The sequence below is a fragment of the Fontibacillus phaseoli genome, from assembly GCF_003337355.1.
Taxonomy (GTDB): Bacteria; Bacillota; Bacilli; order Paenibacillales; family Paenibacillaceae; genus Fontibacillus; species Fontibacillus phaseoli.
On the sequence record NZ_QPJW01000018.1, the window covers coordinates 1 to 55,873 of the forward strand.

General features: G+C 48.6%; 70 protein-coding genes, 1 rRNA gene and 1 other annotated feature (1 of these 72 cut by a window edge). Of the genes, 2 read left to right on the top strand and 69 right to left on the bottom strand.

All coding sequences use genetic code 11. The annotated features are described in order from the left end of the window. The 3 genes from DFP94_RS23635 to DFP94_RS23645 all read right to left on the bottom strand — a co-directional run. A 16S ribosomal RNA gene (locus DFP94_RS23635) occupies positions 1-299 on the bottom strand; the annotation flags it as partial. A 395-nt stretch (positions 300-694) separates the two neighbouring features. Beyond that, a complete protein-coding gene (locus DFP94_RS23640) occupies positions 695-904 on the bottom strand; it encodes a hypothetical protein (RefSeq protein WP_114498939.1) in 210 nt (69 codons plus the stop codon). Between the two features lie 201 nt (positions 905-1,105). After that, complete coding sequence (locus tag DFP94_RS23645) at positions 1,106-1,720, bottom strand: stage II sporulation protein M (RefSeq protein ID WP_114498940.1); 615 nt, start codon at positions 1,718-1,720, stop codon at positions 1,106-1,108. A 109-nt stretch (positions 1,721-1,829) separates the two neighbouring features. On the opposite strand from DFP94_RS23645, the gene pdaB reads away from it, so the two are divergent. Next, positions 1,830-2,639: a polysaccharide deacetylase family sporulation protein PdaB gene (gene pdaB, locus DFP94_RS23650; RefSeq protein WP_114498941.1), complete on the top strand. Its 810-nt coding sequence runs from the start codon at positions 1,830-1,832 to the stop codon at positions 2,637-2,639. Between the two features lie 91 nt (positions 2,640-2,730). On the opposite strand, the gene DFP94_RS23655 is transcribed toward pdaB, so the two are convergent. Beyond that, on the bottom strand, positions 2,731-3,324 hold the full coding sequence (locus DFP94_RS23655; protein WP_114498942.1) for a KinB-signaling pathway activation protein: 594 nt from the start codon (positions 3,322-3,324) through the stop codon (positions 2,731-2,733). 130 nt (positions 3,325-3,454) lie between these two features. On the opposite strand from DFP94_RS23655, the gene gerD reads away from it, so the two are divergent. Then, positions 3,455-4,285, top strand: coding sequence for a spore germination lipoprotein GerD (gerD, locus tag DFP94_RS23660; RefSeq protein ID WP_114498943.1), 831 nt, complete (start codon positions 3,455-3,457; stop codon positions 4,283-4,285). Positions 4,286-4,348: 63 nt separating this feature from the next. Here gerD and DFP94_RS23665 read toward each other — a convergent pair whose 3' ends face one another. The 65 genes from DFP94_RS23665 to gltX all read right to left on the bottom strand — a co-directional run. After that, entirely contained in the window at positions 4,349-5,458 is a 1,110-nt protein-coding gene (locus DFP94_RS23665; protein WP_114498944.1) for an Mrp/NBP35 family ATP-binding protein, read from the bottom strand. A 60-nt stretch (positions 5,459-5,518) separates the two neighbouring features. Further along, complete coding sequence (gene cwlD, locus DFP94_RS23670; protein ID WP_114498945.1) at positions 5,519-6,289, bottom strand: N-acetylmuramoyl-L-alanine amidase CwlD; 771 nt, start codon at positions 6,287-6,289, stop codon at positions 5,519-5,521. Positions 6,290-6,536: 247 nt separating this feature from the next. Further along, positions 6,537-7,706, bottom strand: a complete 1,170-nt coding sequence (gene sat / locus DFP94_RS23675; protein WP_114498946.1) for a sulfate adenylyltransferase — start codon at positions 7,704-7,706, stop codon at positions 6,537-6,539. Between the two features lie 39 nt (positions 7,707-7,745). Beyond that, positions 7,746-8,438 (bottom strand): phosphoadenylyl-sulfate reductase, encoded by a 693-nt coding sequence (locus DFP94_RS23680; RefSeq protein WP_114498947.1) that lies wholly within the window; start codon positions 8,436-8,438, stop codon positions 7,746-7,748. A 232-nt stretch (positions 8,439-8,670) separates the two neighbouring features. After that, positions 8,671-9,063 (bottom strand): 30S ribosomal protein S9, encoded by a 393-nt coding sequence (gene rpsI / locus DFP94_RS23685; RefSeq protein WP_114498948.1) that lies wholly within the window; start codon positions 9,061-9,063, stop codon positions 8,671-8,673. Between the two features lie 20 nt (positions 9,064-9,083). Further along, positions 9,084-9,521, bottom strand: a complete 438-nt coding sequence (gene rplM, locus DFP94_RS23690; protein WP_114498949.1) for a 50S ribosomal protein L13 — start codon at positions 9,519-9,521, stop codon at positions 9,084-9,086. A 250-nt stretch (positions 9,522-9,771) separates the two neighbouring features. Next, positions 9,772-10,140 carry a TFIIB-type zinc ribbon-containing protein gene (locus DFP94_RS23695; RefSeq protein ID WP_114498950.1) on the bottom strand — a complete coding sequence of 123 codons (369 nt, stop codon included), beginning with the start codon at positions 10,138-10,140 and terminating at the stop codon, positions 9,772-9,774. A gap of 80 nt (positions 10,141-10,220) precedes the next feature. Then, positions 10,221-11,039 carry a tRNA pseudouridine(38-40) synthase TruA gene (gene truA / locus DFP94_RS23700; RefSeq protein ID WP_114498951.1) on the bottom strand — a complete coding sequence of 273 codons (819 nt, stop codon included), beginning with the start codon at positions 11,037-11,039 and terminating at the stop codon, positions 10,221-10,223. Between the two features lie 119 nt (positions 11,040-11,158). Beyond that, positions 11,159-11,524: a 50S ribosomal protein L17 gene (rplQ, locus tag DFP94_RS23705; protein ID WP_114498952.1), complete on the bottom strand. Its 366-nt coding sequence runs from the start codon at positions 11,522-11,524 to the stop codon at positions 11,159-11,161. 35 nt (positions 11,525-11,559) lie between these two features. Continuing rightward, positions 11,560-12,504 carry a DNA-directed RNA polymerase subunit alpha gene (locus tag DFP94_RS23710; RefSeq protein WP_114498953.1) on the bottom strand — a complete coding sequence of 315 codons (945 nt, stop codon included), beginning with the start codon at positions 12,502-12,504 and terminating at the stop codon, positions 11,560-11,562. Positions 12,505-12,634: 130 nt separating this feature from the next. After that, positions 12,635-13,030, bottom strand: coding sequence for a 30S ribosomal protein S11 (rpsK, locus tag DFP94_RS23715; protein WP_018753969.1), 396 nt, complete (start codon positions 13,028-13,030; stop codon positions 12,635-12,637). Positions 13,031-13,049: 19 nt separating this feature from the next. Then, positions 13,050-13,418 carry a 30S ribosomal protein S13 gene (rpsM, locus tag DFP94_RS23720; RefSeq protein ID WP_114498954.1) on the bottom strand — a complete coding sequence of 123 codons (369 nt, stop codon included), beginning with the start codon at positions 13,416-13,418 and terminating at the stop codon, positions 13,050-13,052. 20 nt (positions 13,419-13,438) lie between these two features. Then, positions 13,439-13,552 (bottom strand): 50S ribosomal protein L36, encoded by a 114-nt coding sequence (gene rpmJ, locus DFP94_RS23725; protein WP_003333770.1) that lies wholly within the window; start codon positions 13,550-13,552, stop codon positions 13,439-13,441. 192 nt (positions 13,553-13,744) lie between these two features. Next, complete coding sequence (infA, locus tag DFP94_RS23730) at positions 13,745-13,960, bottom strand: translation initiation factor IF-1 (protein ID WP_006676514.1); 216 nt, start codon at positions 13,958-13,960, stop codon at positions 13,745-13,747. A 2-nt stretch (positions 13,961-13,962) separates the two neighbouring features. Next, positions 13,963-14,277 (bottom strand): KOW domain-containing RNA-binding protein, encoded by a 315-nt coding sequence (locus tag DFP94_RS23735; protein ID WP_114498955.1) that lies wholly within the window; start codon positions 14,275-14,277, stop codon positions 13,963-13,965. Between the two features lie 3 nt (positions 14,278-14,280). Continuing rightward, a complete protein-coding gene (gene map, locus DFP94_RS23740; RefSeq protein WP_114498956.1) occupies positions 14,281-15,033 on the bottom strand; it encodes a type I methionyl aminopeptidase in 753 nt (250 codons plus the stop codon). 5 nt (positions 15,034-15,038) lie between these two features. Next, the gene (locus tag DFP94_RS23745; protein ID WP_114498957.1) at positions 15,039-15,683 is read right to left on the bottom strand and encodes an adenylate kinase; all 645 of its coding nucleotides are present in this window, start codon (positions 15,681-15,683) and stop codon (positions 15,039-15,041) included. Positions 15,684-15,841: 158 nt separating this feature from the next. Next, positions 15,842-17,143, bottom strand: coding sequence for a preprotein translocase subunit SecY (gene secY / locus DFP94_RS23750; RefSeq protein ID WP_114498958.1), 1,302 nt, complete (start codon positions 17,141-17,143; stop codon positions 15,842-15,844). After that, entirely contained in the window at positions 17,143-17,583 is a 441-nt protein-coding gene (gene rplO, locus DFP94_RS23755) for a 50S ribosomal protein L15 (protein WP_114498959.1), read from the bottom strand. The genes secY and rplO overlap by 1 nt, the downstream gene beginning before the upstream one ends. A gap of 109 nt (positions 17,584-17,692) precedes the next feature. Beyond that, positions 17,693-17,878: a 50S ribosomal protein L30 gene (rpmD, locus tag DFP94_RS23760; protein ID WP_114498960.1), complete on the bottom strand. Its 186-nt coding sequence runs from the start codon at positions 17,876-17,878 to the stop codon at positions 17,693-17,695. A gap of 12 nt (positions 17,879-17,890) precedes the next feature. Continuing rightward, positions 17,891-18,388, bottom strand: a complete 498-nt coding sequence (rpsE, locus tag DFP94_RS23765) for a 30S ribosomal protein S5 (protein WP_114498961.1) — start codon at positions 18,386-18,388, stop codon at positions 17,891-17,893. Positions 18,389-18,413: 25 nt separating this feature from the next. Then, complete coding sequence (gene rplR / locus DFP94_RS23770) at positions 18,414-18,782, bottom strand: 50S ribosomal protein L18 (protein WP_114499010.1); 369 nt, start codon at positions 18,780-18,782, stop codon at positions 18,414-18,416. An 83-nt stretch (positions 18,783-18,865) separates the two neighbouring features. Then, a complete protein-coding gene (gene rplF, locus DFP94_RS23775; RefSeq protein ID WP_114498962.1) occupies positions 18,866-19,408 on the bottom strand; it encodes a 50S ribosomal protein L6 in 543 nt (180 codons plus the stop codon). A gap of 30 nt (positions 19,409-19,438) precedes the next feature. Then, positions 19,439-19,837, bottom strand: a complete 399-nt coding sequence (gene rpsH / locus DFP94_RS23780; protein WP_114498963.1) for a 30S ribosomal protein S8 — start codon at positions 19,835-19,837, stop codon at positions 19,439-19,441. A 31-nt stretch (positions 19,838-19,868) separates the two neighbouring features. Continuing rightward, a complete protein-coding gene (locus DFP94_RS23785) occupies positions 19,869-20,054 on the bottom strand; it encodes a type Z 30S ribosomal protein S14 (RefSeq protein ID WP_009226651.1) in 186 nt (61 codons plus the stop codon). Between the two features lie 49 nt (positions 20,055-20,103). Beyond that, positions 20,104-20,643 (bottom strand): 50S ribosomal protein L5, encoded by a 540-nt coding sequence (rplE, locus tag DFP94_RS23790; protein ID WP_114498964.1) that lies wholly within the window; start codon positions 20,641-20,643, stop codon positions 20,104-20,106. Between the two features lie 33 nt (positions 20,644-20,676). Continuing rightward, positions 20,677-21,030 (bottom strand): 50S ribosomal protein L24, encoded by a 354-nt coding sequence (gene rplX / locus DFP94_RS23795; RefSeq protein ID WP_114498965.1) that lies wholly within the window; start codon positions 21,028-21,030, stop codon positions 20,677-20,679. 52 nt (positions 21,031-21,082) lie between these two features. After that, positions 21,083-21,451 carry a 50S ribosomal protein L14 gene (gene rplN, locus DFP94_RS23800; RefSeq protein ID WP_091234520.1) on the bottom strand — a complete coding sequence of 123 codons (369 nt, stop codon included), beginning with the start codon at positions 21,449-21,451 and terminating at the stop codon, positions 21,083-21,085. A gap of 36 nt (positions 21,452-21,487) precedes the next feature. Then, a complete protein-coding gene (gene rpsQ, locus DFP94_RS23805; RefSeq protein ID WP_114498966.1) occupies positions 21,488-21,754 on the bottom strand; it encodes a 30S ribosomal protein S17 in 267 nt (88 codons plus the stop codon). Positions 21,755-21,804: 50 nt separating this feature from the next. Further along, positions 21,805-22,005 (bottom strand): 50S ribosomal protein L29, encoded by a 201-nt coding sequence (gene rpmC / locus DFP94_RS23810; protein WP_044482515.1) that lies wholly within the window; start codon positions 22,003-22,005, stop codon positions 21,805-21,807. After that, positions 21,995-22,429 carry a 50S ribosomal protein L16 gene (rplP, locus tag DFP94_RS23815; RefSeq protein ID WP_059040326.1) on the bottom strand — a complete coding sequence of 145 codons (435 nt, stop codon included), beginning with the start codon at positions 22,427-22,429 and terminating at the stop codon, positions 21,995-21,997. The genes rpmC and rplP overlap by 11 nt, the downstream gene beginning before the upstream one ends. Positions 22,430-22,431: 2 nt before the next feature. Beyond that, positions 22,432-23,100, bottom strand: coding sequence for a 30S ribosomal protein S3 (gene rpsC, locus DFP94_RS23820; RefSeq protein ID WP_091234511.1), 669 nt, complete (start codon positions 23,098-23,100; stop codon positions 22,432-22,434). Positions 23,101-23,113: 13 nt separating this feature from the next. Further along, positions 23,114-23,446, bottom strand: coding sequence for a 50S ribosomal protein L22 (gene rplV, locus DFP94_RS23825; RefSeq protein WP_114498967.1), 333 nt, complete (start codon positions 23,444-23,446; stop codon positions 23,114-23,116). 35 nt (positions 23,447-23,481) lie between these two features. Continuing rightward, the gene (gene rpsS / locus DFP94_RS23830) at positions 23,482-23,760 is read right to left on the bottom strand and encodes a 30S ribosomal protein S19 (RefSeq protein ID WP_114498968.1); all 279 of its coding nucleotides are present in this window, start codon (positions 23,758-23,760) and stop codon (positions 23,482-23,484) included. 76 nt (positions 23,761-23,836) lie between these two features. Then, complete coding sequence (gene rplB / locus DFP94_RS23835; protein WP_114498969.1) at positions 23,837-24,667, bottom strand: 50S ribosomal protein L2; 831 nt, start codon at positions 24,665-24,667, stop codon at positions 23,837-23,839. Between the two features lie 27 nt (positions 24,668-24,694). Next, positions 24,695-24,985, bottom strand: a complete 291-nt coding sequence (gene rplW, locus DFP94_RS23840; protein WP_114498970.1) for a 50S ribosomal protein L23 — start codon at positions 24,983-24,985, stop codon at positions 24,695-24,697. After that, on the bottom strand, positions 24,985-25,608 hold the full coding sequence (gene rplD / locus DFP94_RS23845) for a 50S ribosomal protein L4 (protein ID WP_114498971.1): 624 nt from the start codon (positions 25,606-25,608) through the stop codon (positions 24,985-24,987). Before rplD ends, rplW begins: the two co-directional genes overlap by 1 nt. A gap of 26 nt (positions 25,609-25,634) precedes the next feature. Further along, positions 25,635-26,258 carry a 50S ribosomal protein L3 gene (gene rplC, locus DFP94_RS23850; RefSeq protein ID WP_114498972.1) on the bottom strand — a complete coding sequence of 208 codons (624 nt, stop codon included), beginning with the start codon at positions 26,256-26,258 and terminating at the stop codon, positions 25,635-25,637. A gap of 42 nt (positions 26,259-26,300) precedes the next feature. Next, complete coding sequence (rpsJ, locus tag DFP94_RS23855) at positions 26,301-26,609, bottom strand: 30S ribosomal protein S10 (RefSeq protein ID WP_009226637.1); 309 nt, start codon at positions 26,607-26,609, stop codon at positions 26,301-26,303. Between the two features lie 259 nt (positions 26,610-26,868). Beyond that, positions 26,869-28,212 carry a globin-coupled sensor protein gene (locus tag DFP94_RS23860; RefSeq protein WP_114498973.1) on the bottom strand — a complete coding sequence of 448 codons (1,344 nt, stop codon included), beginning with the start codon at positions 28,210-28,212 and terminating at the stop codon, positions 26,869-26,871. Positions 28,213-28,418: 206 nt separating this feature from the next. Continuing rightward, entirely contained in the window at positions 28,419-29,609 is a 1,191-nt protein-coding gene (tuf, locus tag DFP94_RS23865) for an elongation factor Tu (protein WP_114498974.1), read from the bottom strand. Between the two features lie 104 nt (positions 29,610-29,713). After that, positions 29,714-31,792 carry an elongation factor G gene (fusA, locus tag DFP94_RS23870; protein ID WP_114498975.1) on the bottom strand — a complete coding sequence of 693 codons (2,079 nt, stop codon included), beginning with the start codon at positions 31,790-31,792 and terminating at the stop codon, positions 29,714-29,716. A 47-nt stretch (positions 31,793-31,839) separates the two neighbouring features. After that, complete coding sequence (rpsG, locus tag DFP94_RS23875) at positions 31,840-32,310, bottom strand: 30S ribosomal protein S7 (protein WP_044482526.1); 471 nt, start codon at positions 32,308-32,310, stop codon at positions 31,840-31,842. A 63-nt stretch (positions 32,311-32,373) separates the two neighbouring features. Next, the gene (rpsL, locus tag DFP94_RS23880) at positions 32,374-32,796 is read right to left on the bottom strand and encodes a 30S ribosomal protein S12 (protein ID WP_018753998.1); all 423 of its coding nucleotides are present in this window, start codon (positions 32,794-32,796) and stop codon (positions 32,374-32,376) included. Positions 32,797-32,935: 139 nt separating this feature from the next. Next, positions 32,936-33,187, bottom strand: a complete 252-nt coding sequence (locus DFP94_RS23885; protein WP_114498976.1) for a ribosomal L7Ae/L30e/S12e/Gadd45 family protein — start codon at positions 33,185-33,187, stop codon at positions 32,936-32,938. Positions 33,188-33,516: 329 nt separating this feature from the next. Beyond that, entirely contained in the window at positions 33,517-34,395 is an 879-nt protein-coding gene (locus DFP94_RS23890) for an AraC family transcriptional regulator (RefSeq protein ID WP_114498977.1), read from the bottom strand. 81 nt (positions 34,396-34,476) lie between these two features. Further along, a complete protein-coding gene (locus tag DFP94_RS23895; RefSeq protein WP_114498978.1) occupies positions 34,477-35,547 on the bottom strand; it encodes a GNAT family N-acetyltransferase in 1,071 nt (356 codons plus the stop codon). A 95-nt stretch (positions 35,548-35,642) separates the two neighbouring features. Further along, on the bottom strand, positions 35,643-36,329 hold the full coding sequence (locus DFP94_RS23900; protein WP_181873278.1) for an alpha/beta fold hydrolase: 687 nt from the start codon (positions 36,327-36,329) through the stop codon (positions 35,643-35,645). A gap of 319 nt (positions 36,330-36,648) precedes the next feature. Next, on the bottom strand, positions 36,649-40,263 hold the full coding sequence (rpoC, locus tag DFP94_RS23905) for a DNA-directed RNA polymerase subunit beta' (RefSeq protein ID WP_114498980.1): 3,615 nt from the start codon (positions 40,261-40,263) through the stop codon (positions 36,649-36,651). Between the two features lie 85 nt (positions 40,264-40,348). Next, the gene (rpoB, locus tag DFP94_RS23910; protein WP_114498981.1) at positions 40,349-43,894 is read right to left on the bottom strand and encodes a DNA-directed RNA polymerase subunit beta; all 3,546 of its coding nucleotides are present in this window, start codon (positions 43,892-43,894) and stop codon (positions 40,349-40,351) included. 332 nt (positions 43,895-44,226) lie between these two features. Then, entirely contained in the window at positions 44,227-44,826 is a 600-nt protein-coding gene (locus DFP94_RS23915) for a class I SAM-dependent methyltransferase (RefSeq protein WP_114498982.1), read from the bottom strand. 287 nt (positions 44,827-45,113) lie between these two features. Then, positions 45,114-45,479: a 50S ribosomal protein L7/L12 gene (gene rplL / locus DFP94_RS23920; RefSeq protein ID WP_114498983.1), complete on the bottom strand. Its 366-nt coding sequence runs from the start codon at positions 45,477-45,479 to the stop codon at positions 45,114-45,116. A 59-nt stretch (positions 45,480-45,538) separates the two neighbouring features. Continuing rightward, on the bottom strand, positions 45,539-46,045 hold the full coding sequence (rplJ, locus tag DFP94_RS23925; protein ID WP_114498984.1) for a 50S ribosomal protein L10: 507 nt from the start codon (positions 46,043-46,045) through the stop codon (positions 45,539-45,541). Positions 46,046-46,082: 37 nt separating this feature from the next. After that, positions 46,083-46,232 (bottom strand) — a sequence feature (ribosomal protein L10 leader region). Between the two features lie 82 nt (positions 46,233-46,314). Further along, a complete protein-coding gene (gene rplA / locus DFP94_RS23930; RefSeq protein ID WP_114498985.1) occupies positions 46,315-47,007 on the bottom strand; it encodes a 50S ribosomal protein L1 in 693 nt (230 codons plus the stop codon). A 207-nt stretch (positions 47,008-47,214) separates the two neighbouring features. Then, entirely contained in the window at positions 47,215-47,640 is a 426-nt protein-coding gene (gene rplK / locus DFP94_RS23935; RefSeq protein WP_114498986.1) for a 50S ribosomal protein L11, read from the bottom strand. Positions 47,641-47,711: 71 nt separating this feature from the next. Next, positions 47,712-48,245 (bottom strand): transcription termination/antitermination protein NusG, encoded by a 534-nt coding sequence (nusG, locus tag DFP94_RS23940; RefSeq protein ID WP_114498987.1) that lies wholly within the window; start codon positions 48,243-48,245, stop codon positions 47,712-47,714. Positions 48,246-48,268: 23 nt separating this feature from the next. Continuing rightward, positions 48,269-48,460, bottom strand: a complete 192-nt coding sequence (gene secE, locus DFP94_RS23945) for a preprotein translocase subunit SecE (protein ID WP_114498988.1) — start codon at positions 48,458-48,460, stop codon at positions 48,269-48,271. 21 nt (positions 48,461-48,481) lie between these two features. After that, on the bottom strand, positions 48,482-48,631 hold the full coding sequence (gene rpmG, locus DFP94_RS23950; protein ID WP_071784256.1) for a 50S ribosomal protein L33: 150 nt from the start codon (positions 48,629-48,631) through the stop codon (positions 48,482-48,484). 655 nt (positions 48,632-49,286) lie between these two features. Continuing rightward, positions 49,287-49,940 carry an RNA polymerase sporulation sigma factor SigH gene (sigH, locus tag DFP94_RS23955; protein ID WP_410772597.1) on the bottom strand — a complete coding sequence of 218 codons (654 nt, stop codon included), beginning with the start codon at positions 49,938-49,940 and terminating at the stop codon, positions 49,287-49,289. Between the two features lie 158 nt (positions 49,941-50,098). Then, positions 50,099-50,620, bottom strand: a complete 522-nt coding sequence (locus tag DFP94_RS23960) for an NYN domain-containing protein (RefSeq protein ID WP_114498990.1) — start codon at positions 50,618-50,620, stop codon at positions 50,099-50,101. Between the two features lie 6 nt (positions 50,621-50,626). Next, on the bottom strand, positions 50,627-51,379 hold the full coding sequence (gene rlmB, locus DFP94_RS23965) for a 23S rRNA (guanosine(2251)-2'-O)-methyltransferase RlmB (protein WP_114498991.1): 753 nt from the start codon (positions 51,377-51,379) through the stop codon (positions 50,627-50,629). A 17-nt stretch (positions 51,380-51,396) separates the two neighbouring features. Then, a complete protein-coding gene (locus DFP94_RS23970) occupies positions 51,397-51,942 on the bottom strand; it encodes a Mini-ribonuclease 3 (protein ID WP_114498992.1) in 546 nt (181 codons plus the stop codon). Beyond that, entirely contained in the window at positions 51,939-53,348 is a 1,410-nt protein-coding gene (gene cysS / locus DFP94_RS23975) for a cysteine--tRNA ligase (protein ID WP_114498993.1), read from the bottom strand. The genes DFP94_RS23970 and cysS overlap by 4 nt, the downstream gene beginning before the upstream one ends. Before the next feature lie 76 nt (positions 53,349-53,424). Continuing rightward, entirely contained in the window at positions 53,425-54,141 is a 717-nt protein-coding gene (gene cysE, locus DFP94_RS23980; RefSeq protein WP_114498994.1) for a serine O-acetyltransferase, read from the bottom strand. A gap of 385 nt (positions 54,142-54,526) precedes the next feature. Further along, positions 54,527-55,873, bottom strand: the 3' portion of a protein-coding gene (gltX, locus tag DFP94_RS23985) for a glutamate--tRNA ligase (protein WP_114498995.1). The gene runs 114 nt beyond the window's last position; 1,347 of the gene's 1,461 nt are visible here — the last part of the coding sequence; its start codon lies off the right edge, out of view — the gene reads right to left on this strand; it ends in the stop codon at positions 54,527-54,529.

The window sequence follows — 55,873 nt, forward strand, 5'->3', positions numbered from 1 at the left end:
CTACGCATCGTCGCCTTGGTGAGCCGTTACCCCACCAACTAGCTAATGCGCCGCAGGCCCATCCGTAAGTGACAGATTGCTCCGTCTTTCATTATTTCTCCATGCGAAGAAATAAATTATCCGGTATTAGCTACCGTTTCCGGTAGTTATCCCAGTCTTACAGGCAGGTTGCCTACGTGTTACTCACCCGTCCGCCGCTAACTATCCGGAGAGCAAGCTCTCCATCAAGTCCGCTCGACTTGCATGTATTAGGCACGCCGCCAGCGTTCGTCCTGAGCCAGGATCAAACTCTCCAATAAAGATGGAAGGATCTACTCTCCCGAAGGGGAGTGGCTTTCCATCAAAGTGTTTGACTTGCTCATTTAGAAAAACTGACGAGAAAATTAATTCTCATAGGATGGAATTTCAAACGACACAAAGCCGATTCAAATTCATCCATTTTAATACTCACTCGTTGTTCAGTTTTCAAAGATCAACTTCGCTTTCGTTCGTCGCTGCGTTCCAGCGGCGACTTTTATAATATACCATAGAGAGCAAGTTCTTTGCAAGAGTTTTTTGAAAGTTTTTATTTCCAATGTTACCCTACCAACCATGCTCTCGGCTGTTTTCCGAAAAAACGGAACGTTTGATAATTTACCACATTCAAAACAGTAAAGTCAAATCCAATTATATCCTAATAATCCTTTTATGAAAACTACCCTTTACGGGCATACTTGGAGAGTTCTTTGGAAGGCGCAAACCGGGCATACATCCGAAATACAGTTTTGTACCGATTGGCAATGGCGTGGCGAATTTCATGATCCAAACGCTGGTCGCTCAAATCAAGCAACATCTCGTCCAACTCTTTACGAAGTACATAATCCAATTCTTTGCATTCTTTTTCATTAAATAACATTCCCAGCATAATATGAACAGCTCCTTTTTCAGCGAAATGGCGATTTTTACTTGGACGTAGGTTAGGACTTTTCGGGGCGCTCCACAATTTACATATCCTGGGTATTGATTAACCTTATACCTGCCCATATAAACTCGTTCTTTTGAACCGCTTTAATGGTATGCTCACTTTCCGGGAAAATTATGACAACTGCCTCTTACGAGATTTATTTTACCGAACCAGATAATACGTAATCGTGCTTTCTATAACGGCCGCCACCAGAAGGAATATTACGATCCAGAACGCTCCGCGTCCCGCCGAGGTCAGAAACTCCCCCCACTTCACAGTGCGATCGCCCCGGTCCCTTGCGCCCAATTCCCCAACCCCTTTCAGCACCAGATAGCCGAACTGAAGGCCGAATGCAGAGGCAATAAGGATAGCGGGAATTTCGATGATTCCATGCGGCAATAAACCCAGTACGATCAAATCAAACAAATTCTCCCCCTGCGACGCTGCAAGCGACACCACCATTCCCAATACCATCCCATTCATCAGCAGAAAAATAGCCGGGAACAATCCAAGCAAGGCGCCTAAGAGAATGACGGCCACGCTTTTCACCGCATTATTTATAAATATGAATTTAAAAAAGCTAAGTTCCGGCATCGGCGATTGCGACAATTGGCGGCTGTAACCTTGAAGGCTTTCAAGCTGTGGCGCGACCAGTCTAGCAATGCTTTCCGATCCCGCCGCACCTAGAATGATACCTATGGTAAACAACAACAACGATATCCAAATCATTTTTTTATACCTGGACAAATCCAGAAAAAATCGACGCAATGACAACATGTCCATAAATCCTCCTAATTCTAATCGGGGTCATAAAGCAAAAAGGTACGAGCATACATTAGTACAGGCGGAGCAAATTTCAATCTCATAATGAGAGGGGCAACAATCCATGAACAATTTCTTCTATGTCCTGAACGGGAAGAAAATCAAAAGGTTTTTCTTTGTTTTTGCCGCAGCGTTATTTGCAGCAGGTGTGATCTATGTGGAACAAGGCCATATTACTGTCTTCTCCGAAGAGAGCAGCCCGACAGCTATTTATAGTGTATCCACACAGAAAAAGGTCATCGCATTGACCTTCGATATCAGTTGGGGAGATAAGCGAACGGAGCCGATTCTCAAAGTGCTGAAGGATAAAAACGTTCAGAAAGCAACCTTCTTCCTCTCTTCTCCCTGGAGCAAAAGCCATCCGGAACTTGTAAAAAGCATTCAGCAACAGGGTTACGAAATCGGCAGTCATGGTCATAAACACACGAATTACAGCGAGCTAAGTGAAGAAGATATTTCTAAGCAACTGACGGCGGCACATACTATTTTAACCGATCTGACCGGAAAATCACCGAATTTGCTGCGCCTGCCGAACGGGGATTTTGACAAGCGCGTGCTGAAAATAGCTGACGGCCTCGGCTACAAAGTCATTCAATGGGATACCGATTCGCAGGACTGGATGAATAAAGGAACCGAAACGATCGTGAATCGCGTGATCGAAAAGGCGCACCCCGGAGACATTGTATTGTTGCACGCCAGCGATTCCGCGAAAAAAACCCATGAAGCTCTCCCCATCATTATCGACGAACTCCGGAAAAAAGGTTATGAATTCGTCACCGTGTCCGATTTGCTGCAGGAGGCCGGAGTAAACGGCAATCAAGTCCGCGATCAGGCCTGGCTTCAGGGACAGATTAATACGGCAGCCGGCATGTAAATCATACCTTACCCAATTTCATCAATATCGACCATAATTATAAAAGGAACAAAAAAGCCCGGTGATGATCTGATGATCACCGGGCTTTTGGTCAGGCCGTTTTCGGTACAGGTTTCAATACGCGATGGAGAATCAGGATTTGGTACGCATTACATGCGATTAACGGCGCAGCGATCCAGGCGGTGGCCTGATCTACACCGATCTTCAGCACCCCTACGATTTCTACGATCGTTACAGCGATCATGAAGAACAGTGTAGGAACCCAGGCAGACCGATTTGTCATTTTAACTTTGAAGTAAGCCACGACACATGCAGTTGCAAACACAATAATGCCGAACATCAGGTCGGACGATCCCTTGTCTTCTCGCCCCACAAATGTACGGAAGAACATAAGCTCCAATAAGGCCAGTGCGGTGAGTACAATCTGAATATACAGCCAGGTCATGCGGGAAAATACACCCGTACCCATATAATTTATCATCATATAGGCAAAGAACCCCATCTGGGAATAAACGCTAACCATGACACCGACCCCAAATAAAATACCGATATTCACCAGGAAATCCGCGGTACCGTTCAGTTCAACCGTATTCGTCCACTGCAGCAGTAACCCGACTATAAGCGAACCGACAGCTCCCACTACCAAGGTTGTCCAAAATAAAAACAGCCATTTTTTCAAATTCAACCGTCCCACCCCCACTAACGAAATATTTTACCAACGATCCCGCTAAAAAACCATTGTTTTCGGTTGGATAAATCCTTTTTTGCGGCCGCATACTATGGACAGCGACAAGAAGCACAAGGAGGATGGAACCATGAAACGGCATTTATATCGTTGGTTTGCATGCATTTTATGTTTATTTACTCTTCCGCTGGCGGCCTGCGGTTCTGAACAAAGCTCCTCCTCTTCGCAGGGTGGGGGAGGATATAAAGACACGAAATCCATGGTTATCGATATTTTAAAGACCGATGACGGTAAAAAAGCCATATATGAAGCATTAAGCGGCGGCTCCGGCGGAGGAAGCAGCAGCGGCGGCGGGCAAGAAAGCTCGGGTTCCGGTTCTGGTTCAGAGTCCGGGTCCGAATCCGGATCGGGCTCAGAAGGCGAAGGCGCCTCCGGTGAATCCAGTAGCTCCGGCGCTTCGGGGGGCGGAGGGGGCTTCGGCATCAAAATGATTCTTCCGGGACAATCCTCCGATCAAATCCGCATGGCCGTCAAGGAAACCATCACAGCCCCGGAATACAAAAAAGAGCTGGAAAAAATCATGACCGATCCGCAGTTTGCCGGCGATTTTGCCAAAGCGGTCAATTCGCAAAGCAAACAAATGCATATGGAGCTAATCAAAGATCCCACGTATCAAAAATCGGTCAGTGAAATCATGAAGTCGCCTGAAGTCATGAAAATGTTTCTGGACCTCACCAAGACATCCGATTTCCGCAAACAATCGATGACGGTCATGCAGGAAGCCATGCAAAGCCCTCTCTTTAAAATGGAGGTCATGGAGCTGCTCAAAACCGTCGTTCAGGAACAGCTTCAGCCTAAAGTGGAGAAATCCCCTAAAGAAGGCGAAGAAGGCGGCCAAAAGGGCGGCGGCCAGGAAGGCGGCAGCGGTAGTGACAGTCAAGGGGGCAGCGGCGGCTCCTAAGTTTTTATCAAAATGGGTATTTACGATTGCCGCATAAAGGTAAATAAAGACTGGCCCCGAGGGTCAGTCTTTTGTGCATTTAGCGATTACATGTAATGCGACATCCTTATACATTTGCCCTACAAGCGACGCTGCCTTATAAACGGACGGCGAGAAATCCGGCTCGGAGGGATGGTTATCCGGCGCACTGACCGGGATCTGGGCCAAAAGTTCGGTATGAAGCGTCTCGGCCAATTTCCCGCCCCCGCCGCGTCCAAAGATGTAGTCCTTTTGTCCGCAGGACGAACATTCGTAGTATGCCATATTCTCCACTACGCCAAGCACTTCGTGCTCCGTCTGCAGCGCCATAGCGCCCGCCCGCGCAGCCACGAATGCCGCCGTGGCATGAGGGGTGGTTACGATAATTTCCCGGCTCTGAGGGATCATCTGATGCACGTCCAGCGCGATATCCCCCGTTCCGGGCGGCAGATCAAGCAGCATATAATCAAGCTCGCCCCAATTCACATCGTTAAAAAATTGGCGCAGCATTTTTCCAAGCATCGGTCCCCGCCAAATTACGGGATTGTTATCCTGAATAAAGAAGCCCATAGACATGACCTTCACCCCGAAGCGTTCAACCGGAATGATGGCACCTTCTTCCACGGCGGGGGCCGTTTCGATTCCCATCATGTCGGGCACGCTAAAACCGTAAATATCCGCATCAATTAAGCCCACTCGCTTGCCAAGCCTGGCTAGGGCTACGGCGAGATTAACCGTTACGGTCGATTTACCCACCCCACCCTTGCCGCTCGCAACGGCTATAAAGTTTACGCCAGCTCCCGGATCAAGTACGGGAAGATGCTCCAAACCCGCTCCATGTCCTTTAAGCGACGGTTCTTCAGCATCTGAAGCAGAGGTGTTCATCGAGTAGCCTGCTTGTTCACGCTCATGCTCCGACGCTACGCGAAAACGGAGATGCACGTCCTGGATTCCCGCTTCCGCCAGCCGGAATCGAATCTCCTCGGCTACGGCTTGCTGCGCGTCCCCATCTTTCTCCAGGCAAACAACGGTAAGGGATACACGCTCTTCTTTAACCATCATGTCCCGGATCCACTGCATTTCGATCAGACTCCGCTTCAACGCCGGTTCCGCGACCGGCCGGAGCACGGCTTCAAGTTGCTCCTTCGTTATCAATGACAGCACCTCGACTTTACTGGTATCATAATGACTTCCATTATGATAATTATTATATCATTACTTGTCGATATCTGCTGTTTTTCCCGTCCCTTCTCCCGAGCTGTACCGGAGAATGCCTTGATAGATGGACGCAGCCACTTTTCGCTGATATCGATCATCTCCAAGCAGCTCCGATTCTTCAGGATGAGATAAAAATCCGACCTCCACCAAAGCAGCCGGAATCTTTAAAGCCTCCAGGACATATACCGGTTTGTCGGACTGCTTTGCTACCCGATCAGTATTTTCCAGATTCCGTCTCAGCTCCTGCTGGATCAGATCCGCCAGGTTGGCGCTATTGCCATTATTGAGATAGTAAAATGTTTGCGCACCACGCCAGCGGGGCGATGGCACGCTGTTCATGTGGATGCTCAAGAACAATTCGGCCCCTTGCTCTTCTATAAAACGAACGCGCTGCTTCAGGTCCTCCGTTTTTCTTTTCTTATATCCCTTCGTCTCCGCATCCGCCAAATCCCGGTCATCCTCACGGGTCATTACGACGATTGCACCGGCTTGCTGCAAATAATCACGCAGGTACAGCGCAACCGCCAGATTGATATCTTTTTCAATGACCCCCTGTTTACTAACGGCTCCCCCATCAGGGCCCCCATGTCCGGCATCAAGCACGATAGTCTGTCCAGCCAGCGGAAGACTCCAATACGTCCATACTTTCGCCGATGGGATCTCGTAAGCCGCCAACCCCGTAAGCATGCCGACCAACGCGATGCCGATCACTGCTTTTTTGATATGGCTCAGCGAGATCCAAACGCTCACCTTATCTCTGGAACCCATAAAAAAGCCACCTCCGTCCCTAATGACATTAATCATCATATGGGACGAGGTGGACAAATATGACCGTCATCTTTTGATCACGAAGTAACACAAGAAGTAACTCGACTTCAAATCTTGAATTCAGTTGCTCCTTCCGGTGCTCACGTAGGTTCTGCCTACGCTCCGCTCCTCACTCTCATCTTCATCCAACCTTCTCGGTGCTGAAAAGCTGACTTTGATGACGTATGAATCACGAATAGATCACGGATTAAATTACAACCTGATGGCTCATGCCTTCGATCAGGACTCTGGCCACTTCCGGACGCGTAAATTCAGGCGGCGGGCAGATCCCCTCGCGGAGCAGTCCTCTTACCTTCGTACCGGACAGGGTCATATGATCTTCCTTCGGGTGAGGGCATGTCTTGCTGGAAGCCATATTTCCGCACTTCGTGCAGAAGAAACTATGTTCGAAAAACAAAGGGGAAATCCCGAGCTCCTCGGCCGTGAAATTCGAAAAAATCTCCTGTGCTTCATAAGTGCCATAGTAATCGCCGACACCGGCGTGATCGCGTCCGACGATAAAATGGGTACACCCGTAATTTTTGCGCACCATGGCATGGAAAATCGCTTCTCTTGGCCCTGCATACCGCATAGCCGCCGGAAACACGCCAAGGAAAGTACGGTTCTGCGGATAATAATTTTCCAAAAGAACCAGATAGCTCTTCATTCTTACGTCAGCCGGTACGTCATCGGATTTGGTCTCTCCGACCAGCGGATTGAGAAACAGTCCGTCGACGATTTCAAGTGCGCTCTTCTGGATGTATTCATGAGCCCGGTGAACCGGATTTCGCGTTTGAAAGCCGACAACGCTTTTCCAGCCTTTCTCGGCAAAAATGCGGCGGATCACTGCCGGATCAAAGTAAAATTCACCGAATCGTTCAGGCTTTGGACGGTTTAGCACCGTAACCTCGCCCCCCACATAAATGGCAGAACGCTCGTAAAGCTTCTTAACCCCGGGATGCTCTTCATTAGCCGTTTTAAAGACATTTTTCGCTTCTTCTTTCTGATCTACCGTATAAATACTACCCACTTTCAGCAAACCGTAAATGATTCCGTCCTGCTCTCCAACCAGCGCCACCTTCTCGCCGATGGCCAAAGCCTGCGATTCTTTCTCACTCACGGACAATGTGATCGGGATACTCCATACGGTGTCGTCAGCCAGCCGCATACGATGTACTACCGACCGATAGTCTTCCTCATTCAAAAATCCTGTCAATGGCGAGAATGCCCCTACCCCGATCAAATCCAGATCAGAGATAGCCCAAGTGCTGATTTTAACGGATTGCAGTTCCTTTGCCTCCGCCAACAAACGTTCTCGCTCCTCGCCGGTCGCCAGTCGGTTTACCAGGCTGCCGCCATGCGGTGAAATTGCCGTCATTTTCATCTCTCCTTATTCATTCGCAAAAACTTTAGAATATTATTTGTGAAGTCCGCATTCCGTCTTCTCGGAATTAGCCCACCGTCCGGCCCGAGCGTCCTCGCCCGGCATCACCTGGCGAGTGCAATACTCGCAGCCGATACTAGGGTAATTACGGTCATGCAGCGGATTATAAATGACATCATTTTTGCGGATATAATTCCAGACATCTTCATTACTCCAACTCGCCAATGGATTAAATTTCACCAGTCCGAACTTGGCGTCATACTCGATCTTTTTGGCATTTGCCCGCGTCGGTGCCTGATCTCGGCGGATTCCGGTTATCCATGCTTCATATTGGGACAAAATTCGGGTTAACGGTTCGACTTTACGGATGTTACAGCAGGCATTAGGATCCGATTTCCATAGTTCCTCCCCATGCTGGAGCGCTTGCTCCTCAGGTGAAATGACCGGAGACACGCGGACAAAATCGAGTTCATAACGGGCTACTAAAGCATCACGGGTTTCGTAGGTTTCTTTGAAATGAAAATCTGTATCCAGATAAAAAATATCCGTGGAGGGACTCACTTTTTGCAGCATATCTACTAAGACAACGTCCTCTGCGCCGAAGCTGCACGCAAAAGTAATATTAGGAAACGTTTCAACAGCCCATGCAATGATCTGTTCCGGAGTAGCCGATTCCAGTTCCTCGGCTTTGGTCTGGATCAAATTTTCTTTCTCCAGCAAATTCATCTTTTTCGCCCCTTTGCTTGTATAAATAAATGTAATAATGCCTATTTCCTACAATAAAAGCCGACTAAACTTATCTGATTTATAGTTTAAAGTATAGGGCATTCTATTAATAAGTCAACAAAAAAGACCCAACTTTCTTCCTGAAAGTGGGGTCTTTTTATCAAAAAAAATAAAAGCCCTTGACCAATAAAGGCCAAGGGCTGCAATTCCAGCTGCACACGCAAATGGAATATTAACGTTTTGAGAACTGTGGCGCGCGACGAGCGGCTTTGAGACCGTATTTCTTACGTTCTTTCATCCGTGGGTCACGAGTCAGGAATCCTGCTTTTTTGAGCGAAGGACGGAATTCTGGGTCTGCTTTGAGCAATGCACGGGAAATCCCGTGGCGGATTGCGCCAGCTTGACCGGAAATGCCGCCGCCATGAGCAATTACGATTACATCGTAGCTGCCCAGCGTCTCAGTCAAAGTCAGAGGTTGTTTAACGATCAGTTTGAGGGTTTCCAAACCGAAATATTCATTGATATCACGTTTATTGATGACAATGCGTCCTTCACCCGGTACAAGGCGAACACGAGCTACCGAATGTTTACGACGACCTGTCCCATAGTATTGTACTTGTGCCATGAAACTGTCCTCCCTTTTAATTATCCGCGAAGTTCGTAAACTTCAGGTTTTTGTGCTGCATGTGGATGCTCTGTGCCGGCATAGACTTTCAGTCTGAGCTTCATTTTCTCGCCTTGACGAGTTTTTGGCAACATGCCATGTACAGCGGACTCGATTACACGTTCAGGTTTCGATTTCAAAAGATCCTTAGCAACTGTCACTTTCAAACCGCCTGGATGCAGGGAGTGACGGTAGTACTTTTTGTTATCCAGCTTTTTGCCGGTCAGAACAATTTTCTCTGCATTGATGACAACAACGAAGTCGCCGCCGTCAACGTGTGGAGTGAATTGTGGTTTGTGTTTGCCGCGGATCAGAGCAGCGGCTTCGCTTGCCAAACGGCCCAGCGTTTTGCCTTCGGCATCGATGATATGCCAGTTGCGCTCAACTTCGCTTGGCTTCGCCATATAGGTGGTACGCATGAAAAGATCCTCCTTCATTCTCGTTCGAAATGGTTCATGGATGCGTAAAAACGATCTGGCCTTCGGGTTCCTTGACCGCTTCTCGCCATTTATGTTACATCGTTTTTATATGCCTAATTAGTGTTGCGTATTGCACGGTTATGCGGTTTTCTCAACTGGGGGCTGTGGGATAGCCGTTAAGAAAACACAACTTTTATTTTACAGGATGAGGATTACTTGTGCAAGTCTTTTTTGAGTCAAAATACGAAGTTTAATCAAAAAGATCTCCGAACACATCAAGCACGGATTTCTTCTTCTTGTGTTTATGGTGCCCTTGAGGATAACCCTGGTTATAGCCTTGTTGCTGGACCCTCGGATCATAGTTTTGCTGAGGCCGGGAAGAGCCGTAATTCGGGTCCGGATTTCGATATTCTTTCTCTTTCCGATCATATGCCTGTCCGTCGTCATGGCCGTCGTACCACTCATTAAACGCCGGCCGGATCTGCCGGATCTCGTTCATCAACTTCTCCAGTTCTCCACGGTCCAGCCAGACGCCTTTACAATCCGGACAAACATCAATCAACACGCCATCTTTCTCGACTTCTCTCATACGAACATCATGGCAAACGGGACACTTCATTGGGTATTCGCCCTCCTAAGGTTCTCATTAAAGTTTTTTTTACTTTGGTTTTGTTACGTATGAAAGCTCAGACGGTTTCGCTAAAAAGACATATCTTGAGATATTTTTGTGATATCCGGTATTTCCGGCACCTCATCGTACTCAACTTTCCACAGCATAAGCCCCTTGCTTTCGGCAGTAGGACCTGCGGCCGCACGATCTTTGGCCTCCAATATCGATTTCATATCCTTCGGAGCCCGCTTGCCCTCGCCAACCTGCAGCAATGTACCCACAATAATTCTCACCATATGCTGAAGAAAACCGTTACCCGTTACATAGATATGAATAATCCCCTGCTCATGCGTACCTGCTCCTTCCGTTCCGCATTCTACCTCGATCCTTGCCTCATAGATGGTCCTGACATGGCTTTGTTTGGTGGAATGCCGGGATGCAAAGGAAGTATAATCATGCGTGCCGATTAAATAAGCCAACCCCACACGCATCGCTTGTACATCAAGCACTCCCGGATGATGCAACTGAAACTGGCGATAGAAGACATCAAAGACTCTATTCCCGTTTATGGAGTACCGATAGGTTTTCCGTTTAGCATAACGTCGCGAATGAAACTCCAACGGTACCTCCACTGCATCGGTGATCCGAATATCGGAAGGAAGGCGCCCGTTCAGCGCATGACGCCATCTCTCCACCGGAATTTGCGAAGACGTCAGAAAGTGAAAGGTTTGACCGCGGGCATGGACCCCTGCATCAGTTCTGCCTGACCCGTGGATTTTCACTTTCTCCCCCGTCAATTGTGATATCACGGCTTCTAAATGATCTTGGATCGTATTACCGTCAGGTTGCGTTTGAAAACCGAAATAGTGAGTCCCGTCATAACTGATGGTCATCAGCAGATTGCGCATTTTGTTGCCCTCCCTCCGATTAAGCCTGATTAGTAATAAACAAAAGAAAAACTCTCCTTAGCTAAGCCTAAGCGGCGAGCCGTCAGAGAGTTTTACTGTTGTGTGAATTCCCCTGTAAATTAAGCCCGGTCTACCAGTTCCAAGTAAACCATAGGGGCAGAATCGCCGCGGCGAGGTCCCAGTTTCAGGATACGGGTGTATCCGCCTGGACGCTCGGAATAGCGGGTAGCCAGCTCCGAGAACAGCTTTTGGATTGCGTCTTGCTCACCATCGATCGATTCGCGGCGAACATAAGCAGCAACTTGACGACGGGCATGCAAATCTCCGCGTTTTGCTTTGGTGATCAGCTTTTCAGCGATAGAACGAACTTCCTTCGCTTTTGCCTCAGTCGTTTGGATGCGTTCGTATAAGAACAGGTCCGTTACCAGATCACGAAACAAAGCTTTACGCGCACTGGAATCGCGGCCCAACTTTTGGTATGCCATGAGTTTTCCCTCCTTCGCTAGAACGATTAAGCAGTCTATTCTTCCGTACGTAGGCCCAAACCAAGCTCTTCGAGCTTCTCTTGTACTTCTTCCAAAGATTTGCGTCCGAGGTTACGGACTTTCATCATATCTTCTTCAGTTTTGGTAGTGAGCTCTTGTACCGTGTTGATACCGGCACGTTTGAGGCAGTTATAGGAACGGACGGAGAGATCGAGCTCTTCAATCGTCATTTCAAGCACTTTCTCTTTTTTGTCTTCTTCCTTCTCGACCATGATTTCCGCGTCCTTCGCTTCATCCGTGAGTCCCACGAACAGGAAGAGATGCTCGGTAAGAATCTTAGCACCGAGACTAACCGCTTCTTCAGGTCTAATGCTGCCATCGGTCCATACTTCAAGCGTAAGCTTGTCATAATTGGTCACTTGGCCAACACGTGTATTCTCTACAACGTAATTGACGCGAGCAATCGGGGTATAGATCGAGTCGACGGGAATGACACCAATTGGTTGATCATCTCGTTTGTTCTTATCTGCCTGAACATAACCACGACCGCGCCCGGCGAAGATGCGCATATGAAGTCTGGAACCAGGTTCAAGCGTAGCAATATGCAAATCCGGATTCAGGATTTCCACATCGCTGTCGGCACGGATATCTCCTGCAGTGATGACGCCTTCGCCTTCCGCATCGATTTCGAGAATTTTCTCTTCATCGGAGTGGATTTTGAGCGAAAGAGCCTTCAAATTCAGGATGATCTCCGTGACGTCTTCCATTACACCCGGAATGGTCGCGAATTCATGCAGAACACCATCGATTTGGACCGAGGTTACCGCAGCACCCGGAAGAGAAGAGAGCAAAATCCGGCGAAGCGAGTTGCCCAGTGTGGTGCCATATCCACGCTCAAGTGGTTCTACTACAAATTTCCCATAGGTGCCTCCATCGTTAACTTCTACGGTCTCGATTTTCGGCTTTTCGATTTCTATCACGAAATTACCCCTCCTTCAAAACGTCGTTCCTTAGAAACTGTCATGTTTTCTGAAGTCTATCATGTAGTATGCCTAAACAACCATTGTTACCAATATATGATGTTGTTATACCACACTAGAGGCGGCTTCATTATACACGACGGCGTTTCGGAGGACGGCAACCGTTATGAGGAATTGGAGTCACGTCTTTAATCATGTTAACTTCAAGGCCTGCAGCTTGCAAGGAGCGGATAGCGGCTTCACGACCGGCTCCAGGACCTTTAACCATAACCTCAACGCTCTTCATACCATGTTCCATAGCTGCTTTTGCAGCGGATTCCGCAGCCATTTGAGCGGCAAACGGAGTGGATTTACGGGAACCTTTGAATCCAAGACCGCCGGAGCTGGCCCAAGAAATTGCGTTACCGTGCGGATCCGTAATTGTAACGATCGTGTTGTTGAAGGTGGAGCGGATATGTGCCACGCCAGATTCAATATTTTTGCGGTCACGACGTTTAGTACGTACGACTTTTTTTGGTTTAGCCATTGTCTGTTATCCCCCCTTCTTATTTCTTCTTGTTCGCTACAGTACGACGAGGACCCTTACGAGTACGGGCATTCGTTTTAGTACGTTGTCCGCGAACCGGCAATCCACGACGATGACGAACACCGCGGTAGCAGCCGATTTCAATCAAACGTTTAATATTTAAGGAAATTTCACGACGCAGGTCGCCTTCAACCTTGACCGTTTTGTCGATCGTTTCGCGTAGTTTGCTAACCTCATCTTCCGTCAAATCACGAACACGAGTGTCCGGATTGATGCCTGTTTCAGACAGGATTTTCTGAGAAGTCGTTTTACCGATTCCGAAAATGTAAGTTAAGGCGATCTCAACGCGTTTATCACGTGGCAAATCCACACCAGCTATACGTGCCATTTTACGCTACACCCCCTTCTTTAACCTTGTTTTTGTTTGTGTTTCGGATTTTCGCAAATCACCATGACATTGCCTTTGCGACGAATGACTTTGCATTTTTCGCAAATCGGCTTCACAGAAGGTCTTACCTTCATGTTGATTACCTCCTAAAAGTTTTACGGATGTAAAACTGACTTCGAGAGCATATGCTAAGTTTTGCGAAGCAAAACTCTCTTCGTAAGGATGACTATGAACTAAGTTTTACGAATGTAAAACGAACTTCTGAACATCTTAAATTACTCAACCTGAATATCATAACACATAATCGTTCCAAATGGTAATGGAATCTATTTACGATAAGTAATACGACCTTTACTCAGGTCATAAGGTGACAATTGAACAACCACTTTGTCTCCCGTCAGGATCCGGATAAAGTGCATCCGCAATTTCCCGGAAACATGCGCGAGAATTTGATGACCGTTCTCAAGCTCTACTCTAAAAGTAGCATTCGGCAACGGCTCGATGACCGTACCTTCCACTTCAATAACATCTTCCTTGGCCACTGTCATTCTCCTTTCTCTTCGGCGTTTGAGTTGGCGGATTCCATATATACGTTAACTGCGTAGCGCAGTTTTCCGTTCGTTACCCGGCCGCTTTCTTGCAAACTATGAACTACTTCGCTGCTGATCATCGACTGAAGCTCAAGATGCTGTATATTTTTCCGTTTTGGCTGGTCAAACTTTCGTTTGTCCCCATCCGCGATAAGTACGAATCTGTCATCCACAATCCCGATGATCACATAAGCGGCGCCAGCGTCTCTCCCTTTCAAAGCTTTCACGATTTGGCCGACTTGCGGTTCTGCAGGGTGCTTCACTTTCATCACCTACGCATCCAATTTCGTGAAAATCTCTAAACCGTCCGGCGTAACCGCCACGGTATGCTCGAAATGAGCGCACAGTGAGCCGTCAACCGTAACGACAGTCCAATTATCTTCCAGCGTTCTAACGTACCGTTTGCCGGCGTTTACCATCGGCTCGATCGCCAGCACCATGCCGGGTTTCAGCCGCGGCCCACGATCCGGTGTGCCGTAGTTAGGAATTTGCGGTTCTTCGTGCAGCTCCGTTCCTATACCGTGACCGACATATTCACGAACCACCGAGAATCCCGCATCCTCGATAAACTGCTGGATCGCATGCGAAATGGTGTACAAGCGTACATCTGGTTTGACGAGTGCAAGGCCAGCATAGAGCGATCCTTCGGTGACATCCAGAAGCTGCTGGGCTTCATCGGAAATCGTACCCACCGGATACGTCCATGCCGAATCACCGTGATAACCGCGGAATTCGGCGCCAATGTCAAGGGTAATGATGTCGCCTTCGTTCAATTTGCGTTTGCCAGGAAATCCATGTACCAATTCTTCGTTGACCGAAGCGCAAATGCTGTAAGGAAAACCGTTATAACCTTTGAAAGACGGCACAGCGTTTTGACTGCGAATGAACTTGTCGGCGATTTGATCGAGTTCCCCCGTCGTAATTCCAGGCTCAATCGATTGCGCTATGAGTCTGTGCGTTTCCGCAACGATTCGCCCTGCTTCTCTCATAAAGCCCAGTTCACTTTCGGATTTACAAATGATCATTACACCTAACCTCGCAGTATGGATACGATCTCTTTTGAAACCGTTCCGATTTCCTGTTCACCATCTACTTGACGCAGCAGGCCCTTATCTTCATAGAACGTGAGGAGAGGTGCCGTTTTGTTGATATATTCGTCCAGCCGTGTTCCTACGCTCTCTTCGTTATCGTCGGAGCGCTGGTACAGCTCGCCGCCGCACTTATCACAAACACCTTCCTGAACAGGCGGATTAAAGATCACATGATAAGTAGATCCGCAAGACTTGCATATACGGCGTCCAGTGAGACGCGCCAACAGCTTGTTACGATCTACTTTCAGGTTGATGACATGATCCAGTTCTTTACCTAATCCGCTTAGCAAATCTTCCAGCGCTTCCGCTTGCGAAAGGGTTCTTGGAAAACCGTCCAATAAAAAACCATTTTCGCAATCGGACTGCTGTAGACGCTCGCGGACGATGCCGACCGTTACATCATCAGGCACCAGAAGCCCTTGATCCATGTATTCCTTCGCCTTGATCCCTACAGGAGTTCCCTGTTTGATCGCCAGACGAAACGCATCACCGGTGGAGATGTGCGGAATGCCGAATTCGTTAACGATGACCTCTGCTTGTGTTCCTTTTCCTGCTCCAGGAGGTCCCATGAATAGAATGTTCATGTCTATCACTCCCTCCAAACTTTACTACATGAAGATGTTCAAAAAGTCATCTTTTCCCTTGCTACTGAAAACCCGACTTTTTTGATCTTTCATTATAGGAAACAGAACAATAGGCGCCAGGTGAGTTCAACTTCGAGCTCGTCCCTGGAACCTATCGCTTACTTATTGATAAAGCCTTTGTAGTGGCGTTTGATCAATTGGCTTTCAATCGTCTTCATCGTATCCAGTGCAACACCGATTACGATCAAAAGCGAAGTGCCTCCGATTTGAACACTACTAGGCAAATTAGCCAAAGCACCGAGAGCCATTGGAAGAATCGAAATAGCCGCCAGGAAAAGCGCTCCTGTCATCGTCAAACGGGTCAAGACCCGAGTAAGATAAGTTGCTGTCGTTTTCCCTGGGCGAATCCCCGGAATATATCCGCCGTTTTTCTTCATGTTGTCGGCCATCTGTTGCGGATTCATCTGTACAAAAGTATAGAAGAAAGTGAAACCGATGATCATTACGACATAAAGTACCATGCCGAGCGGATGGCTGGTGGCCAAGTTTTTAGTAATCCATTGTGCCCAGGTGTGCGTCGACCAGAAACTGGCGAGAACAACAGGGAACTGCAGGAGCGAAACTGCAAAGATCACCGGAATTACGCCCGCTGCGTTAATTTTGAGCGGGATATGCGTATTCTGTCCGCCGTACATCTTGTTGCCTACGACGCGTTTGGCGTATTGGACCGGAATTTTCCGAATCGCTTGTTGAATATAGATAACGCCAATTACAATCAGTATAACAACAATAAGGATCGCAATCGATTTAACCACGTTCATGAAAGTTTGACCTTCCACGATAAATTCGGATTTAGCGATCGTTTGAATGTACGATGGAAATGCTGAGACGATCCCGGCAAAGATAATCAGCGAAATCCCGTTACCAATACCCTTTTCCGTGATTTGTTCGCCCAGCCACATCAGGAACGACGTACCCGCGGTCAAAACAATCGCAATAACCAGATAGTCGGCAAAGCTCGCATTGGGTACCATCTCGACGTTGTACATCCGGTTAAAACCGACCGATGTAGCGAATGCCTGAATGATAGCCAAAATAACCGTTCCGTACCGTGTAATCTGGGCCATTTTCTTCTTACCATGCTCGCCTTGTTTCGCCCATTCCGCGAATTTCGGAATGACGTCCATGGAGAGCAATTGAACAATAATGGAAGCCGTAATGTACGGCATAATCCCGAGCGCAAAGATTGAGAAGTTCTTGAGTGCACCGCCCGAGAAGGTGTTCAGGAGCCCGAACAAATTATTTGCCGCACCGCTATCCATGGAGTCAAACACTGAAGTATCGACGCCTGGAACCGGAACAAAGGATCCGATCCGGTAAATAATGAAGATAAACAGTGTAAAAAGAATGCGGGTGCGCAGGTCCTGAACGTGCCAAATGTTCTTAATGGTTTTAAACATTAGATCACCTCGGTTTTACCGCCGGCAGCCTCGATTTTCTCTACCGCAGATTGGGAGAACTTATTCGCTTTAACTGTCAGTTTGACAGTAACTTCACCGTTGCCAAGAATCTTGATTCCGCTCTTCGCGTTCTTCACGATTCCTTGTTCAAACAACAGTTCAGGAGTTACTTCCGTATCCACCGCAAAGCTGTTAAGTTCCTCGATGTTCACAATCGCGTACTCTTTCCGCGTAGGATTATTAAACCCGCGTTTTGGCAAGCGACGATACAACGGGTTTTGTCCGCCTTCGAAGCCCGGACGAACACCACCGCCGGAACGAGCGTTTTGACCTTTGTGACCACGCGTAGATGTTTTACCCATACCGCTACCTGTACCGCGGCCAACGCGTTTGCGTTCTTGGCGGGAACCAGGAGCTGGGGAAAGCTCATGTAACTTCATCGTTCGTTGCACCTCCTTATTTATTGTTGGCATTTGAGCATCCCGATAATCCGTCTTACGGATTATCTAGGGTTCGCTCAATGCGACGATTCGCAGCTAGTGCAAGGGATTATTCAGCGATTTCTTGAACCGTAACCAAGTGGCTTACTTGATTAACCATACCACGAATGGCTGGATTATCGTTATGAACCACGGATTGGTTAATTTTGCGAAGTCCCAAAGTTTTCACGGTAGTACGTTGGTTCTCCGGACGACCGATCAAACTACGCACGAGGGTAATTTGCAGTTTAGCCATGAGATTCCCTCCTTAACCGAGAAGTTCTTCGACGGATTTACCGCGTAATTTCGCAACATCTTCAGCGCGTTTCAGACGGGACAAGCCCTCCAAAGTCGCATTGACCATGTTGATGGAATTCGAAGAACCTAGAGATTTTGTCAAAATGTCGCCTACGCCAGCAAGTTCGAGTACCGCACGAACAGGACCGCCAGCGATTACCCCGGTACCTTCGGATGCCGGTTTCAGAAGCACACGGCCAGCACCGAAATGACCAACTACTTGGTGAGGGATCGACGTTCCTACGAGTGGAACATGCACAAGATTTTTCTTAGCATCATCAATTCCTTTGCGGATCGCATCAGGAACTTCGCCAGCTTTACCGATACCGGCGCCAACCCAGCCTTTGCCGTCGCCGACAACCACGAGTGCGCTGAAGCTAAAACGGCGTCCGCCTTTAACTACTTTAGCTACGCGGTTAATATTTACAACTCTTTCAGTCAGTTCTAAAGTGTTCGGATCTACACGCAAGTCGTTAACCTCCTTTTAAAATATTTTAGAATTCAAGGCCTGCTTCGCGCGCTGCATCAGCCAGCGCCTGAATCCGTCCATGGTACAAGTACCCACCGCGGTCGAATACAATGCCTTTTACGCCTTTAACTTGGGCGCGTTTTGCGATCAGCTCACCGACTTTACGTGCAGATTCCACGTTGCCGCCGTTGCCGATTTCGCTGCTCAATTCTTTGTCGATGGTCGAAGCGGATACGATCGTCACGCCAGCTACATCGTCGATCAGTTGAGCATAGATATGTTTGGAAGAACGGTACACGTTAAGTCTTGGACGTTCAGCCGTTCCTTGGATTTTTTTCCGTACACGCAAATGTCTTTTCAGACGGGCTTTATTTTTATCGCCTTTTGTAATCATGACTTCCATTTCACTCCCTTCGGTTTACCTTCACAAGCCGTTCACTTCAAGACGCCAGGAGGATTAGCCCGTTAAGAAGAGGTTTATTTCTTCTTACCGGCTTTACCTTCCTTACGAATAATGCGTTCGCCTTCGTACTTAATCCCTTTACCTTTGTAAGGTTCAGGTTCGCGCACGGAACGAATTTTTGCAGCATATTCGCCTACGCGCTCTTTGTTGATCCCACTCACGATGATTTTCGTATTCGAAGGAACTTCGAACGCGATGCCCGGCTCAGGAGTGATTTCCACCGGATGGGAGTACCCTACGTTAAGCACCAGTTTTTCGCCGGATTTGCTTGCGCGATAACCGACACCAACCAATTCGAGGGATTTGGAGAAACCTTCGGTTACTCCGCTCACCATGTTGTTCACTACACTACGAGTCGTGCCGTGCAGAGAACGATGCAATTTGTTATCAGAAGGACGTTCAACCAGGATTTGATTGTCTTCAACCGAAACCTTGATGTCCTTATGAAGTTCACGAGTCAAAGTACCTTTCGGCCCTTTCACCGTAATGACGCTATTATCAAGTGTGATATCCACACCACTTGGTACTGTAATTGGTTTGCGACCAATACGAGACATTTGCTGCACCTCCTTGTTTTGTGACGTTAATTACCAAACGTAGCAGACAACTTCGCCGCCGGCTTTCGACTGACGAGCTTCTTTATCGGTCATAACTCCCTTAGAAGTGGAGATAATCGCGATACCCAAACCGCCAAGGACACGAGGAACTTCGTTACTCTTCGTGTACACGCGAAGGCCCGGCTTACTGATTCTTTTCAAGCCAGTGATGACGCGCTCGCTGTTGGCACCGTATTTCAGGAAAATACGGATGATCCCTTGTTTGTTATCATCGATATATTCTGCATCACGGATAAAACCTTCACGCTTCAAAATCTCAGCGATTTGTTTCTTGATCGTGGACGCAGGCATTTCTACTGTTTCGTGGCGAACCGTGTTCGCGTTACGAATACGAGTTAGCATATCTGCAATTGGATCTGACATAGTCATACGTGTAAACCTCCTTCCCGTTGTTGATGGATTACCAGCTTGCTTTTTTCACGCCAGGAATCTGGCCTTTATAAGCTAATTCACGGAAGCAAATTCTGCAAATTTTGTATTTTTGCAATACCGAATGTGGACGACCACAACGCTCGCAACGGGTGTAAGCCCGTACTTTGAATTTCGGCGTGCGTTGTTGTTTAACTTTCATCGAAGTTTTTGCCACTTAGCCTGACACCTCCTAAATAGTTTCGGAGAAAAGAAACGAATCGTTCTTACTTCGCAAATGGCATTCCGAGACCGGCCAGCAGTTCGCGGGACTCTTCGTCGGATTTTGCCGTAGTTACGATAACGATATCCATACCGCGCACTTTATCTACCTTGTCATACTCGATTTCAGGGAAGATCAATTGTTCCTTGAGACCAAGTGTATAGTTACCGCGTCCGTCGAATGCTTTCGTCGATACGCCGTGGAAGTCACGGACACGCGGAAGCGTTACGTTGAACAGTTTGTCGAGGAAATGGTACATGCGCTCGCCGCGAAGAGTAACCTTCACGCCGATCGGCATGTTCTCACGGAGTTTGAAACCTGCGATAGATTTCTTGGCGCGAGTGATAACCGGTTTTTGTCCGGAGATCAGTTGCATGTCACTCACTGCAGAGTCCAATACTTTCGAGTTAGCTACTGCGTCACCTACACCCATGTTGATGACAACTTTTTCGATTTTTGGCACTTGCATTACTGTTGTATAGTTGAATTTTTGAATCAAAGCAGGTGTTACTTCATTCAAAAAGCGTTCTTTCAATCTTACCATGAATCATGTACCTCCTTTCTTTACATTCCTGGATTAATCGATTACTTCACCGGATTTTTTAGCAACACGAACTTTTTTACCGTTGTCCAATACTTTGTAACCGATACGAGTTACTTTTCCGCTCTTTGGATCAACATGCATAACGTTCGATACGTGAATCGGAGCTTCTTTCTCGATGATGCCGCCTTGCGGGTTCAGCTGATTTGGCTTTTGATGTTTCTTCACCATATTCACGCCTTCTACCAGCACACGGTTTTCACGAGGATAAGCGGCGATGACACGGCCTTTTTTGCCTTTGTCTTTACCGGAAATCACGATGACTGTATCGTCTTTTTTGACGTGCAGCTTGTTGTTATGGGATTCCAGAACTTTTTTAAGTCTAGGCATTCTTTACACCTCCTGTTTCGTCGGCTTATTGACCAATCCCTACCGGGATGAATTAGATAACTTCCGGAGCCAAGGAAACGATTTTCATGAAATCTCTGTCGCGAAGTTCGCGAGCTACTGGTCCGAAAATACGAGTACCGCGCGGGCTCTTGTCATCCTTAACTACAACCGCTGCGTTCTCATCGAATGCGATGTAAGAACCGTCTTTACGGCGAACCGAACGTTTTGTACGAACGACAACCGCTTTGACTACATCACCCTTTTTGACAACGCCGCCTGGTGTTGCTTGTTTCACAGAACAAACGATCAAATCACCGATTTGCGCTGTGCGACGACCGGTACCGCCCAGAACGCGGATACACATCAATTCCTTCGCGCCGGAGTTGTCCGCAACATGCAAACGTGTAAATGGTTGAATCATGGATATGTCCTCCTTTCAGTCTAAGCTTCCCTGCTATTAGATGATAACCGCTTTTTCAACGACTTCAACGAGTCTCCAGCGTTTGTCTTTAGACAGTGGACGAGTTTCAGTGATCTTTACAGTGTCACCGATTTTCGCAGTGTTATTTTCATCATGCGCTTTAAATTTTTTCGTGTATTTAATGCGCTTGTGGTACAAGTCATGCTTTTTGTACGTTTCTACAGCTACAACGATGGTTTTATCCATTTTGTCGCTAACGACTTTACCAATTTGCACTTTACGGCTGTTGCGTTCTTCGCTCATGGTTAGCCTCCTTCCTGGACTTAGGCGCTTCGCATACGCGGTGCGCTTTCTTAACTAATGATCCCGAGTTCTCTTTCACGTAAAACGGTTTTAGCACGAGCTATTTCCTTACGCACGTCACGGATCCGAGTCGGGTTATCAAGCTGGCCGGTAGCCAATTGAAAACGGAGGTTAAAGAGTTCTTCTTTAAATCCTGCGACTTTTTGTTCAATCTCAGCAGTGGTTAAGTTGCGAAGTTCATTAGCTTTCATTTGCTTCACCACCCAATTCTTCACGTTTCACAAACTTCGTTTTGATCGGCAGTTTGTGGGCGGCAAGACGCATAGCTTCACGCGCGATTTCCTCCGATACACCGGCAAGCTCAAACATGATTTTGCCAGGTTTCACAACTGCGACCCATTTCTCTACATTACCTTTACCGCTACCCATCCGGACCTCAAGAGGCTTTTGAGTAATCGGTTTGTCAGGGAAAATTTTGATCCAAACCTTACCGCCCCGTTTGATGTAACGCGTCATTGCAATACGCGCTGCTTCAATTTGACGGTTGGTGATCCAAGTCGGCTCCAGAGCTTGCAGACCGTATTCACCGAAGTTCAATTCAGTGCCGCCTTTAGCTTGGCCTCTCATATTACCGCGTTGTTGCTTGCGGTGTTTAACACGTTTAGGTACCAACATGATTAGTTGCCTCCTTCCTGAGCAGCTTGTTGTTTCTTAGCCGTAGGAAGAACCTCTCCACGATAGATCCATACTTTTACGCCGATACGTCCATAAGTCGTATGAGCTTCTGCCGTACCGTAGTCGATGTCGGCGCGGAGCGTATGAAGTGGAACAGTTCCTTCACTGTAGCCTTCCGAACGAGCAATTTCAGCACCGCCAAGACGACCGCTGACTGCTGTTTTAATCCCCTTCGCTCCCGAACGCATAGTTCTTTGAATCGCTTGTTTGAGCGCACGACGGAAAGAAACGCGACGTTCCAGTTGTTGTGCGATGCTCTCAGCGACCAGAATCGCGTCAAGATCAGGGTGTTTGATTTCAGAGATGTTGATGTGAACTTTTTTGCCGCCTGCGATTTTAGTGATTTCGTTGCGCAGGTTTTCAACCTCCGAACCACCTTTACCAATAACCATACCAGGCTTGGCAGTATGAATCGTTACGTTCACGCGGTTAGCCGCTCTCTCGATTTCAATGCGAGATACTGCGGAGTCTTTCAGTTTATTTTTCAGGTGTTCACGAATTTTAACGTCTTCAAGCAAAAGATCACCGAAATCTTTGCCTGCGTACCATTTGGATTCCCAATCACGGATAATCCCTACTCGTAATCCGACCGGATTTACCTTTTGGCCCACACGTTTTCCCTCCTTATTTTTCGGATACCACCAATGTAATGTGGCTGGTGCGTTTGTTGATCCGGCTTGCGCGTCCCATTGCACGAGGGCGGAAACGTTTCATAGTCGGACCTTGGTTTACGTAAGCTTGTGAAATAACCAATTTATTTACATCCAGAGAATAGTTATGTTCAGCATTGGCAATCGCCGAGTTCAAAAGCTTCTCCACAACCGGGGAAGCCGCCTTTGGAGTATGGCGGAGAATCGCGATCGCCTCGCCAACTTGCTTGCCGCGGATCAAATCAACAACGAGTTGAACTTTCCGTGGAGCAATGCGGATAGAATTTGCATGTGCTTTTGCTTCCATGTGTGTTACCTCCTCTCAAACGAAGAACTTATCGATTAACGTCTCGTTTTCTTATCGTCGTCCGTATGACCTTTGTAGGTACGGGTTGGAGCGAACTCGCCCAGTTTATGTCCGACCATATCCTCGGTTACATATACCGGAACATGTTTGCGGCCGTCATATACGCCGAACGTGTGGCCAATGAATTGCGGGAAGATCGTAGAACGACGGGACCATGTTTTGATCACGATTTTCTTGCTCGAACCGTTCACTTCTTCCACTTTCTTGAGCAGGTAACCATCGATAAATGGCCCTTTTTTAAGACTGCGACTCATTTCTTTATCCTCCCTTCGTTACGCTGCTTGTTTCGATCTTGTATCCACAACCGTGAAGTGATCCGCAAAACGCGGATTACTTCGTGCGGCGGCGAACGATATATTTATCAGACGCTTTGTCTTTTTTACGCGTTTTGTAGCCAAGGGTTGGTTTGCCCCAAGGAGACAATGGCGATTTACGACCGATCGGAGCGCGACCTTCACCACCACCGTGTGGGTGATCGTTAGGGTTCATGACGACACCGCGCACTTCAGGACGTTGTCCCAGCCAACGGCTGCGGCCTGCTTTACCGATCTTCACGAGTTCGTGGTCTCCGTTGCCTACTGCGCCGATAGTAGCGCGGCAAACCTTGAGAACCTTACGAACTTCGCCGGAAGATAGGCGGATCGTTACGTATTTTTCTTCTTTACCCAGCAGTTGCGCTTCAGTACCGGCTGCACGAACGAGTTGTCCGCCTTTACCAGGTTTCAGCTCAATGTTGTGGATAACTGTACCTACTGGAATGTTTTCGAGCGGCATTGCGTTTCCGACTTTAATATCGGAGCCAACGCCGGATTCGATCACGTCGCCCACTTTCAGGCCTTTAGGAGCCAGAATGTAGCGTTTTTCACCGTCGGCATAATGGATCAAAGCGATGTTGGAAGTCCGGTTCGGGTCGTACTCGATCGTAGCAACTTTGCCTGGAATTCCGTCTTTGTTCCGTTTGAAGTCGATAATACGGTATTTACGTTTATGTCCGCCGCCATGGTGACGAACCGTAATTTTACCTTGGTTGTTGCGTCCTGCAGTTTTGCTCAGAGGCGCAAGCAAAGATTTCTCCGGTTGATCCGTTGTGATTTCTTCGAATGTGGACACAGACATGCCGCGTCTCGCCGGGGATGTCGGTTTATACTTTTTAATAGGCACTAGATTTCCCTCCTTACTTTAACGATTTTATACCGATTCAAAGAACTCAAGCGGTTTGCTGCCTTCCGCCAAAGTAACGAACGCTTTCTTCCATTCCGGAGTATATCCGAAGTGGCGTCCGTAACGTTTCGGTTTAGCAGGAACGCGCAGGGTATTCACATTGCTCACTTTCACATTAAAGATCGCTTCTACAGCTTTCTTGATTTCGGTTTTGTTGGCACGAATGTCCACTTCGAACACATATTTCAGGTCGTTCATGTATTCAGCCGTACGTTCCGTAATCACCGGGCGCTTGATAATATCACGAGGATCTTTCATTACGCGAGCACCTCCTCTACCTTCTGAACTGCTTCCTTCGTAATGATCAGTTTGTCGTGCGTCAGCACGTCAAGAACATTAATGCCGTCAGCTGCAACGAATTTCACGCCTGGAATGTTACGGGCGGAAAGCGCTACGTTGTCGTCATAAGAAGGAGCTACAACGAGTGCTTTGCGATCCACTTTCAGGTTGTTCAAAATTGCTGCGAATTCTTTTGTCTTAGGAGCGCTCAACGTCAACGCATCAAGTACGATGATGTCCTGATCGATCACTTTCGAAGACAAAGCCGATTTAATCGCCAAACGACGTACTTTCTTCGGCAATTTATAGGAATAGCTACGCGGAGTCGGTCCGAAAACCACGCCGCCGCCTACCCATTGCGGGGAGCGAATGGAGCCTTGACGAGCACGGCCCGTTCCTTTTTGTTTCCAAGGTTTACGGCCGCCGCCACGAACTTCGGAGCGTCCTTTTACTTTATGGGTACCAAAACGCAGGGAAGCACGTTGCATAACAACCGCATCATGAAGAACGTGTACGTTCGGTTCGATACCGAATACCGCATCATTCAATTCCACTTCGCCCACTTGGCTACCGCTAACATTAAAGAGTGCTACTTTTGGCATTTATTGTTCCTCCTTTCCTTTGTCGATTATTTCTTGTTTGTTTGTTTGATTTTCACAAAACTGTTTTTAGGACCCGGAATCGAGCCTTTAACGAGCAGAACATTACGTTCAGCGTCCACTCTAACCACTTCAAGGTTTTGAATGGTAACCGTATCGCTACCCATGTGTCCTGGAAGGCGTTTGCCTTTAGGAACGCGGTTCGCTTGAATGGAACCCATGGAACCAGGTCTACGATGATAACGGGAACCGTGCGCCATAGGGCCGCGACTTTGTCCCCAACGTTTGATGTTACCTTGGAACCCTTTACCTTTAGAAATACCAGTTACGTCAACAAATTCGCCTTCTGCAAAAATATCAACTTTGACCTCTTGGCCAACTTCATATCCTGCAATTTCAACATTGCGAATTTCGCGAACGTAGCGCTTAGGCGTTGTGTTAGCCTTTTTAGCATGACCAGCTTCAGGCTTGTTGGATCTGGATTCCTTCTTATCGGAGTAACCGATTTGAATGGCTTCGTATCCGTCGTTCTCCAGATCTTTCTTTTGAAGAACCACGTTCCCGCCAGCCTCGATAACCGTTACAGGAATTACATTCCCTTCCGGAGTAAATACTTGAGTCATTCCGAGTTTTTTCCCTAAGATACCTTTCATGTTGACACCTCTTTTCCTTTCCTATTCCATTGCTTAATGGGATTACAATTTAATTTCGATATCTACACCGGACGGCAGGTCCAAGCGCATCAAGGCATCCACAGTTTGTGGAGTCGGATTAACAATGTCGATCAGACGTTTGTGCGTCCGTTGTTCGAATTGTTCCCGCGAATCCTTGTACTTGTGTACCGCACGGAGAATAGTAATTACTTGTTTCTCGGTTGGCAGCGGAATCGGCCCAGATACACCAGCACCCGAACGTTTTGCTGTTTCAACGATTTTCTCTGCGGATTGATCAAGAATTCTGTGGTCGTAAGCTTTCAAACGAATACGAATTTTTTGCTTTGCCATTTTAGTCCCTCCTTCTATCGCCCAATTTGGTATCGGACATACTCCGTGAAAATTTTCTGACCACTCTCCCATGGCAAAGGGGCCGGGTGTGTCAGTAACCTCTCACATCATCGCAACGTCACAGAACAACATTCATTATTATATAGAAAAGCCGGGCGCATTGCAAGCCTTTCATTAAAAGTTTTTGGTGCGGATGTTCTTTCCAAATTTATATACAAAAACAGCGTGTTTCCTGGGGAAATACGCCGTTTAATTTCTATTATAAATTCACGGAAACACGGTTCAAACGTTCCGCAGACTCGGCAACTATGGCGGTGGATGAACCTATTCCTTCTATTGTAGTAATCAGCTCGCGGATTTGTCCTTCTAATAATACAATATCCTCTGCGCTGTTTTTCATCGAATTCAAAATATGAATGAACATGTTCCCGCTTTCCTTCGATTGCAGTTCACCTTGTTCCGCTAAACCCCGAACTTCTTCAATAGAACGGACGACCCGTCCCGAAATCTCAGCCGAATGAGTAACGAGACCGGCAATCTGAACCACCGTACTCTTTGCTTCTTCCGACAACTTGTTTACTTCGCGGGCAACAACAGCAAATCCCAAACCGTGTTCTCCGGCTCTGGCCGCTTCTATCGATGCATTTAACGAGAGAAGTTTAATCCGGCTTGCAATTTCTTCTACCGCACTTACAACCTTTTGAATTTGCGCGGAAGATTGGCCAAGTTGCATGACCGATTCTTCCATGGAGCTGGTCTTCTCATGAATGCCGCCAATGTGCTGCTGTAAGATTTGGAGTATGTCTCTTCCTTCCTCTGCATGTTCACGAGTATTTGAAGCAGTTTCCGAAGATTGCCGGATCGCCTGACTCACCTCATTGCTGCTGGATACGAGTTCTTCGACGGCTACATTAGTCGCCAAACTTAAATCTTCAAGTTCCTCACTAAAAATCGTGATCTTACTTTTCAACTCATTTTTTACGAGCTCATATTGCTCTTCTTTCTCACGGATATTCTCCTTTTCGTAGGCTTCCAATACCAGCTGCTGTTCAAGATTTAGCAGTTTAGTCGTTGTCCGCACCATTTGCAAAAGAAGTTGCTCATCCTTGACTTCCTGATATATCGTTTGCAGAAATGCATTCTGCAGATTCTGAAAAGCGGAAAGATACCATTTGGGCTCAAGCCCGACGCGCTTATGGACCTTAGCAATTCTTAGACGCTTCAATATAAATTCTTGATCCACGTTCCCGCTGAACATATCAAGCAAATGTTCCCTCAAGGTTTGCTTCAGTTTTTCAACCGTGCTGTGCTTCTTAATGATTTCTTCCAATTTGGATACATCGAGTACGGATTGATAAAAAGAATCCACAATCCAGTCGATCCGTCTAGAGATCATTGGTCGCATATGATGCAGCAGTTGAACGTCCCCTTCATTAAAATCAATCATCCTCAATTGTTCATTAATCTCGGTTTCTCCGTCAATGACAAGTTTGCTTTCGTCCCGTACCCAATCCGGTTTGATTTCTGGAGTGGAAAAGCTGTGATGGTTGGTTTGCTTAGTTGGGGATGATGGGTTGCCTAAAAAAGAAAAGGGGCATTTCATCGGATATTTATCCTCTCCTTGGGGAAGTCTGATGATCTTGATGAGAGAATTATAACTGTGATAAAAATCACTGTAAAGCTAATTTTCTACATTATTCGACATTTATCTAAGTCATTTTCTCGTATTTAGTAATTTAAATAACACTTTTATACAAAAAAAGATCCGTTCCCGAAGGAACGGATCTTCCAAGCAAGTGATTGCTTTTATTATTTGCTGATTGTAACAACGGCGCCGGATCCAACTGTACGTCCGCCTTCACGAATGGAGAAACGAGTTCCTTCTTCGATAGCGATCGGGTTGATCAGTTGAACGGTAACTTCGATGTTGTCACCAGGCATAACCATTTCAGTACCTTCTGGCAGGTTGATAACACCTGTTACGTCAGTTGTACGGAAATAGAATTGTGGACGGTAGCCTGTGAAGAAAGGCTTATGACGTCCGCCTTCTTCTTTAGTCAATACGTATACTTGAGCAGAGAACTCAGTATGCGGATTAACGGAAGCCGGTTTAGCCAATACTTGGCCGCGTTCGATTTGAGCACGCTCAACACCACGAAGCAATGCGCCGATGTTGTCGCCCGCTTGAGCGGAATCAAGCAATTTACGGAACATTTCAACGCCTGTTACGACGGATTTCTTAGTTTCTTCGCGGATACCCACGATTTCGATTTCGTCGCCGACTTTAACTGTACCACGTTCTACACGACCTGTAGCAACAGTACCACGGCCAGTGATCGAGAACACGTCTTCGACAGGCATCAGGAACGGTTTGTCCACTGGACGCTCTGGAAGCGGAATGTATTCGTCGATGATTTCGAACATTTCAACGATTTTCTTAGCCCATTCGCCATCAGGGTTTTGAAGAGCTTCACGAGCGGAACCTTGGATGATTGGAGTATCATCGCCAGGGAATTCGTATTCGTTCAGCAAATCGCGAACTTCCATTTCAACGAGTTCGATCAGTTCAGCGTCTTCAACCATGTCGCATTTGTTCAAGAATACAACGATGTAAGGAACGCCTACGTTACGGGACAACAGGATGTGCTCGCGAGTTTGCGGCATTGGGCCGTCAGCTGCGGATACAACCAGGATTGCTCCGTCCATTTGTGCAGCGCCAGTGATCATGTTTTTAACATAGTCGGCGTGACCTGGGCAGTCAACGTGTGCATAGTGACGGTTGTTTGTTTCATACTCAACGTGAGCCGTAGAGATAGTGATACCGCGTTCGCGCTCTTCTGGAGCTTTGTCGATTTGGTCGAATGCTACAGCAGCACCGCCATATGTTTTGGACAATACAGTCGTGATGGCTGCTGTCAGAGTTGTTTTACCATGGTCGACGTGACCGATTGTACCGATGTTAACATGCGGTTTTGTACGTTCATATTTAGCCTTTGCCATTTTAAACATTTCCTCCTTAAAATATGGATTGTTATGTTGGACTAACCAGGGAGTCCATCCCCTAAACAGGTTCCAAAGACTCCTCGGTTAGTAGGTACTGAAAGTTATTCTCCGCCTTTGTTCTTGGACACGATTTCTTCAGCGATGCTCTTAGGAACTTCTTCATAATGGGAAAGTTCCATCGAGAATACGCCGCGTCCTTGTGTACCGGAACGCAGGGTGGTCGAGTAACCGAACATTTCAGAGAGAGGCACTTTCGCACGGATAATTTGCGCGCCCCCACGGGAATCCATACCTTCGATCCGTCCGCGGCGGGAGTTCAGCATACCCATAACGTCGCCCATGTACTCTTCAGGAACCGTTACTTCGACTTTCATGATCGGCTCAAGCAGAACAGCTTGACATTTGTCTTTAGCTGCTTTAAGCGCCATGGAGCCGGCAATCTTAAACGCCATTTCACTGGAGTCAACGTCATGGTAAGAACCATCAACGATGGTCGCTTTAACGTCTACCAATGGGAAGCCTGCAAGGACACCATTCTTCATGGATTCTTCAATACCTTGCTGAGCAGGCGCGATATATTCTCTTGGTACGGAACCGCCGACGATTTTGCTCTCGAACTGATTGCCGCTACCTGGTTCCAATGGTTCGAACTCAACCCAAACGTGACCGTATTGACCACGACCGCCGGATTGGCGAACGAATTTACCTTCAACGCGAGCCGGAGCTTTGAACGTCTCACGGTAAGCAACTTGCGGTTTACCTACGTTAGTCTCAACTTTGAATTCACGGCGCATCCGGTCGATGATGATATCCAGGTGAAGCTCACCCATACCAGCAAGGATCGTTTGTCCCGTTTCTTCGTCCGTATGAGCACGGAGCGTAGGATCTTCTTCAGTCAATTTACCGAGAGCGACGCCAAGTTTATCTTGGTCCGCTTTTGTTTTTGGCTCAACCGCGATTTCGATAACCGGATCAGGGAAGTTCATGGATTCCAGAATAACCGGAGCCTTCTCATCACACAGTGTATCACCTGTACCCGTATCTTTCAAACCTACAGCTGCAGCGATATCACCAGAGTAAACTTCAGTGATCTCTTTACGGCTATTGGCATGCATTTGCAAGATACGTCCGATCCGCTCGCGTTTGCCTTTCGTTGCGTTCAGTACATACGAACCGGATTGCAAAATACCGGAGTATACACGGAAGAACGTTAATTTACCCACGTAAGGGTCGGTCATGATTTTAAATGCCAGAGCTGCAAACGGCTCTTCGTCGGAAGAGTGGCGTTCCACTTCCGTACCGTCATCCAAGTGACCTTGGATACTTGGTACGTCAATTGGAGCCGGCAGAAAATCAATTACAGCATCCAGCATAAGCTGAATACCTTTGTTTCGATAAGAAGAACCGCAAACAACAGGGAAGATTTTAACATCGACAACACCCTTGCGGAGTGCTGCTTTCAATTCCTCGATTGTGATTTCCTCACCCTCGAGGTATTTCATCGTCAAATCCTCGTCCAGTTCTGCAACCTTCTCAATCAATTCTGCACGAAGCTCTTCAACTTGGGCAACGTATTCAGCTGGAATTTCAGTCTCTTCGATGTTTTGACCCAAATCATCTTTATACATAAACGCTTTTTGAGTGATGATGTCGATAATTCCGACAAAATCGCTTTCCGCACCGATCGGCAGTTGGATTGCAACTGCATTCGCTTGCAGACGCTCGCGCATATCTTTGACAACGTTCAGGTAGTCAGCACCGATGATATCCATTTTATTGACATAAGCGATACGAGGAACGCTATACTTGTCAGCCTGTCTCCAAACGGTTTCAGACTGAGGTTCAACGCCTTCCTTCGCACTGAATACGCCTACTGCCCCGTCCAATACACGCAGGGAACGTTCAACTTCTACTGTGAAGTCAACGTGTCCCGGGGTATCGATGATATTTACGCGGTGACCTTTCCATTGAGCGGTCGTCGCAGCGGACGTAATCGTGATTCCGCGCTCCTGTTCTTGCTCCATCCAGTCCATTGTCGCAGCACCCTCGTGAACTTCCCCGATTTTGTGCGTAATGCCTGTATAGAACAAAATACGTTCCGTCGTGGTTGTCTTACCGGCGTCAATATGCGCCATGATCCCGATGTTACGTGTATTTTTCAAGGAGAACTCTCTTGCCATGGATCTGTCTCCCTTCAAAATAGAAATTTATTGGGTTGAACCGAATCCTACCAGCGGTAGTGTGCGAACGCTTTGTTCGCTTCGGCCATTTTGTGCGTATCTTCGCGTTTCTTAACGGAAGCGCCTGTGTTGTTGGATGCGTCGATGATCTCGGCAGCCAAACGCTCTTCCATCGTTTTCTCACCGCGGTTGCGGGAGTAGTTCACGAGCCAACGTAATCCCAAGGATGTACGTCTTTCCGGCTTAACTTCGATAGGCACTTGGTAGTTAGCACCGCCCACACGGCGAGCTTTAACTTCCAATACAGGCATGATATTTTTCAAAGCTGCTTCAAATACTTCCATCGGGTCATTCCCCGTACGTTCTTGAATCAGGTTGAACGCGTTATACAGAATGCTTTGAGCAACTCCACGTTTACCATCGAGCATGATGCGGTTGATCAAACGAGTAACAAGCTTGCTGTTATACACCGGATCTGGCAACACATCTCTCTTCGTAACTGGACCTTTGCGTGGCATAGTTATCCCCCTTTCAGTATTAATCCAAACCTCTTGACGGTTCAATAAGCTGACTTAATCAACTTAGGATTTTTTTGCTTTCGGACGTTTAGCGCCGTATTTCGAACGGGCTTGCATCCGGTTGTTAACACCAGCGGTGTCCAAAGCTCCACGTACGATATGATAACGTACCCCTGGAAGGTCTTTGACCCGGCCGCCACGAATCAAAACAACGCTGTGCTCTTGCAGGTTATGACCGATACCCGGAATGTACGCCGTCACCTCTACGCGGTTCGTCAAACGAACACGGGCATATTTACGAAGTGCGGAGTTTGGTTTCTTAGGAGTCATTGTACCTACGCGAGTGCACACTCCGCGTTTTTGCGGCGAGCTCAGATCGGTAGCCTCACGCTTCAGGGCGTTAAACCCTCTTTGCAATGCTGGCGACTTCGATTTGTACACTTTGTCTTGACGTCCTTTACGGACTAATTGGTTAATTGTTGGCATGTTGTTGCCACCCCCTTCCTCAGAATTCATGTTTCTTCACAAACCTTTTTAAGCCCACAGACCCAGGCGGTTCATTAAAGAACAAATGAAAAGTTTTTGCCGTCCGGATTTCTCCTTTTCGCAAAAACGTTCCTATCAACTATTGACTCACAATCGCAGCCATTGCCGCTCCGACTTCAATCCCGCAAGCCTTGCCGAGATTGTGCATCGTATCAACCAGCGTAACTTTCACGTTCCGTTGATTGCAAAGCGCAATGATCTTTGATGTAAGGCGCGGATCTGCATCTTCAGCAACATAGACTTCCTCGGCTAGTCCAAGCTCCACCATTCGTATGGTTTGTTTGGTACCGATTTTGACATGAGCGTCCTGTAGTCCTTTATCATTAGACATGATTACCGTCCTCCAAAGCACAGGGAATATCCGTACTCACGCACTTTGATATATTATCACTCCTATTAGGCGATGTCAAGCAATTAATGGAGAAGAAAATATCATTTTCTTCTATAAAAAAAGCGGAGGAGCGATTCCCCGCCCCTCCTTTGATTATTTCTTCTAGCACACTAGAAATTAAACACCGTACTTTCAATTGGACAAGCGTTTCGCAAAAAATTACCTCTTACACTTGCTGTGCGGGTTTGAATATTATTGTTCATATGGCCCCCTATTTCGTATGTGATAAATCAGTAATTACCTTACTTACCCACTACGGAGAAGAGAACCTAACGGCATAGATCGTTCGGCGCTTTCTTCACGATCGGAAGCCATATTTCGGACCGGTAATCCGGAGCTTGTTGATCTCCGTCTGTGTATACCTCGACGTCCGGCGCATCGGCGTATTCATAGCCGGAGGCCGGTAGCCACTCGGTAATGATCCGCCTTTGCAAATCCTGCATGGCATGAGGCAGTGGCCCTATGCATTCAAAGATAGCCCAGGTCCCTCCTGGAATCATCGTCTCACACATGCCTTCGGGCACAGGTAAATCAGTGGCTGCAGCAATGTAATAATCCATCTCTTCTCCGTCCATGCAAGTACTTACACCCAGGATACCTAAAGGTGTCCGATTCATCACTTGTGCGAGTTTCATGATACTTCCATCCTGTGCCGCCTGCTGCCAGAGCCGAGGAACCTTGACGAAATTTTCTTCGAGGTTTACATTCATGCTCTCCTTTACGCCTACGATGCGAAATGCCTCTTTCTTCTCGATCTTGTAATTCATTTCCGCTTCCCCTTTAATTGAAATTGAGATGCGAATCCGTGGAAATGCCTTCAATGACGTACCCTCAAGACGTGCTATGGAGGGTGCAATGCCATGCAGGCTTTGGAATGCCCGATTAAAGGAGGTAGGGGAGTCATAGCCATATTTCAAATCCAGGTCTATGATCTTGACTTCGCTAGTCTGCAAATCAAAGGCCGCCGCCGTCATCCTTCTCCTGCGAATATATTCGGATAGCGGGATGCCTGCTATGTAGGAAAACATTCGTTGAAAATGAAACGACGAACAGCAAGCGATTCGTGCCGCTTTCTCGTAGTCGATCTTCCGGTCCAGGTTATCCTCGATATATTCGAGCGCTTGATTCAAATGTTCAATCCATTCCATCCTTATCCGCTCCCGTTTTCAATTTTAGACTCCTCCTCTCCTTCCTGCCTCTCATTTCCTGCCCGATAACGCGAGCTCCGCTTAATCAATAAGGAACAAAACCAAGAGACTAGCCACGGCCATTACGGCGTAAATGAACTTGTTCATTCGGTATACTCTCAAGGAGCCGAAAGCTCCAAATGGATACACGGGAATAATTCGGTATAAGAGAAGCATGCTTCCTAAGGAATTCAGATAGTTAACAAAAATATGACGTTCTGTGACGAGGCCTGTAAATACTACCAGAATCACAATGAAAGCCCACCCTGCCAACGCACTGATTCCAAGCTCTTTCCTGAGTTTTGGCGTCGATTCGTATTGTCGTGGCATCCAATTCCCGATCATCGGGAATACGGTGCCAAGGAGCGGAATGAGCAAGGAGATCAGAAATCCGCAGTTCGTCATTCGATACTGCCATTTTCGTTTGCCGAAGCCTGCCCCGATCCGTGTAAAAAAAACATCCCCTAACATTAGAATTCCATAGGCTAGCATGAACCAAGTTAGCTGAATCTGATGATTAAGAATGAGTATCGTACACGACAACAACAGGTTAAGCAACAGAAAAATCACAACTTGCACAGCGCTAGGAGCAGTTTTCTCCTTTATAGGATTCTTTTTTGAGGCCAGATAGAAATCCATGCCGCATGCATAAGGAACGGGCGTTCCGAACAGCAGCGATGCCATCCCTTTGCCCCGCAAGTGACTGAAGTTCTCGATCATCTCCGTGCGCATATAACCGTTTTTTTCGAGCAAGCGCCAAGAACCGACATTGTCGTCTTTCACCTCAGCGGTAATGTAGTCGCAGCCACGCTCCCAGAAATGGTTCGTCGCCGCCTTGTAGAGTCTGCCCCCAATTCCCGAATCCCGATAATCGCAATCGACAAAACCAGCGCTAAAATCCCCGATGGTCTGCCCGCGATCTCCTTTCAGAAATTTCATGATTATGGCCCCGACAATTCGATTCCCAACCAATGCTACTACCGCATCTTTAGGTTTACTCACAAATAAGCTCTCCAATCCCATAAAGGCCCGACGCCCCAGCCGCTGTACCTCCTTGGCCTCTTGGGAGTTCATCGGCCTAATCGTGATTTCCTGACCGGCATCCATAGACATGCATTCACCCTCCTTTAATGAAATATTTCACATATCACTACGTGCTAGGGTATCCTTTTTTATGTATGCTTTGATATGTTTTTGCCCCCCATGGATCACGGATTATCGCGTACGAAGTTATCCCGTGCGTTTTCAATTTCCTTTTCGTGACCGACCATCAAATGGCCTCCGTCCTCAAAGGGCAACCAGGTAGCGTTCGGAAATCTCGAAAGAACCTGCTCCATGGAGCGAGAGTCCGCTAAATTGTCATCCTTGGCCGCAATGATCAACGAAGGTACCTGAAGTTCTTCTATTGGATATTCGGCGAAATTCCCGGCCATACCCGGATTAACGATTTTGGCATCGATCTGCATTCCTTGCTTACGCTTACCGAGTGGAAGCATGGTGTATACCGTATCTTTGGACATGCCCATCAATGGCCGCAATAAAGGCCGCAACAGCCACATGGGATAATCCTTGCAAAAAAAAGCCGGAGGACCTTCATGCTTACTGTACTTTTTGGGTTCTTCAGGCCATGGTGAAGCGGAGGAATACAGAACGAGTCCCTTCGTTCTCTCTGGATAGGCCAGCGCGAAGCGAATCGCAATTGTACCCCCAGCAGAGGTTCCAAGGACATATACCTGCTCAATCGACAGGCTGTCAAGCAACTCAAGGTAAGCTCTGGCTTGGGCGGATGGACTTGAATCATCTGGAATTGTGCTGCCCAAATAACCAAAACGGGAAGGAGCTATAATGCGGTACTTGCCGGCCTGTCCACGCATGGAATCCGCCCCTTGATCCACGTAAATCATATCCCCGCAGCTTAGCGTTGCTGTTGGGCTTCATATGTTGATAAGCGTCCGATTGCCTTCTTTACTTCAATTCTGCACCTAACATACTCTACTAGTAGATAAAAACTGATTAAACCCAAGCTCACTGCAATGGCAACCCCCATGAGCCACCTCCCTGTCCTAATGTTCTCAGCTTTTTCCATTGCATGCCTACAGGTTAGCCAGCTATCACTCGCCTGTCAATTAGCTTATTCCCGATATTTCTTGAAAATGAAAAAAACCGCAGAAGCTTCGACGTTTTGTCAAAGCTCTGCGGCTTTATATTCCTTGACTATTCAACAGAGACAGGTTCCAAGCTTTCTTCAGCCGTATCGTCGCCGGCAGGCTCTTCGAACCGAACGCTGCGGTACCGGTTCATCCCCGTACCAGCAGGAATCAGTTTACCGATAATAACGTTCTCTTTCAGGCCGAGGAGTTTATCCACTTTGCCCTTGATCGCGGCATCGGTAAGTACCCGTGTCGTTTCCTGGAAGGAAGCGGCGGACAGGAAAGAATCGGTTTCGAGCGAAGCTTTGGTGATCCCGAGCAAGACCGGTTTAGCCACGGCCGGCTCTTTGCCAGACAGGATCGCATCCTTATTGGCCCCTTCGTATTCATGCATATCGACGAATGCTCCTGGCAAGAGCGGTGTATCTCCGGCATCTACAATGCGGATCTTACGCAGCATTTGTCTGACCATAACTTCGATATGCTTGTCGTTGATTTCTACGCCCTGGTTCCGATATACGCGTTGAACTTCCTGCAGAATGTAGTTCTGCACGCCGCGGATGCCCTTGATGCGCAAAATTTCTTTCGGGTCAATGGAACCGTCGGTCAACTCGTCGCCCGCTTCGATTTCCTGGCCTTCGCTTACGCGCAGACGGGACCCGTAGGTAACGGAGTAAGTCTTCGTTTCCGCTTCGCCTTGAACCTCGATTTCGCGACGGTCCTTGGCTTCGCGGATTTCCTTGATGACCCCGTCGATTTCACTGATCGTGGCTTGACCTTTCGGATTCCGGGCTTCAAAAAGCTCCTGAATACGCGGCAAACCTTGCGTGATATCGTCACCCGCAACGCCCCCAGTATGGAACGTACGCATGGTGAGCTGGGTTCCCGGTTCACCGATGGATTGGGCGGCGATAATGCCGACCGCTTCACCGATTTCCACGTGCTTGCCGGTCGCAAGGTTACGGCCATAGCACTTCTTACATACGCCATGGCGTGCACGACAGCTGAGCACGGAACGGATTTGCAGTTTTGCGACACCGGCATCGACAATTTCATGCGCTTTGTCGGAATCGATCAGTTCGTTGCGGTGGATGATAATTTCACCACTTTGCGGATGCTTGATCGTTTCGAAGACGTAACGTCCTTCGATCCGGTCGTACAGATCCTCGATAACCTCTTTACCGTCTTGAATCACGCTGACGGTGAAGCCTTTATCCGTTCCGCAGTCTTCTTCGCGAACGATAACGTCTTGTGCAACGTCTACCAGACGACGAGTCAAGTAACCGGAATCGGCTGTCCGAAGCGCGGTATCCGCCAACCCTTTACGCGCGCCGTGCGTCGAAAGGAAGTACTCGAGGACGGTCAGGCCTTCGCGGAAGTTCGATTTGATCGGGAGCTCGATGATCCGACCGGATGGGTTGGCCATAAGACCCCGCATGCCGCCAAGCTGTGTTATCTGCGACTTGTTACCGCGCGCCTTGGAATCAACCATGAGCATAATCGAATTGTAGCGATCCATCGATTTCATGAGCACTTCGGTAATTTGATCCTTCGTTTTGGACCAGATATCGATAACGCGGTCATAACGTTCTTCGTTCGTAATGAGACCCCGGCGATACTGTGTGGTAATCACATGTACCTTATCGTCCGACTCGCGGAGGATGGCCTGTTTCTCATCCGGTACGATAACGTCCGAGACAGCGATACTAACGCCTGCCCGAGTCGAATACGTGAACCCGGTTTGTTTGATTCTGTCCAAAATGATCGAAGTTTCGGTGGTGTGATAAATCTCAAAGCAACGACCGATGATCTCGCCGAGATATTCTTTACCTACACCGCCAGCTTGTTTGGCATTCATAATCCGATCCCAGATGTTCTCGCCCTTTTCGTGGATAAAGTAATTATCCGGCGTGCCTTGGAACAGATTGACTCTTGTAGGTTCATTAATATACGGGAAGCTTGCAGGGAAGATATCGTTAAAGATAATTTTCCCTACAGTCGTAATAAGCAAAGCCTCTTGTTGCGCTTCCGTAAATCCGGTCTTGCCAAGCGCCTTGGCAGGAATCGCCACACGAGCGTGCAGCGAAGCCGTACCGCGCTGATAAGCGGAGAAAGCTTCATTTACGGAGCCAAGAATCATACCGGCGCCTTTCGCTTCATTGTTATCCATGGTCAGATAATAGGAGCCAAGGACCATATCCTGCGAAGGGGTAACGACCGGTTTGCCGTCTTTAGGGTTCAAGATATTACCGGATGCCAGCATCAAAATGCGGGCTTCCGCCTGAGCTTCCGCAGACAAAGGTACGTGGACGGCCATTTGGTCACCGTCAAAGTCGGCGTTATATGCCGTACATACAAGCGGGTGAAGCCGGATGGCGCGGCCTTCGACCAGGATCGGTTCGAACGCCTGAATCCCGAGTCTGTGAAGCGTAGGTGCACGGTTCAACAGAACCGGATGCTCCTTAATGACTTCTTCGAGCACATCCCATACTTCAGGGCTGACGCGTTCCACTTTGCGCTTGGCGCTCTTAATATTATGAGCGAGGCCTTTGTTGACCAGCTCTTTCATTACGAACGGCTTGAACAGTTCCAATGCCATTTCTTTCGGCAAACCGCATTGGTACATCTTGAGGTAAGGGCCTACGACGATAACGGAACGACCGGAATAGTCAACCCGTTTACCGAGCAGGTTTTGCCGGAAACGGCCTTGTTTACCCTTTAGCATATGGCTGAGGGATTTCAAAGGACGGTTCCCCGGGCCCGTTACCGGACGGCCGCGGCGGCCGTTATCGATCAGGGCGTCAACGGCTTCCTGAAGCATCCTTTTTTCGTTTTGTACGATAATGTCGGGAGCGCCGAGATCGAGCAGGCGCTTCAGACGGTTGTTCCGGTTAATAACCCGCCGGTACAAATCGTTAAGGTCGGACGTTGCAAAACGTCCACCGTCCAGTTGTACCATCGGACGAAGTTCCGGTGGAATTACCGGAAGCACGTCGAGGATCATCCATTCCGGCTCATTACCGGAGCTTTTGAACGCTTCGATGACTTCCAGACGTTTGATCGCCCGGTTGCGGCGCTGACCTTGAGCGGTGCGTAGCTCTTCTTTCAGAAATTCCAGTTCCTTGTCGATATCGAGATCCTGAAGCAATTTCTTCACTGCTTCAGCACCCATACCGGCTTGGAATCCGTAGCCATACTTTTCACGGTAACTGCGATATTCCTTCTCGGACAGAAGCTGCTTTTTCTCCAGCGGAGTTTCCCCTGGATCGGTTACCACATAGGATGCAAAATAGATGATCTCTTCCAGCGAACGCGGCGACATATCAAGCGCCAGGCCCATCCGGCTCGGGATCCCTTTGAAATACCAAATATGCGATACCGGTGCGGCCAATTCGATATGACCCATCCGCTCACGTCGGACTTTCGCTCTCGTTACTTCAACGCCGCAGCGATCGCAGACAACGCCTTTGTAACGAACGCGTTTATATTTACCGCAATGACATTCCCAGTCTTTGGTCGGGCCGAAAATTTTCTCGCAAAACAGCCCTTCCTTTTCCGGTTTCAATGTACGGTAGTTAATCGTTTCCGGTTTCTTCACTTCTCCGCGGGACCAAGAACGAATTTTTTCTGGGGAAGCAAGCCCAATTTTCATAAACTCGAAGTTGTTGACGTCCAACAAGGAGCATCCCTCCTTAACCAAGTCCTGATATTGACAATCTCCGGCTATCATCATCTTCGGGCGGCGCTCACGCCGCCCGCGATGCTTATTCTACTCCGACTTCCGCGCCTTCCAGGTTCAGACTCAGTTTGTCTCCGGACGCATCGTCTTCATCGTCGATTTCCCTCATCTCGATCTCTTCTTCGTTTTCGGTCAGGATTTTCACGTCCATCCCCAAACTTTGAAGCTCTTTGATCAAGACTTTAAACGACTCCGGCACACCAGGTTCTGGCACATTCTCGCCTTTGACGATCGATTCGTAGGTTTTCACCCGTCCGACCACATCATCAGACTTGACGGTCAAAATCTCTTGCAGTGTATAAGCGGCGCCATAAGCTTCCAGCGCCCAAACTTCCATCTCCCCGAAACGCTGTCCGCCGAACTGAGCTTTACCGCCGAGCGGCTGTTGCGTAACGAGAGAGTAAGGACCTGTCGAGCGGGCATGGATTTTATCGTCAACCATGTGCGCCAGCTTAATCATGTGCATGACGCCAACGGTTACTTCACGCTCAAATTGTTCACCTGTCCGGCCGTCATACAGCACGGTTTTACCATTGCGCTGCATACCGGCTTCTTCCATCGTGTCGAATACGTCGTATTCATTCGCTCCGTCGAATACCGGGGTAGCCACATGGATGCCGAGCTTCAGCGCAGCCATTCCAAGGTGAATTTCCAGCACCTGACCGATGTTCATCCGGGAAGGAACCCCCAGCGGGTTCAATACGACCTGAACCGGCGTACCGTCCGGCATGAACGGCATGTCTTCTTCAGGCAAAATACGGGCTACGACCCCTTTATTACCATGGCGTCCAGCCATTTTGTCGCCTTCGGAAATTTTACGTTTTTGGGCAATATATACCCGAACGAGTTGATTCACGCCCGGTGGCAACTCGTCGCCATTCTCGCGAGTAAATACCTTGACATCCACAACGATACCGTCGGTACCGTGTGGCACACGCAGAGAAGTGTCGCGCACTTCGCGGGCTTTCTCGCCGAAGATCGCATGCAGCAGGCGTTCTTCCGCCGTCAGTTCGGTTACGCCCTTCGGAGTAACTTTGCCGACAAGGATATCGCCTGCGCCGATTTCGGCACCGACGCGGATAATGCCGCGCTCGTCAAGATTACGGAGCGCTTCTTCACCGACGTTCGGAATATCGCGGGTAATCTCTTCCGGTCCCAGTTTCGTGTCCCGAGCTTCGGACTCATATTCCTCGATGTGAATCGAGGTGTATACGTCCTCTTTCACTAGCTTTTCGCTAAGCAGGATGGCATCCTCGTAGTTGTAACCTTCCCAAGTCATGAAGGCTACGACCACGTTGCGGCCAAGTGCCAATTCGCCCATCTCCGTCGATGGCCCGTCCGCGAGAATATCACCCTTCTTGATGATGTCTCCACGTTTTATGATTGGACGCTGGTTGATGCACGTCCCTTGGTTCGAACGCATAAATTTGTGTAATTTATATTTAACAAGATCGCCTTTGACTTCTTTGCCTTCCACTTTCTCAACACGGCGCAACCAAATTTCGTTCGCTGCGGAGCGTTCGATTATCCCGTCGTATTTCGAAACGATACATACACCAGAGTCTTTGGCTGATTTATGCTCCATCCCGGTTCCGACGAGCGGAGCCTTAGGAATCAGAAGCGGAACCGCCTGACGCTGCATGTTCGAACCCATCAGGGCACGGTTGGAGTCATCGTTTTCCAAGAAAGGAATGAGCGCGGTCGCCACAGACACAACCTGTTTCGGCGAGACGTCCATGTAATCGACGCGATCGCTCGGCATGGTCAAGATGTTGTCGGACTGCTTGTTATAACGAACGATTACATTCTCGTCCTGGAATGTATTCTCTTCGGTTAGCACCGCATTCGCCTGAGCGATGATGTAGTTATCCTCTTCATCGGCAGTCAAATAGGCAATTTGATCCGTTACTTTGCTTGTATTCGGATCTACCCAACGATACGGTGCTTCAATAAAGCCGTACTCATTGATGCGAGCGAACGTCGACAAAGAGTTGATCAGACCGATGTTCGGTCCTTCCGGCGTTTCAATCGGGCACATCCGGCCATAGTGAGAATGATGGACGTCACGAACTTCAAAGCCCGCGCGTTCCCGCGTCAAACCACCAGGTCCGAGAGCGGACAGACGACGTTTATGCGTAAGTTCCGCAAGCGGGTTCGTCTGGTCCATAAACTGCGACAACTGCGAACTACCAAAGAACTCCTTAATCGATGCGATAACCGGACGTATGTTGATCAGCGCTTGCGGCGTAATCACATTCGCATCCTGGATCGACATTCTTTCGCGCACGACGCGCTCCATCCGGGACAAGCCGATACGGAACTGATTCTGCAGTAATTCGCCTACGGAACGCAGTCTGCGGTTGCCGAGATGGTCGATATCGTCTGTGCTGCCAACGCCGTGCAGCAAGTTCAGGAAGTAGCTGATCGACGAAATAATATCGGCCGGCGTAATATGCTTCACCGATTTATCGATATTGCGGTTTGCAATCACCTTAACAACCTTGCCGTCCTCGATCGGCGAGAAAATATCGATCGTTTGCAGCGGAACGTCATTGGCATCAAGCACACCGCCAGCAACATGATAGTTTTTGAAGCCTACGGAATTTTCCAAGTGAGGCAAGATTTGATCAAGCAAACGGCGGTCTACCATTTGTCCGGCTTCGGCGATAATTTCGCCTGTGCTCGTATCGATCAGAGATTCTGCCAACCGTTGATTGAACAAACGGTTCTTGATGTGAAGCTTTTTATTGATTTTATAACGGCCGACATTGGCCAAGTCATAGCGTTTCGGATCAAAGAAACGAGCCACCAGCAAACTCTTAGCGTTGTCAAGAGTCGGCGGTTCGCCCGGACGAAGGCGCTCATAGATTTCGATGAGAGCTTTTTCCGTAGAGTCGGTATTGTCTTTGTCGAGCGTATTGCGAATATATTCATCGTTGCCGAGCAGTTCAAGAATCTCGGCATCCGTACCGAACCCAAGCGCACGAAGCAGCACGGTTACCGGAATTTTACGAGTACGATCGATGCGGACATAAATAATATCCTTTGCATCGGTCTCCAGTTCCAGCCATGCGCCACGGTTAGGAATCACTGTCGCGGTATAGGTTTTCTTGCCGTTCTTATCCACTTTAGTGCTGAAATAGACGCTAGGAGAGCGAACCAGCTGGCTGACAATAACCCGTTCCGCACCATTAATAATGAATGTGCCGGTTTCCGTCATCAGCGGGAAATCTCCCATGAATACTTCCTGCTCTTTGACTTCGCCGGTTTCTTTATTAATGAGCCGGACTTTTACCCGAAGCGGCGCAGCATACGTTACATCGCGTTCTTTCGCGTCGTCTACTGTATACTTCGGTTCTCCAAGACTGTAATCGATAAACTCCAACACCAGATTCCCGGTGAAATCCTGAATCGGCGAGATATCCTGGAACATTTCCCGAAGGCCTTCTTCCAAGAACCACTCGTAGGATTTCTGTTGGATTTCGATCAGGTTCGGAACTTCGAGTACCTCGTTAATTCGTGCATAACTTCGCCGAGTGCGTCGACCATATTGAACAAGATGTCCTGCCAACTTATACCCACCCCTCATGTCTACTCACTTTAAAAATTTCATTGCGAACCCGTGTTTGTACCCTTATAATAGGACCATACGGATTCATCCACAAATAAAGAAAAGCCCTTATCGAATGCTTTCGAAAAAAGAGCATCATTATCCGCGTCATTTACAGCCTGATGTCCCCGTATTCAGTAGATTTACCCGAAATGTACATAATATACGTCAAACGACGTGATTTTATGCATCGTTTAGCATAAAAGTCTTGACATTTCAGTCAGGTAAAGCCACAGAGGGCATCCTAATACTGACATTTTATAATAATAACACAACCATTTTTGCAAGTCAAACTATTTTTTTGTCGCCTTGTAAATCCGGTACCCTTTGTCTTTAGTCACTTCTTCAACGCTATCAAAGAGCGACTCCAGCTTTTGCTTCGCCGACGGCGCCCCCTGTTTTTTCTGGATGACAATCCACAACGAGCCTCCATCACGCAGTCTTTCAAAGGCCCCTTCAAAAATCGTATGCACGATTTCTTTACCTGCCCGAATTGGCGGATTGGTCAGCACAATATCGAATTTCTCCTCGCCCAGTTCCGCAAACAAGTCACTTTGCAGAACGGTTACATTGGTAATCCTGTTGGCTGTTGCATTTTCTTTGGCTAGTTCCACCGCCCGGCCGTTAACATCGATCATCGTTACATGGCCCCGGCTCGCCAACAGGGCGGCCGAAAGACCGATCGGTCCGTAACCGCAACCTACATCAAGCACGCGGGCATCTACCGGAACCTCCATAGCATCAATCAAAACCCGACTCCCATAATCCACGCCTCCCTTGGAGAACACGCCCGCATCACTGATAAAACAAAAAGCTTGCCCCCGGAGTTTGGCGTCCCAAACCTTTCGGTCGTGGGCCGTAGCTGGTTGATTGGTATAGTAGTGTTCTGGCATCTTGACGGTCACCTCCGTTTGTCGCTTTAAAAGTTTGCTATTTTCTATTCTCCGCCACGGGTTGTTTATATCTAAGGCACGAGAGCGAGAGAATTCTATATATCAATGACATAAGTTTTTGAGGCTGGGGATCCTTTGCGAACGGATTCTTCACTGGAAAAGAATTCAGACAAGATCCTCGAGCAACAGAGCACCAGACCCAAAAACAGGAGCTCCCGGATTGAATCTGCTTATAAACAAACCCCTTGAATCATATTCAAGGGGTTTGCCATTCATTAGAAGTGAAATTACTTCACTTCTACAGTTGCGCCTGCTTCTTCCAATTTTGCTTTTACTGCGTCCGCTTCTTCTTTAGCTACTTTTTCTTTCAATGGTTTTGGTGCGTTGTCAACCAGGTCTTTTGCTTCTTTCAAGCCGAGGCCAGTGATTTCGCGAACCACTTTGATAACGTTGATTTTGGATCCGCCAGCGTTAGTCAGAATTACATCGAATTCAGTTTGCTCAGCCGCTTCAGCTGCGCCACCGCCGCCACCAGCTACAACTACAGGAGCTGCAGCAGTTACGCCGAATTCTTCTTCGATTGCTTTAACGAGATCATTCAGTTCAAGAACGGTCATTGCTTTGATTTCTTCCAAAATGCTTTCTTTACTCATGGTAGAACCTCCATTATTTTAATTTAATTATTGTTTATACAACTAGCTGGAAAAGAAGCTTACGCGCTTGCGCTTTCTTCTTTGTCCGCAACGGCTTTGACTGCGAGCGCGAAGTTGCGCACTGGAGCTTGGAGCACGCTGAGGAGCATCGAAAGGAGACCTTCGCGGGACGGAAGATCCGCCAACGCTTTGATTTGGTCAACGCCGACTACACGGCCTTCAACCACGCCACCTTTTACTTTCAGAGCTTCGTTCTTCTTCGCGAAATCGCTAAGAATTTTAGCCGGAGCAATTGCGTCGTTTACGCTGAACGCGATGGCCGTAGGGCCAGTCAGCACTTCGTCCAGTTCAGTAAGTTCAGCAGCCGCTGTTGCACGGCGAACGAGCGTATTCTTAAGCACTTGGAATTCTACGCCAGCTTCACGAAGCTGTTTGCGCAATTCCGTAACTTGAGCAACGTTCAGACCGCGGTAATCCGCTACTACAGTCGTTGCGCTTTCGCGCAGCTTCGCAGTTACGGCATCAACGGCTTCTTGTTTGCTTTGAATCACTTTAGCGTTTGCCAACCTGTACACCTCCTGATAGATTTACTCGGCCTTCTTCATTTCCATGAAAAAAGCCTCCGCAGAATCACGAAGGCCTGACGAATCATCAACCGCGGTAAACTGCGGCACACGATATTCTATCACAACACCTCGGTAGGAAATTAAGCCTTTCGGCACCTACTGTCTACGGTAAGCATATTCAAATTGAATTGTCGCTTTAAAAACAACTCATTCAGTTTACCAAGAGATTTACGCAATGTCAATCCCCGTACCCGCAAAAGCGAGCGGTATTATCTGTAAACAGTTGTATTAACGCGAGCGCTAGGGCCCATCGTCGAAGAAATCGCGATGTTTTTCAGATACACGCCTTTGGCAGCAGCCGGTTTAGCCCGGTTCAATGCGTCGATGAGAGCTTTGAGGTTCTCATTCAATTGCTCGGAAGAGAACGATACTTTTCCGATTGGCGCATGGATTTGACCTGCTTTGTCCAGACGGTATTCGATTTTACCGGCTTTGATTTCTTGAACGGCTTTAGCTACGTCAAACGTAACCGTGCCTGCTTTAGGGTTAGGCATGAGACCTTTACCACCGAGCAGACGACCCAGTTTACCAACTTCGCTCATCATGTCCGGTGTCGCTACGCAGACATCGAATTCGAACCAGCCTTGTTGGATTTTGTTGATCATGTCTTGATCGCCTACGAAGTCAGCGCCGGCAGCTTCCGCTTCCTTTGCTTTTTCGCCTTTGGCGAACACCAGAACGCGTTGCGTTTTACCCGTGCCATGAGGCAGGACAACGACACCACGAACGGCTTGGTCTTGTTTACGAGGGTCTACGCCCAAACGAACTGCCGCTTCAACGGTTTCGTCAAATTTTGCAGTCGCTGCCTTTTTCACCAGTTCAACGGCGTCAGAAGGCTCATATGTCGCTTCGCTGTCGATCAGCTTAGCGGCTTCAAGGTATTTTTTACCGTGTTTAGCCATGAAATTGTTCCTCCTTTGTGGTATTAGCGGAATATCCTCCCACTGATCGCAAATTTATTCGGTTCCGAAGAGATACTGAATAAATTTGCGGCAACTTCCGTTGCTCGTGTATGCAGTTCATTGATGTTAAGACAACTTCCGTTGCAAAATCTTGATGCCTTTGCCAGGTTGTTAGCAACTAAGTTGTTCTAAATAACGCCCCAAGAATTAGTCTTGGATCGTAATGCCCATACTGCGAGCAGTACCTTCAACCATACGCATAGCCGATTCAACGGATGCTGCGTTAAGGTCAGGCATTTTTTGCTCCGCGATTTGACGAACAACGTCGCGTTTCACGGTAGCCACTTTCTTCTTGTTCGGTTCGCCGGAACCCTTCTCGATCTTCGCAGCAACACGAAGCAGAACGGCTGCCGGAGGAGTTTTGGTGATGAATGTAAAAGAACGGTCTTCAAACACCGAAATTTCAACCGGAATGATCAAACCTGCTTGATCGGCAGTACGAGCATTGAATTCTTTACAGAATGCCATGATGTTGACACCCGCTTGACCCAAAGCCGGACCTACCGGAGGTGCAGGATTCGCTTTCCCTGCAGGAATTTGCAGTTTTACCATTTTGATAACCTTTTTCGCCATGTAAAACACCTCCTTGCCCTAATAGTGGTAGACGGAGCGCAAGGCCCCTCCCACGTGAAACCCTAAGAAACCTATATCTTTTCCACTTGAGTGTAATCCAGCTCAAGCGGGGTTTCTCGTCCAAACATGTTGACATGAACCTTGAGCTTGCTCTTGTCGATCAGAATTTCTTCGATCGACCCGACAAAATTAGCAAACGGACCAACCTTGATGCGTACCGATTCTTTCAAGTCGAACTCGATGACCGGTTTCGGTTCTTCCATGCCCATATGCTGCAAAATCTGCTCCACTTCTTCAGGGAGCAACGCCGTAGGCTTGGAACCCGATCCCGTAGAGCCGACAAACCCGGTAACGCCCGGTGTGTTGCGAACAACATACCAAGAATCGTCGGTTTGGATCATTTCCACCAAGACATACCCCGGGTAAACTTTACGCATGACGGTCTTTTTCTTACCGTCTTTGTTCACCACTTCTTCTTCCATTGGAACAAGAACGCGGAATATCTTGTCTTCCATGCCCATGGACTCGACGCGTTTCTCCAAGTTGGCTTTGACTTTGTTCTCATACCCGGAATAGGTATGAACTACATACCATCTTTTTTCCATATCAAGCCACCTAAGGACCCTTCTTAAATTATCGCTTCGACTACAGCAGAGATGCCGATATCAAGTACCCAAAAATAAATCGCGACAACTACAATTGTACCAAGCACAATCAGCGTATAATTGGTCAGCTCTTTACGATTAGGCCAGCGAACTTTTTTAAGCTCAGCCCAGCTTTCAGAAAAAAAAGAGATCAACGACTTGAAACTGCGTTTCATGCGCGACTACACCTCCAAAGGCTATCTGGTTTCGCGATGAGGAACTTGCTCGTTACAAAACTTGCAAAATTTCTTCATCTCCATGCGGTCGGGGTGGTTACGCTTGTTTTTCGTTGTCGTGTAGTTTCTTTGTTTGCAATTCGTACAAGCCAACGTAATAATTACCCGCATGATGTGCACCTCCCGAAGACATTCTTTTATGAGAAAGTCTATTGTATAAACCCAAAAATGAAAAACACAAATTTAGGCCTACCTAAAACACTTTATCACATGCCCCTACCCGTGTCAACGAGCCGAACATGCTTATCTCTTCGTTAATTTGAGGTAATTCTAAAATAGCCCTTGAATCTGGAAATTGCTCGCTTGGGTTGGGTTCTGAGTTCGAATGCGTACTCTTTCTATTATGGCTCAGCTTTTGATAGGATAAACTCGCTTAAGGCTTCTTTTCATGAGATAGTGGTTTTTTTTCGGAAATATACAAAAACGCTTCAGCAATATTACGCTTGTGCCACCGTAATATCGGGCAAAATAATTTTAACGGACACAGTAGACCTTAATTCACCCAAAGCGCCAAATTTTACCTCCTAACGGACACAGAAGGTCTTAATCCCCATATTTCCAACCAAAAATCGCCATTTCCCCTACATTAAAGGCTCTGGTGTCCGTTAGCTTCTGAAACAGTCGTTTTGAAGAGGAATAACGTCTCTCATGTCCGCTAGAAATCAGCGAAACATAAAGGAATGTACCAGAACTCCCTTAAACAGCAAAAAAGGGCGACGGATTCATCCGTCATCCCTCTATTTTCCGTATGAAGAAAGCTATAAATTCAAATGCCTCCGTCGCGCACTTCCAAATAACGCTCCAACTTACGTTTAACACGTTGCAGTGCATTATCGATAGATTTCACATGCCGGTTCAAATCAACGGCGATTTCCTGGTACGACCGGCCATCCAGATACAGCATTAGTACCTTGCGTTCCAAATCGCTAAGAATCTCGGACATTTTATCTTCAAGCCCGGTGAATTCCTCTTGATTTATAATTAATTCTTCGGGATCGCATACCCGGGAACCGCAAATAACGTCAAGCAGCGTCCGGTCGGAATCCTCATCATAAATCGGCTTGTCCAATGAGACATAGGAATTAAGTGGGATATGCTTCTGCCGGGTCGCCGTCTTGATTGCCGTGATGATCTGTCGCGTAATGCACAGCTCGGCAAAGGCTTTGAACGAAGCAAGCTTGTCCCCCCGGAAGTCCCGGATAGATTTATACAGGCCGATCATGCCTTCCTGAATAATATCCTCACGGTCGGCACCGATCAGGAAATAGGATCTAGCTTTGGCACGCACAAAACTGCGGTACTTGTTAATCAAGTACTCCAAGGCTTCACTGTCGCCGTTACGGACGGCTTCGACAATGTCTTCGTCATTTAGGACCTCATAATCGAATCTTATCCAAGTCTCGAGGTTGACACTCACCACAAATCCCTCCGGCTGCAACGCACGGTGCCCCGTCACTCAATCAAGTAATACGAACAGTATATATGATGGCGCATATTAGCGTCAACCGAAAAAGTACCAAAAGATGTAAAGTCGAACTTTGTCAAGAGCATTTGGGAGCAAAACAGAAGAATGCACTTTCATTCCCTGCGCCACCGTTCGAACATTTGCCGCAGTTCCGGGCTCAGCTTGCCATCGATCGTATTCCTGCTGGAGTTGCGGCTTCGTTCCTGTAATCTTACCCGAATATCCTTTTCGCTTTGTTCCACTTGGGTCAGCAGTTCCCGTGCCGAAATTCGGAGAGCCCCCTGCCCGAAAATAACGTGCTGCTCCACCATATCGCTCGTGGCGACATAAATTTGCCGGCGGCGGTGGGTTAATTCCCCGACCAGCCGCTCAATGCACTCATCCGCCGTTTCCTTCTCTTTGGTGAAATATATATCGACTTTATATTGGGCGAATGATTTTCCGAGTCCGGGTACCCGGTAAGCATCAAAGACGACGATCACCTTCCTCCCCGAGAAGGCCTGGTAATCGGCCAGCCTCGCCAACAGACGGTCCCGAGCCTCCTCCAGGTCGGTATTGGAAATGGAAGACAGCTCGGGCCATCCGCCGATCATGTTGTACCCGTCCACCAAAAGAACGTCGCGCATGTCGCGCATCCGTCTCTATCCTTGGGCGCGGCGTCTGCGGAGCGCTTCGTACATCACTACGCCCGCGGCAACCGAGGCGTTCAATGAATTGAGCTGTCCGCTCATCGGCAGCTTCAGCAGTACATCGCAGGTCTCCCGGACCAGGCGGCCCATTCCCTTGTTTTCGTTTCCGATGACGATCGCCACAGGGCCGGTGAAAATATTGCCGCCCTCATAGATTTCGTCCTTCGCGGCGACATCGGTACCGACGACCCAGACGCCGGTTTCCTTCAATTGCTCCATCGTCTGCACAAGATTAGTTACCCGTGCGACTGGCACGTATTCGACCGCACCGGCCGACGTCTTTGAAACGGTTGCCGTGACCGCAGCCGAGCGGCGTTTCGGGATGATCACTCCGTGGACCCCCGTGCATTCGGCGGTTCTTAAGATCGATCCGAGGTTGTGCGGGTCTTCAATTTCGTCCAGAACAAGCAAAAACGGCGGTTCTCCCCGCTCGGCCGCTCTCGCGAGCAGGTCCTCCACCTCAGCATAGGCATAAGGCGCTGCCTGGGCCACCACACCCTGATGCTGTATGCCCGGGGCCATTTGGTCCAGCTTCCGCTTGTCCACAAACTGGACGATAATCCCCCGGCTTTTGGCTTCCGCCAGTATCGGCTGGGTTAAATGTTTTTGGGCGCCTTCGGCCACCCATATTTTGTTGATCGTCCGGCCCGCTCTCAGCGCTTCCAACAGCGAGTGTTTACCGGCAATCCATTCTTGATCCTCCATAAAAAATCCTCCTGGGGTTATTGTTCATATAATTCGAAGCCATGTGCGATCAAGCTGCGCAGGCGATCATGCTCACCCGTATAGTACAGATAGCCGATCAGGCTTTCAAACGCGGTAGCATGACGGTAATCCTGCACATTCGCATTTTTGGGAATGGTGCCGGATTTGGCGTTGCGGCCTTGCCGCACAACGTCTTTCTCGTCTTCGGTCAGCTGCGGCTCCAGCAGGGCCAGCAGCCCGGCCTGGGCTTTGGCGGAGACGTATTTCGTCGACAGCCGGTGCAGGTGATGCGGCCGGAGATTCGGCCGGGCGATCACATGCTGGCGGACGGCGACCTCGAAGACGGCGTCGCCGATGTACGCCAGCGCGAGCGGCGGCAGCAACCGGGCCGGCTTGGACGGCGGCTCCGGGAACCAGAGCACCGAGCCGGGCTCGGCAGCAGACGCGCTGGCCGGGCCTGCAGGCGCGCCGGATACGGCGCTCCCCTGCGTTGCCGGACCAGCGGCAGGTTCGCTGCCGCCGTCAGGCAGCAGCGCGCCCCCGGTAGTTTCCGGGCCCGTCATTTACGCCGCCATCTCATGCCCTGCGGCGTATCTTCCAACAGGATGCCCTGCTCCTGCAACAGATCGCGAATCTCGTCGGCACGGGCCCAGTTCTTCGACTTCCGGGCTTCCACACGCTCCTCGATGAGGTCTTCGATCTCGTCGTCCAGCAGCTCTTGCTCCTCTTCCGCGACAATCCGCAGCACGCCGTTCATTTCCTCGAACAGCTTCAGCGCGGCTTCCAAATCGGCGCGCGACACGTCCGAGCCTTGCAGCAGGCCGTTCACTTCGCTCACCCATTCAAACACTGCCGTAATCGCATCCGGCGTATTGAAATCATCCTGCATTTTGGCGTGGAAGGTCAGCCCAATTTCCCGAAGCTTCCGCTCCCACTCCGGCGTTACCGCCGCACCCTCCCCGCTCCCGGCAGCTTCCTGCAGCCGGTAACGCAGATTCCCCAATGCGTTAGCGATCCGTTCTACGCCGCGCTCAGCATGCACCATCGACTCATCTGTGAAATTCAGCGGATTGCGGTAATGGGTCGATAGCATGAAAAACCGCAGCGATTCACGCTTGTACTGGGACCGGAGGTCCTTCACCAACACCCCGTTGCCGAGCGATTTCGACATTTTTTCCCCGCCGATATTAATGTAGCCGTTATGCATCCAATAGCTTGCCAAAGGTTTGCCGGTCACCGCTTCGGATTGGGCTACTTCGCACTCGTGATGCGGGAATTGCAAATCTTGTCCGCCCCCGTGGATATCCAGCGTGTCTCCAAGCAAATGGCGGGACATGGCCGAGCATTCGATATGCCATCCCGGTCGTCCTTGGCCCCATGGGCTATCCCAATGGATTTCCCCCGGCTTTGCGGCTTTCCAAAGCACGAAATCCTCCGGGTTTTCTTTTCGCTCATCCACCTCGATCCGGATACCGAACTGCAGCTCTTCGATCTTTTGACCCGACAGTTTGCCGTAGCCTTCGAATTTCCCTGTCCGGTAATAGACGTCCCCGCCGTTCTCATAGGCATAGCCTTTGCTTTCCAGGTCGCGGATAAACTCTATGATGATGTCCATATTTTCCGTTACCCGCGGGTTAGCCGTTGCCCGAGGAATTCCCAGGCCTTCCAGATCCTCGTAATACGCGTCGATAAACATGGAGGATACTTCCGGTACCGACAGATTCATTTCCTCCGCTTTGCGGATCAGTTTGTCATCCACGTCGGTGAAATTGACTACATAATTCACTTCATAATTTTGATTCTCCAGGTAACTGCGCACAACATCGAAAAAAATCATCGGCCGCGCGTTCCCGATATGAATATATCCGTATACGGTTGGTCCGCACACATAAACCGATGCCTTTCCGGGCTTCTGGGTAACAAACTGCTCCTTCATTCGGGTAAGCGTGTTATATATTTGCAGCGCCATACTCTCGATCCTTTCCGCTTTGAGTTCTACTCTATTTTACCTTGAATCCCCTTGTCATAGACAAGACGATTCACCTTCATGTCATTCCTTGGCCGTCTTTACTAGGCGAACCGTGCTTTAATCTTGCAACTTCTTTTTGCAATTGTCCTATTTCTTCTTGAAGCGAACGCATCGCATCGACCACGGGATCCGGCAACTGGTGGCTGAGACGGTCCAGGCGTTTCCCGCCCTGCCGAACGACTTTGCCCGGAATACCGACAACCGTGCTGCCCGCCGGCACTTCTTTGAGCACGACAGAGTTAGCCCCGATATTGCTTTGATCCCCTACTGTAAAAGAACCCAATATCTTCGCGCCTGACCCAATGACGACATTGTTGCCGATCGTCGGGTGGCGCTTGCCTTTTTCCTTGCCGCTACCGCCCAGGGTAACGCCCTGATAGATCACCACGTCGTCCCCGATTTCGCAAGTTTCCCCAATGACAACGCCCATGCCGTGGTCGATAAACAGCCGGTTTCCGATCCGGGCACCCGGATGAATTTCGATGCCGGTAAAAAAGCGGCTAACCTGGGACACGATTCTGGCCAGCGTAAACCAGCGGTGACGATAAAACGCATGCGCAAACCGGTGACTCCAAATCGCGTGAAGACCGGAATAGGTGAAGACCACCTCGAACCAGCTTCTGGCGGCCGGGTCGTTTTCAAATACAGCTTGAATATCGGACTTCATTCTTTTGAACATAAGCGTTTCCCCCTCTATCTGTTTGCTTACGCTTCTCTCCCGGTCAACCGCCATTCATCAAAAAAAGCGCCCCCGCAGCTTTCGCTGCAGAGACGCCTGATGCGTGGTTCCACTCTGCTTCGGATCAGCTCGCAATAGCTGCCATTGCATAGACTGCAAAGGTTGCCTAATTGTCGAACTCATCCCTCCTAAGCGTCCTTAACGCGAACGATACGGCAGCATCTACCCGCGCCTGAACGGCGCGCTCGAGTCTGCGGCTCCCGGGTGCATTTCCGCCGCGCGTATTGAGATAACTTCCAGCCTGAAAACGGCGAAGCCGCTTCTTTGGTTATCTTCTCTGGACAATACTGGCGCATAAACGTACTTCTCCCGTTCTATGCCGATGCCTATATCTTACATGATAGTCCATTATACTGACAATAAATGATTTATTCCACAACTAGGCGCCGCGGATTTGCGATTTCAACCGGTCAGTGACGACATCGCGGCCCAGCAAGTAAATGGTCTGGTTCAAATCCCGGCCGTGAGTTTGCCCGGTCAACGCTACGCGGATCGGCATAAAGAGCCCTTTCCCTTTAACGCCGGTTTCTTTCTGTACTTCCTTGATCAGGACGGCCATTTGCTCCGGCGTGAATTCCGCAGAGGCTTCAATTTTGCCCAGGAAGGCGCTCAGCACGTCCGGCACCTGCGGCTCGGCCAGTATGGCAGCCGCTTCCGCATCCAGTTCCAGGTGACTGCGGAAGAACATATCCGACAGTTCCACGATGTCCGATGCCGCCGTCATTTGCTCCTGGTACAGCGCAACGAGCGTCTTAGCCCAGGCTTGTTGTTCCGGCGTCAACTCCGCCGGCAAACGAGACGCCGCTTGCAGATGAGGAATCGCAAGACTGGCGATTAATTCGGAATCGGCATTCTTGATATAATGATTATTCAAGTGGGCAAGTTTATGCTTATCGAACACGGCAGGACTACGCGATAACCGGTTCGCGTCGAAAATCGAAATCAGCTCGTCCCGTGAGAAGATTTCCTCTTCTCCTTCCGGCGACCAGCCCAGCAGGGCGATGAAGTTGAACAGCGCTTCAGGCAAATAGCCAAGCTTGTCATACTGCTCGATGAACTGAATTACCGATTCGTCGCGTTTGCTCAACTTTTTATGGTTATCGCCGACGATCAGGGTCATATGTCCGAAGACAGGCGGTTCCCAACCGAGAGCTTCATAGATCATCAACTGCCGCGGCGTATTCGATACATGATCTTCCCCGCGCAGCACGTGACTGATTTTCATCAGGTGATCATCGAGCGCCACGGCGAAGTTGTAGGTCGGAATGCCGTCTTTTTTTACAATGACAAAATCGCCGCTGACATCGGACTCGAACGTAATCGGACCTTTGACGAGATCATCGAAGGTATAGGTGCGGCCTTCCGGTACACGGAACCGGATGCTAGGAACGCGACCTTCCGCTTCAAAAGCGGCGCACTGCTCCGGCGTCAAATTCCGGTGCTTGCCGGAATAACGCGGCATTTCCCCACGGGCGGTTTGCTCCTCGCGTTCTTGCTCCAGCTCTTCTTCGGTGCAATAACAGCGGTAAGCCAACCCGCGGTCCAGCAAATCCTGCCAGTACGTGCGGTAAATATCCAGCCGCTCGGTTTGGCGATAAGGCCCGTATTCACCGCCGACATCGACGCTTTCATCCCAATCCACGCCGAGCCATTTCAGGTAAGTAAGCTGGCTTTCTTCCCCACCGGCAACATTCCGTTTCACATCGGTATCCTCGATCCGGATAAT

Excerpts from the sequence above, each read along its gene's own strand:
- DFP94_RS23645 (WP_114498940.1), bottom strand. The coding sequence starts at position 1,720 with ATGTTGTCATTGCGTCGATTTTTTCTGGATTTGTCCAGGTATAAAAAA.
- DFP94_RS23680 (WP_114498947.1), bottom strand. The coding sequence starts at position 8,438 with ATGAATTTGCTGGAGAAAGAAAATTTGATCCAGACCAAAGCCGAGGAA.
- fusA (WP_114498975.1), bottom strand. The coding sequence starts at position 31,792 with ATGGCAAGAGAGTTCTCCTTGAAAAATACACGTAACATCGGGATCATG.
- rplK (WP_114498986.1), bottom strand. The coding sequence starts at position 47,640 with ATGGCGAAAAAGGTTATCAAAATGGTAAAACTGCAAATTCCTGCAGGG.
- cysS (WP_114498993.1), bottom strand. The coding sequence starts at position 53,348 with ATGGCGCTGCAAATATATAACACGCTTACCCGAATGAAGGAGCAGTTT.
- DFP94_RS23745 (WP_114498957.1), bottom strand. The coding sequence starts at position 15,683 with ATGAACATTCTATTCATGGGACCTCCTGGAGCAGGAAAAGGAACACAA.
- rplP (WP_059040326.1), bottom strand. The coding sequence starts at position 22,429 with ATGTTGGTACCTAAACGTGTTAAACACCGCAAGCAACAACGCGGTAAT.
- rplC (WP_114498972.1), bottom strand. The coding sequence starts at position 26,258 with ATGAAAGGTATCTTAGGGAAAAAACTCGGAATGACTCAAGTATTTACT.
- rplF (WP_114498962.1), bottom strand. The coding sequence starts at position 19,408 with ATGTCTCGTATTGGTCGCAAACCAATTACAGTACCAAGTGGTGTGGAT.
- rpsJ (WP_009226637.1), bottom strand. The coding sequence starts at position 26,609 with ATGGCAAAGCAAAAAATTCGTATTCGTTTGAAAGCTTACGACCACAGA.
- DFP94_RS23885 (WP_114498976.1), bottom strand. The coding sequence starts at position 33,187 with ATGTCTAATGATAAAGGACTACAGGACGCTCATGTCAAAATCGGTACC.
- rpsG (WP_044482526.1), bottom strand. The coding sequence starts at position 32,310 with ATGCCACGCAAAGGTCCAGTTACGAAGAGAGATGTGTTGCCAGATCCG.
- rplM (WP_114498949.1), bottom strand. The coding sequence starts at position 9,521 with ATGCGTACCACCTATATGGCGAAGCCAAGCGAAGTTGAGCGCAACTGG.
- rplN (WP_091234520.1), bottom strand. The coding sequence starts at position 21,451 with ATGATTCAACCATTTACACGTTTGCATGTTGCGGACAACTCCGGCGCG.
- tuf (WP_114498974.1), bottom strand. The coding sequence starts at position 29,609 with ATGGCAAAGGCTAAATATGAACGTACAAAACCGCATGTTAACATCGGT.
- rpsS (WP_114498968.1), bottom strand. The coding sequence starts at position 23,760 with ATGAGTCGCAGTCTTAAAAAAGGGCCATTTATCGATGGTTACCTGCTC.
- DFP94_RS23640 (WP_114498939.1), bottom strand. The coding sequence starts at position 904 with ATGCTGGGAATGTTATTTAATGAAAAAGAATGCAAAGAATTGGATTAT.
- sat (WP_114498946.1), bottom strand. The coding sequence starts at position 7,706 with ATGACGGCAATTTCACCGCATGGCGGCAGCCTGGTAAACCGACTGGCG.
- rpsQ (WP_114498966.1), bottom strand. The coding sequence starts at position 21,754 with ATGAGCGAAGAACGCAACAGCCGTAAAGTGCAAATTGGTAAAGTCGTT.
- secE (WP_114498988.1), bottom strand. The coding sequence starts at position 48,460 with ATGAAACGCAGTTTCAAGTCGTTGATCTCTTTTTTTTCTGAAAGCTGG.
- DFP94_RS23915 (WP_114498982.1), bottom strand. The coding sequence starts at position 44,826 with ATGCCAGAACACTACTATACCAATCAACCAGCTACGGCCCACGACCGA.
- map (WP_114498956.1), bottom strand. The coding sequence starts at position 15,033 with ATGATCATTTGTAAATCCGAAAGTGAACTGGGCTTTATGAGAGAAGCA.
- rplW (WP_114498970.1), bottom strand. The coding sequence starts at position 24,985 with ATGAAAGATCCTCGTGATATTATCAAGCGCCCGGTGATTACGGAACGT.
- gerD (WP_114498943.1), top strand. The coding sequence starts at position 3,455 with ATGAAACGGCATTTATATCGTTGGTTTGCATGCATTTTATGTTTATTT.
- rplE (WP_114498964.1), bottom strand. The coding sequence starts at position 20,643 with ATGGTAAGATTGAAAGAACGCTTTTTGAATGAAGTAACACCTGCTTTG.
- nusG (WP_114498987.1), bottom strand. The coding sequence starts at position 48,245 with ATGGAAAAAAGATGGTATGTAGTTCATACCTATTCCGGGTATGAGAAC.
- rpsK (WP_018753969.1), bottom strand. The coding sequence starts at position 13,030 with ATGGCTAAACCAAAAAAAGTCGTACGTACTAAACGTCGTGACCGCAAA.
- rplL (WP_114498983.1), bottom strand. The coding sequence starts at position 45,479 with ATGAGTAAAGAAAGCATTTTGGAAGAAATCAAAGCAATGACCGTTCTT.
- rpsL (WP_018753998.1), bottom strand. The coding sequence starts at position 32,796 with ATGCCAACAATTAACCAATTAGTCCGTAAAGGACGTCAAGACAAAGTG.
- rplD (WP_114498971.1), bottom strand. The coding sequence starts at position 25,608 with ATGCCAAAAGTAGCACTCTTTAATGTTAGCGGTAGCCAAGTGGGCGAA.
- rplV (WP_114498967.1), bottom strand. The coding sequence starts at position 23,446 with ATGGAAGCAAAAGCACATGCAAATTCTATCCGCATTGCTCCACGGAAA.
- DFP94_RS23735 (WP_114498955.1), bottom strand. The coding sequence starts at position 14,277 with ATGAAAGTGAAGCACCCTGCAGAACCGCAAGTCGGCCAAATCGTGAAA.
- cwlD (WP_114498945.1), bottom strand. The coding sequence starts at position 6,289 with ATGGGTTCCAGAGATAAGGTGAGCGTTTGGATCTCGCTGAGCCATATC.
- cysE (WP_114498994.1), bottom strand. The coding sequence starts at position 54,141 with ATGGCGGTTGACCGGGAGAGAAGCGTAAGCAAACAGATAGAGGGGGAA.
- rpsH (WP_114498963.1), bottom strand. The coding sequence starts at position 19,837 with ATGACTATGTCAGATCCAATTGCAGATATGCTAACTCGTATTCGTAAC.
- rplO (WP_114498959.1), bottom strand. The coding sequence starts at position 17,583 with ATGAAGTTACATGAGCTTTCCCCAGCTCCTGGTTCCCGCCAAGAACGC.
- DFP94_RS23960 (WP_114498990.1), bottom strand. The coding sequence starts at position 50,620 with ATGCGCGACATGCGCGACGTTCTTTTGGTGGACGGGTACAACATGATC.
- rpsI (WP_114498948.1), bottom strand. The coding sequence starts at position 9,063 with ATGGCACAAGTACAATACTATGGGACAGGTCGTCGTAAACATTCGGTA.
- DFP94_RS23890 (WP_114498977.1), bottom strand. The coding sequence starts at position 34,395 with ATGGAATGGATTGAACATTTGAATCAAGCGCTCGAATATATCGAGGAT.
- rplA (WP_114498985.1), bottom strand. The coding sequence starts at position 47,007 with ATGGCTAAACACGGTAAAAAATACCTTGAAGCCGCTAAGCTGATCGAC.
- rpmJ (WP_003333770.1), bottom strand. The coding sequence starts at position 13,552 with ATGAAGGTAAGACCTTCTGTGAAGCCGATTTGCGAAAAATGCAAAGTC.
- rpmC (WP_044482515.1), bottom strand. The coding sequence starts at position 22,005 with ATGAAAGCTAATGAACTTCGCAACTTAACCACTGCTGAGATTGAACAA.
- pdaB (WP_114498941.1), top strand. The coding sequence starts at position 1,830 with ATGAACAATTTCTTCTATGTCCTGAACGGGAAGAAAATCAAAAGGTTT.
- rlmB (WP_114498991.1), bottom strand. The coding sequence starts at position 51,379 with ATGGAGGATCAAGAATGGATTGCCGGTAAACACTCGCTGTTGGAAGCG.
- truA (WP_114498951.1), bottom strand. The coding sequence starts at position 11,039 with ATGCGCAATCTGCTGATGACCATCAGTTATGACGGGACTCACTATTTC.
- DFP94_RS23970 (WP_114498992.1), bottom strand. The coding sequence starts at position 51,942 with ATGACGGGCCCGGAAACTACCGGGGGCGCGCTGCTGCCTGACGGCGGC.
- DFP94_RS23695 (WP_114498950.1), bottom strand. The coding sequence starts at position 10,140 with ATGAAGTGTCCCGTTTGCCATGATGTTCGTATGAGAGAAGTCGAGAAA.
- rplQ (WP_114498952.1), bottom strand. The coding sequence starts at position 11,524 with ATGGCATACCAAAAGTTGGGCCGCGATTCCAGTGCGCGTAAAGCTTTG.
- secY (WP_114498958.1), bottom strand. The coding sequence starts at position 17,143 with ATGTTTAAAACCATTAAGAACATTTGGCACGTTCAGGACCTGCGCACC.
- DFP94_RS23895 (WP_114498978.1), bottom strand. The coding sequence starts at position 35,547 with ATGTCTATGGATGCCGGTCAGGAAATCACGATTAGGCCGATGAACTCC.
- rpmD (WP_114498960.1), bottom strand. The coding sequence starts at position 17,878 with ATGGCTAAACTGCAAATTACCCTCGTGCGTAGTTTGATCGGTCGTCCG.
- rplX (WP_114498965.1), bottom strand. The coding sequence starts at position 21,030 with ATGCCTAGACTTAAAAAAGTTCTGGAATCCCATAACAACAAGCTGCAC.
- DFP94_RS23860 (WP_114498973.1), bottom strand. The coding sequence starts at position 28,212 with ATGAAATGCCCCTTTTCTTTTTTAGGCAACCCATCATCCCCAACTAAG.
- rplR (WP_114499010.1), bottom strand. The coding sequence starts at position 18,782 with ATGATTACAAAAGGCGATAAAAATAAAGCCCGTCTGAAAAGACATTTG.
- rpsM (WP_114498954.1), bottom strand. The coding sequence starts at position 13,418 with ATGGCACGTATAGCTGGTGTGGATTTGCCACGTGATAAACGCGTTGAG.
- rpmG (WP_071784256.1), bottom strand. The coding sequence starts at position 48,631 with ATGCGGGTAATTATTACGTTGGCTTGTACGAATTGCAAACAAAGAAAC.